Here is a 57,443-nt window from a genome sequence, read left to right on the forward strand (position 1 = left end):
GCTGGCCGGAACCGACCTGAACGCGGTGCTCGACACCCACCGCAAGACCGAGGCCGACGTCACCCTGCACCTGGTGCGGGTGGCCGACCCGACCGCCTACGGTTGCGTGCCCACCGACGAGACCGGCCGGGTCCTGGCGTTCCTGGAGAAGACGGACAACCCGCCGAGCGACCAGATCAACGCCGGTTGTTACGTGTTCCGCCGTTCGGTGATCGACGAGATCCCGGCAGGCCGGCCGGTGTCGGTGGAACGCGAGACCTTCCCCGGGCTGCTGGCCGAGGGTCGCAGGGTGTCCGGGCACGTGGACGACAGCTACTGGCGGGACTTCGGCACGCCGCTGGACCTGGTGGCGGGTTCGGCGGACCTGGTGCAGGGGATCGCGCCGTCCTCGGCACTGCCCGCGCCGACCGGGGAGGCGCTCGTGCTGGCCGGCGCCACGGTAGCGGCGGACGCCGTGCTCACCGGCGGGTCCACGGTGGGAGCCGGCGCGGTGGTGGAGGCCGGTGCCCAGGTGGACGGCGCATTGGTGTTCGACGGCGCGTCGATCGGGAAGGGCGCGGTCGTGCGCCGCTCGGTGCTGGGCGCCGGCGCCCGCGTCGAAGCGGGAGCTGTCGTGTGCGACGCGGTCATCGGCGACCGGGCCGTCGTCGGTGAACGGTGCGAGCTGCTCAGCGGAGCCCGGCTCTGGCCGGACGTGGTGCTGCCCGCCGACGGAATCCGGTTCTCCCCGCCCACATGAGCGCCGCACTGAGCCGGACCTGGACCCCGGACTTCGCGCTGGACCTGCTGGATCTGCTGCTGCCGCTGCGCCGTGGATCCGGCGATCCCACACTGCGTTCCGACGGTGACCGCGGCGTGTGGTGGCGCACGGCGACCACCGAGGCAGGCCCGTCGACGCTGGCCCTGCGCAGAAGACCCGACGGCACGGTGCTGGCCGACGCGTGGGGTCCCGGCGCGCAGTGCGCCCTGGACGGTGTCCCCGCGCTGCTCGGCGCCGACGACGACGACACGGGCTTCACCCCGCACCACCCGCTGATCGCCGAGGCGCGTGCACGCAAGCCCGGGCTGCGGCTCGGCGCGACCGGCCGCGTGTGGGACACACTGCTGCCCGCCGTGCTGGAACAGAAGGTCACCGGGATCGAGGCGCGGCGCTCCTGGCGTGAGCTGTGCTGGCGGTTCGGCACGCGAGCACCCGGCCCCGATGGAATGCCGAAGATGTGGCTGCCGCCGACCCCCGAGGCACTGCGTGCGATCCCGGACTGGGAGTGGCACCGGGCCGGCGTCGACTCGGCCCGCAGGCGCGCGCTGCTGGCGTCCGCGACCGTGGCGCACCGGTTGGAGCGAGCGGCGCAGCTCAAGGGGACCGAGGGGCGTGAGCTGCTGCGCAAGGTCCCCGGCATCGGCGTGTGGACCGCCGCCGAGGTCGCCCAGCGAGTCTGGGGAGACCCCGACGCGGTCAGCGTGGGCGACTTCCACATCCCGAGCGTGGTGGGCTGGGCCCTGGTGGGCCACGCACTGGACGACGCCGGAATGCTGGCGGTCCTGGCCCCCTACGCCCCCCAACGCCAACGAGCGGTCCGCTACATCGAGTCCTCAGGTTTCCGCCGCCCCCGCTTCGGCCCCCGCTTCTCCCCCCGCGACTACAGAACCCTGTAGATCCCCCTCGTGAGTGATGAGGCCGTCTACCCCGAAGGGGCGCGAAGCGTAGCCGCTCCTCGTGAGTGATGAGGCCGTCTACCCCGAAGGGGCGCGAAGCGTAGCCGGTCTACGCACTCACGACAGCTTTACCGTCGTGAGTGCGTAGACCGGCTATAGGCGGCCTCATCACTCACGAGGGCACCCCGAGGCAGCGCAACTCTGTGCACGCGGTCGGGACCACGGCCGTACCCGGCTTAGCCCGTGCCCGGCTTCAAGGCATCTCGGCTTCGCCGTCGACTCGTGAGTGGCAAGGGCGCCTATAGGCGCCCGGATCACTCACGACGGAAAAGCTGTCGTGAGTGCTCCGAGCGCCTACGCCTTCGGCGCCGCTTCGCGGTAGACACCCTAGCCACTCACGTGAGGGTGCCCAGGAGTTCCCAGGTTCGGAGTTGGTCCTCGGGGCCCGCGTATTCCGTCTCGCCGACGATGACCTCCGTGGCGCCCGCGTCGAAGTATCGCTGTAGCTGCTCGGACACCTCGTCCTCGGAACCGATCATCGCCAGGTCCCCGGCGCGTGAGACGCCCTCCCGGTCCAGCACGGCACGGTAGGACGGGATCGACTCGTAGAACGCCATCTCCCGGTGCGCTCGATCCCGGGTCCGCGCGACCGCGTCGGTGACCACCCCGGCCACCACAGCGACGATCCGAGGGCGCGGCCGGCCGGCGGCGGCAGCGGCCTCGGTGATCGTCGGCACGATCAGCTCGGACAGGGTCCGGGGACCGGCGAGGAACGGCAGCGTCCCGTCCGCGAGCGATCCGGCGACGCGCAACGCCTGCGGGCCCATCGCGGCCACCAGCACCGGGGGAGCGGGCTGCGCGCCCGGCACCGCGCTCGGGAACGGTGTGCGGGCGGTCACCAGCTCACCGGAGTAGTCGACGGAGCCGGTCTCCAACAGCGGGTGCAGCGCGGTCAGGAACTCCCGCAGGTGGGTGATCTGCCGTGTCCCCTCGGTACCGAGGGCATCCCGGAGGAAGTCACGCGCACCGAGCGCGATCCCCAGCTGGAAGTGCCCGCCGGTGGCGGCTTGCGCGGTCTGCGCGAGGCTGCCGAGCAGGATCGGGTGCCGGCCGATGATCGGCACCGCCGAGGTGCCCACGGTGAAGCCGGGCACCGCTCGACCGACGAGCGCGGCGAGCGCCACCGCGTCGTAGTCGAAGCGCTGCCCGAACCACCCGGAGCGGATCCCGAGCCGGTGCGCGGTCGCGGCCTGGTTCACGGTGAAGTCGACGAGGTTCGCCGGCGCGGGGTCGTCCCCGTGCGAGTACGGGGCCAAAACGGTGCCGAGGTTCATAACGTCGGCAACACCACGCCCACGTCCCAGGATTCCCACCATTACGCTCAGGCCTATGAAGGTTGTGGCGCTCGTGGGCGGTGTGGGCGGGGCGCGTTTCCTACTCGGGTTGAAAGCCGCGCTCGGCATCCCCGGTAGTGACGCGCACCAGATCACCGCGTTGGTCAACGTCGGGGACGACATCTGGTTGCACGGGCTGCGGATCTGTCCCGATCTCGACACCTGCATGTACACCCTCGGTGGCGGGATCGACACCGAGCGGGGCTGGGGCAGGGCGAAGGAGTCCTGGACGATCGGTGAGGAGCTCGCCGCCTACGGCGCGGACCCGAGCTGGTTCGGCCTCGGCGACCGTGACGTGGCGACGCACCTGATCCGCAGCCGCATGCTGCGCGCCGGCTATCCGCTCTCGGCGGTCACCGAGGCGCTGTGCGCCCGCTGGCAGCCGGGCGTGCGGCTGCTGCCGGCCAGCGACGACCGGGTCGAGACCCACGTGGTCGTCGACGACGACACCCCGGACGGCCCCGCGCAGCGGGCGATCCACTTCCAGGAGTGGTGGGTCCGGCACCGGGGCAAGCTCAAGGCGCACCGGTTCGCATCGGTCGGCGCCGAGGAGGCGACGGCGGCACCCGGTGTCCTCGAGGCGATCGCCGAGGCGGACGTCGTGCTGCTGGCACCGTCGAACCCGGTGGTGAGTGTCGGCACGATCCTCGCCGTTCCCGGGATCAAAGCGGCGCTGCGCGCCGGGCCGGCGCCGGTGATCGGGCTGTCGCCGATCGTCGGCGGGCGGCCGCTGCGCGGCATGGCCGACGCCTGCCTCGACGCGATCGGCGTGGAGACCAGCGCCGAAGGCGTCGGCCGGCACTACGGGGCACGCAGCTCCGCCGACGGTCTGCTCGACGGGTGGCTGGTGCACGAGACGGACCAGGCCGTCGTCGAGGGTGTCGCGGTCCGCGCCGTTCCCCTGTTGATGACCGACACCGAGACGACCGCGAGGATGGCCCGGCAGGCACTGGAGCTCGCCGGGGTGGCTGGAGCGTTCTCGGATGACTGAACCGGTCGTCGCCGACCACGCGGCCTCCGAGCTGCGGATCCGGCCGATCCTGGGGCTGCCGGAGTTCCGGCCGGGCGACGACCTCGCCGGTGCGATCGCGGCCGCCGCGCCGGACCTCGCGGACGGCGAGGTGCTGGTCGTGACGAGCAAGGTCGTGTCGAAGGTCGAGGGCCGTCTGGTCACCGCGCCCACCGACCCCGAGGAGCGGGACACTCGCCGCCGCGAGCTGGTCGCCGAGGAGACCGAACGGATCCTCGCGCGCAAGGGCCGCACGTTGATCGTGGCGAACAAGATCGGTCTCGTGCAGGCGGCGGCGGGGGTGGACGCCTCCAACGTGGCCACCGACGAGCTGGCGTTGCTGCCGGTCGACCCGGACGGTTCCGCGGCACGGCTGCGCGCCGGGCTGCGTGCGCTGCTCGGGGTCGACGTCGCCGTGGTGATCACCGACACGATGGGGCGGTCCTGGCGGGTCGGGCAGACCGACGTGGCGATCGGCTCGGCCGGCCTGCCGGTGCTGCACCGCTACGCGGGCGCCCACGACTCGGTCGGCAACGAGCTGATGGTCACCGAGGTCGCGTTGGCCGACGAGGTCTCCGGCGCCGCGGACCTGGTGAAGGGCAAGCTCGGCGGTGTGCCGGTCGCGGTGGTGAGCGGCATGGGCGCGCTTGCCGACGACGGTTCGACCGCGGCGGACCTGGTCCGGCCGCTGGACGAGGACCTGTTCTGGCTCGGCACCGAGGAGGCGCTGGCCCGGGGCCGTCGGGAGGCGGTCCCCGCTCGGCGTTCGGTGCGTGAGTTCAGCGACGAGCCGGTGGACCCGGACGCCGTGCGCCGCGCGGTCGCGGCCGCGTTGACCGCGCCCGCTCCGCATCACACGACCCCGTTCCGGTTCGGCTGGCTGCGCGACCCGGCGCGCCGCGCGCGGCTGCTCGACGCCATGGCCGCTCGGTGGCGAGCCGACCTGACCGCCGACGGACGCCCGACCGACGAGGTCGAGCGCAGGCTGGCCAGGGGCGACATTCTGCGCAGGGCGCCCGAGCTGCTCGTGCCGATGCTGGTCCCCGACGGCGAGCAGCCCTACCCGGACGAGCGCCGCACGTCGGCCGAACGCACGATGTTCACCGCCGCGGGCGGCGGGGCCGTGCAGGCGCTGCTGGTGGCGCTGGCGGCGGAAGGCCTCGGCTCGTGCTGGGTCGGGTCCACGATCTTCGCGGCCGAGCAGCTGCACGAGGTGCTGGACGTGCCGGCGCACTGGTTGCCGCTCGGCGCGGTCGCGGTCGGTCACCCGGCCCAGCCGCCCTCGGCCCGGTCACCGATCGATCACTCGGTGGGGCTGCTCGAGTGGTGACGGCAGCCTCCGCCGAGGCCACCCTGCGTGCGTGGAAGCCGGTCGACCCCGGCCAATGCGCACTGCGCGAGGCGTTCCTGGGATTTCTGCTCGCCCGTGACGACGCCTGCCGGCGCTCCTGCGAGCCCGGCCACCTGACCGCCTCGGCCGTCCTGATGGACCACGACGGATCGAACGTGCTGCTCACCCTGCATCCCAGGGTCGGCCGGTGGATTCAGCTGGGCGGACACTGCGAGCCGGAGGACGCGAGCCTGCTGGACGCCGCGCTGCGCGAAGCCACCGAGGAATCGGGCATCGACGGGCTGAGCATCGACCCGGAGCCGCTGCACCTGGACGTTCACCCGATCACCTGCTCGCTCGGGCTACCGACCCGGCACTTCGACGTCCGGTTCGTGGTGCGCGCCCCGCGTGGCGCCCGGTTCACGATCAGTGAGGAATCGGATGACCTCAGATGGTGGTCGGTTCACGATCTGCCCACCAACACCGACACCGTGCCGGGGTTGGTCACTCTGGCAACAGCCCGACTTGATGCCCCGATCGGGGATTGAGGGATAACGGAACGAACGTTTCCGCGTTTTAAACAAAAAATGTCGAGTCAATTTTACGCAAGACACATCCCTCAATAAACGATCAAGGCTTCGGGGAACTCCCGAGCGCGTGTCAGCGCTGCCAGAAAACGAACTGGCTGTAACCGTATCCTGCCGCCTCGGCGTCGCCGCCGAGGACCGTGAAGAGCAGTGTGCCGACGGCGAAGAAGACCTGCGCGACCGGTCGGACCAAGAAGAGGAGCGCGAACAGCGCCAGCGGCGCCCAGGGACGGACCCGTTCGCCGAGTTCCCGCGCGGGTTGGGACAGCCACGGTTCGAGCGCGCCGTACCCGTCCAGTCCGGGCACCGGAAGGATGTTCAGCAGGAACGCCAACACCTGAACGAGCGCTAGGTAGGACAGTCCGACCAGCAGTCCGACCGGCATCGGGACCAGTGCCACCGCGATCGCGAGCGCGACACCGAGCACCAGGTTGATCAAGGGTCCTGCCAGCGAAACCAGGCTCCTGACCGGCTTCGAACGGATTGCCCAGTGGTTGATCCACACGGCCCCGCCGGGCAGCGGGATGCCGCCGAGCAACAGGAAGATCAACGGCAACACGAACGACATCTGGGCGTTGGCGTAGCGCCGGATGTCGAGCGTCAGGTAGCCGCGGTTCTCGATCGAGGTGTCTCCGCCCCGGAAGGCGGTGATGGCGTGTCCGAACTCGTGCAGGCACAGTGAGACCGCCCACCCGCCGAGTACGAGGAGCACGACGCCCGTGGTCAGCATCACCTCGTTGTCGAACGTGCACAGCACGCCGCCCGCGACCGTGATGGCGATCAGCAGTAGGAAGATCGGGCTGACCTGGATGGCGAGACGACGGCGCGGCACACGTGCAGTCTGCCGATGTGACCATCGACCGGGCGAATTGGGCTCCTTATTCGGGTCTTCAGCTTGACCTATTAGAATCCCCCCGGTGTAATCACAGCGGTGTCATTCGGCGCCGAGTTGAACCCTACGCAGCGGACGGGCCGGGGTTCACGGGCGAAGATGCTCCGGGGGAGGCAGGCGTTCGATGACAGGCGCTGAAGATGGGCAGGTAGATGTGATCGTCGGGGCGGCGGACGGTAGCGAGCGGGACGACGGGGTCGTTGTCGAGCCCGAGCGGACCAGCTCGCTACACATGCTGGACGCGTTCGAACTTCTGGACGCGATGGAAGAAGAGGAAGATCACCCGGAGTGGCAGGATCGGGCGCTGTGCGCCGAGACCGATCCTGAGGCCTTCTTCCCGGAGAAGGGCGGCTCCACCCGGGAGGCGAAGCGGATCTGTAGTGGTTGCGAGGTGCGCTCGCAGTGCCTGGAGTACGCGCTGGCGCACGACGAGCGTTTCGGGATCTGGGGCGGCCTGTCCGAGCGAGAACGTCGCAAGCTGAAGCGGCGTGCCGGCTGAGCTGACTCAGCTCGGCCAGTCATGCGTGGGCCACCCCAAACTGCCGCCGTTTCGGTTCGCCGAGCGGCGGTCGTTTCGCGAATGCGTCTGATCGGACACCGACGCCCGAGGTAGGCCGGATGTGCGGCCTACCTCGGCCGCCGGCCTCCGATCACCGTCACTCCCCGGTCTCCAAGGAGTCCGGTTCGACGCCGAGGTAGCAGGCGACCTGTTCGATGAGCACCTCGTGCAGCAGATCGACCAGGTCGATCCCGTCGCGCGAGCGCGCCTCCAGGGGCCGGCGGTAGAGCACGATCCTGGCGCGGGTGGGCATGCCACGGCTGTCCACGCCTGCCGGTACCAGCTGAGCCAGCGGCACGCCGAGGTCCTCGACGACCTCCGGCGGCCAGCTCGTCGCGTCCGGGTCGGTCTGTTCGATCTCCGGCACCATGTCGACGGCGAGATCCAGCTCGGTCAGCTCGTCGCCCCACCGATGCTCGATCGGTTCGAGGGCCTCGAGCACCATGTCGTCGAACCGCTGTGCGCGGTTCTTGAACACCGGAGTGGTAACCGGGTAGCGCAACCCGCGCAGACCGCGGCCACGACGGTCACGGTGTGTTGCGCGCCGCCTCGGGCGGTTCCGTACAGACCTCACGCGGGTGAGGGTACGCGTCGCTGCCACACGTGGTGCGGCTCAGGAGATATGGTCGGTCGGTGCGGGATGTGCGTAGGTGTTCACGAAGTGGGTGCACCGAGCACGCGGTGGCCACGTTGACCTATGTCTACGCTGAGTCCACGGCGGTGGTCGGTCCACTTGCGACCCAGGCCGAGCCGCACTCGTACGACCTGTGTGCCATGCATGCCAACAGGCTCACAGTGCCGCGCGGGTGGGACGTGGTGCGGCACGAGGGCGAGTTACAGCCGGTGACGTCGAGCGACGAGCTGACGGCCCTGGCCGAGGCAGTGCGCGAGGCCGGCCGAGCGGTGAAGGCCGACCCCCTGGGCCCCCAGGTGGCAGGCGCGGGCCGCCACCTGAGAGTGCTCAAGGACTGATCCCACGACCTCGCAGACCCCGACGTCGCGTCGCAGACACTGCAGCATCTGCGACACGACGTGAACCTCTGCGACGTACGACGTTTGTGGCGAGTGAGGTGGGTGGGGCGCCAAGGGCGAAGTGCACCCGGGGAGGCACTGCACCGGGGGCGACAGGGACGCGGCGCAGCCGTGGCCCAGCAGAGCGCGATCGGCTCGCCAGCACCACGGCGGACACGCACGCCGCCCCTTTCCCCGCGATCCTGGCCCGCACTTGGCGTGGTCGGGTGGTGTCAACCCGGAACCCTCGCCCCCGAACGACGTGCACCAGGCACGGGTGCGAGGCCGGCGAAGCCGGGGGTTGATACCGCCCGACCACGCCAAGACACTGATCGGCCAGCGGGGACAACCTCCGAGCGCCCGCGCGATCCAGCGACTCGCGGGGACGGAATCCTCGACTCGCGCTGACGGCATCCTCGACTCGCGGGACGGGGTCAGGTGCGGAGGCCGTCCAGGATGGACAGGAGCGTCGGCTCCATCTCTGCGCGGGCGGCCTCGGGGTCCGGAGCGTGCGCGATCAACTGGGCCGCCTCGGCCAGTGCGGCGAGCAGTAGATGCGCCAACGGGCGCACCGGCTGAGTACGTAGCGCCCCGGCGTCCATGGCGGTGGTCAAGGCCATCATCACGAGTCCCAGCCCGTAGCGGGCGTCGATCTCCCGCCAGCGGGGCCAGCCCAGAACGGTCGGCGCGTCGAGCAGGGTGATCCGCAGGACGGCGGGCTCCATGCAGGAGTCCAGATAGAGCGTCATGCCGGTCAGGAGCAGCTCGACCGGGTCCGAGACGGTGGCTATGCGGGAGCCGATGGACGCGACGATCTCCTGCTCCAGCTGCTCGTGCACAGCGGCGAACAGCTCGCGTTTGTCCGCGAAGTGGTGGTACAGCGCGCCCCGGGTCAGTCCGGCGCCGCGCACCACGTCCTCGGTGCCCACGCCCGCGTACCCGCGTGCGGCGAACAGCTCGCGCGCGACGGCGAGCAGCTGGGCGCGGGTGGCCTCGGCACGTTCTTCCCTGGTTGACATACAGCGTGTATGTTACGGCCATACTCAGATACAGGTTGTATGTGAAACCGGAGGAGACGGACATGTCGGAGATCGACCTCGACCAGGGCACGGTGCAGTACAGCGACAGCGGTGGCGACGGACCGGTGATCGTGCTGATCCACGGCCTGCTGGTGAACGGTTCGCTGTGGCGCGACGTCGTCCCGCTGCTGAGCGAGAACGCCAGGGTCGTCGTCCCGGAGCTGCCGATGGGTTCGCACCGGATCCCGATGAAGCCCGATGCCGACCTGACCCCGCCCGGCGTGGCCCGGCTGATCGCCGACTTCCTGGACGCACTCGACCTGCGCGACGTGACGTTGATCGGCAACGACACCGGTGGCGCGATGTGTCAGCTGGTGGCGACCCGGCACCCCGAGCGCCTCGCCCGGTTCGTGCTGACGAACTGTGACAGCCACAAGAACTTCCTGCCGCCGATGTTCCGCCCGCTGCAGTGGATCACCCAGGTTCCCGGCGTGGCGCGGGTGATCGCGCGCGGGCTGCAGATTCCGGCGCTGCGCAGACTCCCGATGGCCTACGGCTGGTTGACCCGCACCGAGGTGGACCGCGAACGTTCCGACTCGTGGGTCGGCCCGATGGCCACGATCCCCGGGGTCCGCCGCGACGTGGTGAAGCTGTTGGGTGGCATCCATCCGCGCTACACGGTGGAGGCGGCGACCAAGCTGCGCGCCTTCGACCGGCCCACGATGCTGATCTGGGGACGCAAGGACCGGTTCTTCACGCGGCGCCACGCGGAGAAGCTCGCGGCCGAGTTCGCGGACGCGCGCCTGGTCTGGGTCGAGGACTCCGCGACCTTCGTACCGGTCGACGCCCCGGACCGCCTCGCGGGCCTGGTCAGAGACTTCGTGCACCGCCCGGTGGGGAGCCGATAAGCTCCTCGGGTGCACCCCCAGCCCGATAGCGATGTCCTCGTCGATCGACCGCCGGCCCAGTTCCGCGACCTGTCCGAGATCGTCAAGGCCTACGACATCCGCGGTGTGGCGGGTCAGCAGCTGGACGCGGAGGTGGCGGGGCGACTCGGCGCGGCGTTCGCGCGGCTGCTCACCGAGGCGGGTGAGGCCGGCGACGGAATCGTCGTAGGGCGGGACATGCGGATCAGCTCACCGGAGCTCGCCGCCGCGTTCGCCCAGGGTGTCACCGCTCAGGGCGTCGACGTCATCGACATCGGGCTGGCCAGCACCGACCTGCTGTACTTCGCGGCTGGCTCGCTGAACCGGCCCGGTGCCATGATCACCGCGAGCCACAACGGAGCGAAGTACAACGGGTTCAAGCTCTGCCGTGCCGGTGCGGTCCCGGTGTCGACCGAGCTGCAGCAGCTGCGCGGCATTGCCGAGCCGGGGCCGTTGTCGGTCGCCGACGTTCCCGGCACGCTGACCCGGCGGGACCTGCTGGCCGAGTACGGCGAGTACCTCACGAAGCTGGTCGACGTGTCCGACATCCGGCCGCTCAAGGTCGTGGTGGATGCGGGTAACGGGATGGGTGGCTACACCGCGCCCTCGGTGCTCGCCGGGCTGCCGGTCGAGCTGGTGCAGCTGTACTGCGAGCTGGACGGCACGTTCCCCAACCACGAGGCCAACCCCCTGGAGCCGGCGAACCTGGTCGACCTGTGCGAGCGGGTCTCGGCGGAGGGCGCCGATCTCGGGCTGGCCTTCGACGGTGACGCGGACCGCTGCTTCGTGGTCGACGAACGCGGCGAGCCGGTGAGCGCCAGCGCGATCACCGCGCTCGTCGCGGTGCGCGAGCTGGCCCGCGAGCCGGGCGCCTCGGTGATCTACAACCTGATCACCTCGCGGGCCGTGCCGCAGATCGTCACCGAACACGGCGGCACGCCGGTGCGCACCAGGGTCGGGCACTCGTTCATCAAGAAGACGATGGCCGAGACCGGCGCGATCTTCGGCGGGGAGCACTCCGCGCACTACTACTTCCGCGACTTCTGGTGCGCCGACTCCGGCATGCTGGCCGCGTTGCACGTGCTCGCGGCGCTCGGCGAGCAGGACCGTCCACTGTCCGAGCTGATGGCCGACTATGGTCGGTACGCCACGTCAGGCGAAATCAACTCGAGCGTCGCCGATCCGGCCGGCCGGATGGCCGAGGTGAAGCGCGGCTACCAGGACCGGGAGGGCGTCGAGCTGGACGAGCTGGACGGGTTGACCGTGTCGCTCGCCGACGGTTCCTGGTTCAATCTGCGCCCGTCGAACACCGAGCCGCTGCTGCGGCTGAACGTGGAGGCCGCCGATGCGGACGCGGTGGCGGCGCTGCGCGATGAAGTATTGATGACGGTCCGAGCTACCAGCGGTGGCTGACCGGATAAGAGCGCATAGTGGGGCATACGACAGAGAGGGGTCGGCCATGGCCGTAGAGCTGGATCCGCAGCTGTTGGAGATCCTCGCCTGCCCGTCGGAGGACCATGCTCCGTTGCGTGTCGGCGCGGTGACCGAGCCCGACGCAGAGGTGTTGACCTGCACGTCGTGCGGCCGTCGTTTCCCGGTGGTCGACGGTGTGCCGGTGTTGTTGCTGGACGAGGCACTCCCACCGCTCGCGGCCAGCGGCGTGCCGGACGGTTCACCGGGCGAGAAGTGATCGCCGTGCTGGACGACAGCCTGCTGGAGAACCCGGTGGCGCTGGCCGACGCGGACACCGGCGGCCTGCTCCGCTCCGCCGCCACCGCGGGGGCACAACTTCGTTCGACGGCGCAGGCAGCGCAGGAGGCACGCCTCGAGGCGTTGGCCGGTAGCCGGCCGAGGGCACTGGTGCTGCTGCGCCGCCCCGGGTCGTCGGGGCACGCGGTGGAGCTGGTCGCCGCGCTGCTCGGCCCGGCCTGCCCGGTGCCGGTGGTGACGGCCGAGGTCGCGCCGAGCTGGATCGGACCGCTCGACGTGCTCGTTGCGCACACCTCCGATCCGGGTGACCGTGAGCTCGCCGAGTCGGTGGGCCACGCCGTCCGCCGAGGCGCGGAGGTGGTGCTGTCGGCGCCCGGCGAGGGCCCGATCGTCGCGGCGGGCGCGGGGTCGGCGCGGCTGCTCGAACCAAGGGTTCCGGTACCGCCGAGTCTGGACTTCCCGCGCGCGCTCGCGGCGATGTTGGTGACCGTGACGGCTCTCGGTCTGCTCAAGGCCGATCTGGATGTGCTGGCCACGGACCTGGACCGTGAGCTGGAGCGTGACCACCCGTCGCACGAGCCGTTCGTGAACCCGGCCAAGACGTTGGCGCTGCGGCTGGCGGATCACACGCCGCTGCTGTGGGGGACCGACCCGGTCGGCACGGCACTCGCCGGGTACGCGGCGGCCACGCTTGCCACGCATGCCTCGGTGATCGTGCACGCGGCCGACGCCGGTGAGGCGGCCAGAGCGGTCGCGCTGCAGCGCGCGCTGGTCAGCGGCCCTTCCGGTGGCGCGGACGACATCTTCCACGACCCGTTCGACGACCCGGCCGACGGTGCCTCCGGTGCGTTGCCCGCGCCGCCCCGGATCGTGCTGCTCAGCACCGCCGACGTGGATCCGCACGAAGCCGTGATGCGTCGCGCCGGTCGTGACTGGCCGGCGGCGGACGTGCTGCACCCGATCGAAGAAGTGCCGGTCGGCGCACCCGGCGGCGCGTTACGGCGCGCGGTGCTGCTCGCCGCGAGATTCGATCTGGCAGCTCTGTACCTGGGTCTGGCCGGCGCGGTACTCGGATCGGATCGCGGGGCTGGTCCGGACGCCGCGTGGCGGCTCTACGGACCGGCCTGAGCGCGCTGCGGCGCGACTTGCGACCATCTGTAGGAACATTTCGCTGCGGTGCCGCCAGCGCGGCCCCTGTGCACTGCGTCGATGATCATGCAGGCACAGCACTAGTTTCGGAGAACGATGGAGCTACTGGACAACCCGGTCCGCAGGTACGCCTGGGGTTCGCGGACGGTGATCGCGGAGCTGCAGGGCCGCCCCGTGCCGTCGCCGCATCCTGAGGCGGAGCTGTGGCTCGGCGCGCACCCGGGCGACCCGTCGTGCCTGCTGTTCTCCGACGGGCGCCGGATCTCGCTGCTCGACGAGCTGGCCGCCGACCCGGTCACCCGCCTCGGCGAGGCCAGCGCACGGCGGTGGAACGGGCAGCTGCCGTTCCTGTTCAAGGTGCTCGCGGCCAACGAGCCGTTGAGCCTGCAGGCGCACCCTGGAGCGGCGGACGCGGCGGCCGGTTTCGCCAGGGAGAACGCCGAGGGCATCCGGCTCGACGATGCGCGGCGCAACTACAAGGACGTCAACCACAAGCCGGAGCTGATCTGCGCGCTCACCGAGTTCCACGCGCTGTGCGGGTTCCGCGAGCCCGAGGGGACGCTGGAGCTGCTCGGGGCGTTGGCGGTGCCCGAGCTGGCCGCGCACGTGGACCTGCTCGCCGGACAGCCCGACCACGGCGGGCTGCGCGCACTGTTCAGCACCTGGATCACGCTGCCGCAACGGCTCTTGGACCACATGGTTCCGGCGGTGCAGCGCGCCTGCGTCGACCTGTTGCGCAAGGGCGGGCCGGACCGTGCGTTCGGCGCCGAGCTGCGTACCGTCCTTGAGCTGTCCGAGCAGTACCCCGGGGACGCCGGTGTGCTGGCCGCGTTGCTGCTGAACCGGGTCACCCTCGCGCCCGGTGAGGCGCTCTACACCGGGGACGGGGTCCTGCACGCGCACCTGTCCGGTGCCGGCGTCGAGCTCATGGCCAACTCGGACAACGTGCTGCGCGGCGGTCTGACCCCCAAGCACGTGGACGTCCCCGAGCTGCTCAAGGTCCTCGACTTCGAAGCGTGCCCCGCCCCGGTCATGACCGGCACCGCCGACGGCGTCATCACCCGGTACGACACGGTCGCCGAGGAGTTCCGGCTGTGGCGGCTGGACTGGTCAGGGCCGACCAACGGCGATGTGGTTCCGCTGCCGGACAGCGGCCCCCGGATCGTGCTGTGCACTGCCGGGTCGGCGAAGGTGTCCGCCGGCTCCGGCCGGTCGATGACGCTGGACCGGGGCGAGTCGTTGTGGCTGGACGCGACCGATGTGGCGGTCAAGGTCGCCTCGGTGGACGGTCCCGCGCAGCTGTTCCTGGCGACCGACGGGACGCGCACGAGCGACCGTTAGGATCAGCGCGCTCAGTCACTTCTCAGTCGCTCGTCCAGCCATGGGGGTACCAGCGTGTCAGCGGGAAACGGAACCCGGGCGATCGTTGCGGCGCTGGCGGCCAACGCGGGCATCGCGGTGGCCAAGTTCATCGGGTTCCTGGTGACCGGTTCGTCGTCGATGCTCGCCGAGGCGGTGCACTCGCTCGCCGACACCTCGAACCAGGGGCTGCTGCTGCTCGGCAAAAAGCGTGCGGCGCGTCCCGCGGATGCCGCGCACCCGTTCGGGTTCGGACGGGACCGGTTCTTCTACTCGTTCGTCGTGGCGCTGCTGCTGTTCAGCCTCGGTTCGATGTTCGCGCTGTACGAGGGCATCCACAAGATCGGCCACCCGGAACCGCTGTCCTCGCCGGTCGTCGCCATCGTGATCCTGGGTGTCGCGATCCTGCTGGAGGGCTACAGCTTCCGGACCGCGATCCAGGAGTCGCGCCCGCTGAAGGGCGACAGGACGTGGTGGCGGTTCATCCGTGAGGCCACCGAGCCGGAGCTGCCGGTCGTGCTGCTGGAGGACTTCGGCGCACTCATCGGTCTCGTGCTCGCCATGTTCGGTGTGGTGCTCGCGGTCGTCACCGGGAACGGCGTGTGGGACGGCATCGGCACGATCTGCATCGGGGTGCTCCTCGGGATCATCGCGGTCATCCTGATCATCGAGATGAAGAGCCTGCTGATCGGTGAGGGCGCGGACTCGGGGACCCTGGCGAACATCAGGGGTGCGCTGGAGGCCGGCCGGGTCGAGCGCGTGCTGCACATCCAGACGCAGTACCTGGGTCCCGACGAGCTCCTGGTGGCCGCCAAGATCGCCCTGACCTCGGGCCTCGCGGTCGAGGACGTGGCGAGGGCGATCGACGACGCGGAACGACGAGTCCGGGCCACGGTCCCCAACGCCAAGTTCATCTACCTCGAACCGGACCTGGACCGAACCGCCCCCGCGAGTCGCTAGATTCCGCGGTGCGAGTCGCTGGATTCCGCGGCTCGGGTCGCGGTGGCAGCCTGGACGAACGCCGCGAAGAGGGCCGCGGTGTCCGGGTTCTCCTCCGGGTGTGACTGGACGCCCAGCAGGAACGGATGGTCCGGGTCCTCCACGGCCTCGATCGTGCCGTCCTCGGCCCACGCGGTCGCCGTCAGACCGGTGCCCAGCTCGTCGACGCCCTGGTGGTGGGCGCAGGACAGCGCGGCCGACTCGCCGAGTGCTTCCGCCAGCCGGGTGCCCGGGCTGATGCGTACCTGCGTCGTCTCGTAGCGGCCGGGGACGCGCGGGGCGTGGCTCGGCAGGTGCTGGTGCAGCGAGCCACCTCTGGACACCGCCAGCACCTGCATGCCCCGGCAGATCGCCAGCACCGGAATCCCGCGCCGCTGCGCGCAGGCGAGCGCGGTGAGTTCGGCCTGGTCGCGTTCCACCCTCGCGGGCTGGGTCGCCGGGTCGCGTTCGGCGCCGTAGCGCGCAGGATCGACGTCGGGCCCGCCGGACAGCAGCAGCCCGTCCACGCGATCGAGCACGTCCGGGACGGCGACGGCCGAGGGTGGCAGCAGGACGGGTGCGCCGCCGGCCTCGGTGATCTGCCGGACGTACGCCCAGGGCAGCAGTGCGGCCGGCACGTCCCGCCACACCCCCCCCAGCCGGCCGGTTCGTGGTAGCTGGTCAGCGCGATGAGCGGTCGACTCATAGGGGAGTCGTGTACGCGGCCGAGATGCCGCCGTCGACCAGGAACTCCGAGGCGGTGATGAACGAGGAGTCGTCGCCGGCCAGGAACGCGATGGCCGCGGCGATCTCGGTCGGTTCGGCGAACCGGCCCATCGGCACGTGCACCAGACGCCGCTGAGCCCGCTCCGGGTCCGCCGCGAACAGCTCTTGCAGCAGCGGCGTGTTGACCGGCCCCGGGCACAGCGCGTTGACCCGGATGCCCTCGCGCGCGAACTGGACCCCCAGCTCCCGCGACATGGCCAGCACCCCGCCCTTGGACGCGGTGTAGGACACCTGCGACGTCGCCGAACCCATCACCGCGACGAACGAGGCGACGTTGATGATCGACCCCTTGCCCGCCCGCCGCATGTACGGCAGGACGGCCTGGCAGCCGAGGTACACCGACGTCAGGTTGACTTCCTGTACACGCCGCCAGACGTCGAGCTGCGTGGTCAGGATCGAGTCGTCCTCGGGTGGTGAGATGCCCGCGTTGTGCAGCGCGATGTCGATCCGGCCGTACTGCTCGTCGGCCGTCGCGTAGATGCGCGCCACGTCATCGGGGGCCGTCACGTCGGCGGTGACCGCGAGCCCACCGACCTCGTTCGCGGCCGCCTCGGCGGTGGCGGTGTTGATGTCGACGCACACCACGCGCGCGCCGTCGGAGGCCAACCGCCGCGCCGCCGCCAGGCCGATGCCGCTGCCCGCGCCGGTCACCACCGCGACCCGATCCTGAAGCTTGCTCACCCGGCCAACCTACGCGGCCTCAGCTCGCACAGACCGGGTGCACGCCGCACAGAAGCCGGAGCCTCTGTGCGGCGTAGAGAACCTCTGTGCGAGGTGACGGTTAGAGGCGCTCGAAGCCTCTGCGGCGTTCCCAGTCGGTGACCGTCGAGTCGAACGCCGCGAGCTCCACCCTCGCCATGTTCGCGTAGTGCTCGACGACCTCGTCGCCGAAGGCGTTGCGGGCCACGGTGGACGACTCCCACAGGTCCAGCGCCTCGCGCAGTGTCGTCGGGACGGTCGGGGCGCCCGAGGTGTAGGCGTTGCCGACGCACGGCTCGGGCAGCGGCAGCTCGTTCTCGATGCCGTGCAGACCGGACGCGATGACCGCGGCAAGCCCGAGATACGGGTTCACGTCGCCGCCGGGCAGCCGGTTCTCCACCCGCAGCGACGGCCCGCGACCCACGAGACGTAGCGCGCACGTCCGGTTGTCGTGTCCCCACGCGACGGCGGTCGGGGCGAAGCTGCCGGGCGCGAAGCGTTTGTAGGAGTTGATGTTCGGGGCGAACAGCAGGGAGAACTCGCGCAGCGTCGCCAGCTGCCCGGCCAGGAAGTGCGAGCCCAGCGTGCCCAGCGAACCGTCCGGACCGGCGAGCACAGCATCGTCGGAGTCTCGGGTACGGAGCGACAGGTGGATGTGGCAGGAGTTCCCCTCCCGCTCGTCGATCTTCGCCATGAACGTCAGCGAGCAGCCCTGCAGCGCCGCGATCTCCTTCGCGCCGTTCTTGTACAGCGCGTGGTTGTCGGCCGTGACCTGCGCTTCGTCGTAGCGGAACGCGATCTCCTGCTGCCCGAGGTTGCACTCGCCCTTCGCCGACTCCACGTACAGCCCGGCGCCGGCCATGCTCAGGGTGATCGCGCTGAGCAGCGGCTCCACCCGGGACGTGCCCAGGATCGAGTAGTCCAGGTTGTAGAGGTTCGCCGGCGTCAGGTTCCGGTACCCGCTCTGCCACGCCGCCTCGTAGGTGTCGCGGTAGACGATGAACTCCAGCTCCGTCCCGGCCACGGCGTACCAGCCACGCTCGGTCAGCCTGGCCCGCTGCCGGTCGAGCACCTGGCGCGGCGACGGGGCCACCGGCTCACCGTTCGACAGCCGCAGATCGGCGAACACCAGCGCCGAGCCGGGCTGCCAGGGCAGCAGGCGCAGCGTCTCCAGGTCGGGGACCATCTCGAAGTCGCCGTAGCCGGACTCCCAGGACGTCAGCGCATAGCCGTCGACGGTGTTCATCTCGACGTCCACCGCGAGCAGGTAGTTGCAGGCCTCGGCGCCGTGCGGGAGAACCTCCTCCAGGAAGTAGCGCGCCGAGCAGCGTTTGCCCTGCAGCCGGCCCTGCATGTCGACCAGCACCAGCAGAACCGTGTGGATCGAGCCGTCGCCCACCGCCTTGCGCAACTCGGCCTCGGTCAACAACCCGTCGCGCGCGTGCATCGAAGTCACATGTTCTCCCCGAGGTGGACGTCCATTGGGCACGTGTTGTTCACCGTTCGTCAATGCTCCGAGCGGGCGTCGTGAGATCAAGTCCAAGTCAAGTGTGCTGTTGGACACGGTGAGCGGTTGTATCGTGCCTCGCATGACGGGCAATGGCCGGGCGAGGGTCAAGTCGATCGAACAATCCATCGCGGACACCGAAGAGCGAGGTACCAAGCTCCGCAAGGAGCTGGGTGCGCTCGATCTCGTGGTGTTCGGTGTCGCCGTGGCGATCGGTGCCGGCATCTTCACCCTGACCGCGCGGGTGGCCGGCGACATCGCCGGGCCGTCGGTCGCGCTGGGGTTCGTGCTGGCCGCGATCGGCTGCGGGTTGGCGGCGCTGTGTTACGCGGAGTTCGCGTCCACGGTTCCGGTGGCCGGCAGCGCCTACACGTTCTCCTATGCGACGTTCGGCGAGCTCGCCGCGTGGGTCATCGGGTGGGACCTGATGCTGGAGTTCGGGTTCGCCGCCGCGACCGTGGCCAAGGGCTGGTCGCTGTATCTCGCGCAGTTCCTCAGCCTGATCGGGCTGAAGATCGACAGTGCATCCTTCTCACTCGGCGCGGTCACGTTCGACTGGGGCGCGCTGCTGATCGTCGGTGCGCTCACCGCCGTCCTCGTGTTCGGGGTCAAGCTGTCCAGCCGGCTCAGCCAGGTGATCACCGCGATCAAGATCCTGGTGGTCCTGCTGGTGCTGGTGGTCGGCTTCGGCTACATCAAGGCGTCCAACTACAGCCCGTACATCCCGCCGGCCGCCCCGGCGGCGGCCGGCGGTGCGGACACCGGGTTCAGCTGGTCGCAGAGCCTCGTGTCGCTGGTCGGTGGCAGCACCAACAGCCACTTCGGTATCTACGGCCTGCTCGCGGCGGCCTCGCTGGTGTTCTTCGCGTTCATCGGATTCGACGTCGTGGCGACGACCGCCGAGGAGACCCGCAACCCGCAGCGCGACATCCCGTGGGGCATCATCGGCTCGCTGGTGGTCATCACCGTCCTGTACGTCGCGGTGTCCACCGTGCTGACCGGCATGGTCAACTACACGCAGCTGGCCAGCAAGTCCGCCAGCGAACACGCGACGCTGGCCACCGCGTTCGAGCTCAACGGCGTCGGCTGGGCCGCCACGATCATCTCGCTCGGCGCGCTCGCCGGCCTCACCACCGTGGTCCTGGTGCTGCTGCTCGGCCAGACCCGGGTGCTGTTCGCCATGTCGCGGGACGGTCTGCTGCCGCGTTCGCTCGCGCACACCGGCTCACGGGGCACCCCGACCCGGATCACCATGATCGTCGGTGTCATCTCCGCGCTGATCGCCGGGTTCGTCCCGACGAGCAGCCTGGAGGAGATGGTCAACATCGGCACCCTGGCGGCGTTCGTCATGGTGTCGGTCGGGGTCATGGTGCTGCGCAAGACCCGGCCGGACCTGCCCCGCGCGTTCCGCACGCCGCTGGTGCCGCTGGTCCCGATCCTGTCCGTGCTGGCATGTCTGTGGCTGATGTTGAACCTGACCGTGGAGACCTGGTTGCGGTTCATCGTGTGGATGGCGATCGGGTTCATCGTCTACTACGCGTACAGCCGTAAGCATTCGCGGTTCGCCACAGGGGAGTGGGAGGTCGAGCCTGTGGGGAAGCACCGGTCCTAGACGTCCATCACTTCCGCTGCCGGTCAGCTCCTTGGGGAGCTGGCCGGCAATTTCCGTTTTGGGGCTTAGCCCGTGCCCGGCTCCAAGGCATCTCGGCTTCGCCGTCGACTTGTGTGCGTGGCTGGGTCCAAGGCATCTCGGCTTCGCCGTCGACTCGTGAGTGGCAAGGGCGCCTATAGGCGCCCGGATCACTCACGACGGAAAAGCTGTCGTGAGTGCTCCGAGCGCCTACGCCTTCGGCGCCGCTCCGCGGTAGGCACCCTTGCCACTCACGAAGGCCGCTTCGCGGTAGACGCCCTTGCCACTCACGTGAACGACGAAGGGCACGAACGCGGGGTGCGTTCGTGCCCTTCGGGGGTGTGGGGAGTCGCTAGCTCTCGGCCGCGACCACTACCTGTTGGCCCACCGCCAGGCCCGAGACGATCTGGGTCGTCGTGTCGCCGACCAGGCCCAGCTGGACCTGGACCTTGCGTGTGGTGCCGTCCGGCTGCAGGACCTGCACCACACCGGACTGCCCGCCGCGCTGGATGGCCGCTGTCGGCACGACCAGCACGTTGTCCACCCCACCGACCACGACCTTCGTCTCGGCGGTCTGACCGCCCTTCAGGCGCGGATCGCTCTCGTTGAGCACGATCGAGGCGTAGTAGTTGTTGACGTCCTTGATCTGGGTGCCGGTCGGCGTGATCGACGCGACCGTGCCGGCCCTGCTCAGCCCCGGGATCGCGTCGAACGTGACCTGGACCCGCTGGTTCGGCTGCACGAGCGTCGCGTCCGACTCCTCGAACGGGACGACGACCTGGAAGCTGTTGACGTTCTTCAGCACCATGAACGCGTCGCCGCCGGGACGGTCGGAGTCGCTACCGCCCGACTTGCTGTCCGAGGACACGCCCGAGTCCGTGTCCGGCAGCGCGGCCCCGCTGTCCAGGCCACCCGGAGCTCGGGCCGTGGTGCCGCCGGAGCCGTTGCCCAGGTACTCGCCGACCGCGCCGTTGATGCTGGCGATCGTCCCGGCGACCGGGGCGATGAGCGTCGTGTCGGACAGCTCGTGCTGGGCGCGGCGCACGTCGACCATGGCGTCGTCGACAACCGCCTCCTGCTCCTCCAGATCGTGCGGCCGGTTGCGCTCGGCCTCCTCGGCGGCGTTCTTCGCGGCGGAGGAGTCACGGCGGGCGTTGGCCTCGGAGACCTTCTGACGCGCGTCGTCGATGTCCGAGCGGCGCTGCCCGTAGGTGAGCGCGCGCCGGTCGTCGTCGATGCGACGCTGGTAGGAGGCGACGGCCGCCTTGCCCCGCTCGGCGCGCTTGCAGGACGGCGACATGGCGTCCAGCGGGTTCTCCACCAGCAGGCCCTTGTCGTCCTTGGTGGTGATGTCGGCGTTGTCTCCGTAGCCGTCGTAGCGGTGCGAGTTACCGGTGACCGAGCGGTTGCACTTGTCCTGGTCGGCCTTCGCCTGCTCGCGGATCTTCTTGAGCGCCTCGCGGTCGGAGTCGAGCTGCTTCTGCGCCTGCTTGAGCGAGTCGTCGTTCGCCTGGCCGATCGTGTCGGTCTCGTCCTTGGTCGCGCCGAACACGTCGTCCGCCCGGTCCGCGTCCTCAGCGGCCGCGTCGGCCTCGATGCTGTCCTCCAGCTTGTCCAGCCGTGCCTGCTCGCGGTCCAGCTTGGCCTGGGCCTCACTGAGGTCCGAGGAGGCTTCGAAATCGTCGATCCGGGCCAGCACCTGCCCGGCCGACACCTGCTGCCCGACGGACACCATCAGGCTGATCAGTTTGCCGCCCTTGGCGAAGCCGAGTTTCTGTTCGCTGATCGCTTGCAGGGTGCCGGTGGCGGACACGGTCCTGGCCACGCTGCCCTTGGCCACCCGGACGGCGGTCGGGGAGGGCGTGGCACTGCCACATCCGGTGGAGGCCAACGCCAGCGGGATCACCAGCGAGACCGCGGCCAGCCAGCGTCGGGTGTTTCTCGACGTGGGGGCCTTGGGCCACTGTTTCGCGGCGTACATCCTGAAGTTTCCCCTTCTCAAGCGAGGCTTCATCATTCGTGCCTCAGCGCCTCGATGGGGCGCATCCGCGCGGCTCTATTGGCCGGGTATGCGCCGAAGAACAGTCCGATACAGAGGCTGACGGTGAAGGCCAGCACCACGGAGCCGCCGGATAACACCGGCGGTGCGAAGTTCCCGAAGCTCGTGCCCAGGGTCGCGCCGAGCACGGTCAGCCCGACACCGACGATCACACCGACCAGTCCGCCGAAGCCGGCGAGCACCGTGGACTCGATGAGGAACTGCTTCAGGATGGCCTTGCGGCGGGCGCCGACGGCCTTGCGAATGCCGATCTCCCTGGTCCGCTCGGTGACGGTCACCAGCATGATGTTCATGACGCCGATGCCGCCCACCAGCAGCGAAATCGCCGCGATGAACATCAGGAACAGGGTCAGTACGTCGTTGACCTGGGAATACTGGTTCAGCAGGTCGAGATTGGACCGGACCTCGAAGTCCTTCTCGGCCGAGTTGGTGATCTTGTGTTCCTCTACCAAAATACCGTTGATCTTGCTCATCGTGGCGGGAACGGTCTTCTGGCTGCTGGCCTGCACGACGATCTGGTCGAGGTTCTCGTCGTCGCCGCCGATCAGGTAGTTGCGGACCGACTCGAGCGGGACCACGGCGATGTCGTCATTGAGGCCGTTGGGTGCGATGACCCCGATGACCTGGAAGGACTGTCTGCCGATGCGGATCTTCTGGTTGATGGCGGCCGCGGCGTTGCCGCCGAACAGCTTGGTCATCGGCTTGTCGCCGAGCACGACGACGCGAGAGCTGGTCCGCATGTCCGACTCGGTGTAGAACGAGCCGGCGGCCAGCGTGCGGTGGAAGGCGGTCAGGTAGTTCTCCGAGGACCCGACGATGCCGGTGCGCCACATCTTGTTGGCGTCGATGTAGTCCAGCACCGCGCTGGCCTGCTTGACCGGTGTCACGGTCAGCAGGCGGGGCGCGTCGGGGGAGTCCTGCAGCGCCTTGACGTCTTTGTCCGCGAGCGGCCTGCTCTTGCCGTTGGACGACACGCTGCCGCGTGACTGGTAGACGCCGATGAGGTTGGTGCCCAGCGACTCGATCTGGGCGTTGAGCTTGGCCGACGTGCCGTTGCCGAGCCCGACGAGCAGGATCACGGCGGCGACGCCGATCATGATGCCGAGCATGGTCAGCAGGGAACGCAGCCGGTTGGCGCGCAGCCCCCGGATCGCTACCTGGAACGCGTCTTTGAAGTTCACCTGGGCTCTGCCAGGTCCGAGGCCGCCACCGGGTCCTTGATCGCGGCGAACGAGCCGGTGTCGCACACGTCGTCGCTGACGACGCGACCGTCGCGCAGGCGGATGACGCGCTTGGCGAAGGCCGCGATCTCCTCTTCGTGCGTGATCAGGACGACGGTGCGTCCGGCGTCGCTCAGACGCACGAGCATCTCGGCGATCTCCGCGCTGGCGTTCGAGTCGAGGTTTCCGGTCGGCTCGTCGGCCAGCAGCATCGTGGGCTCGGTGACCAGTGCGCGGGCGATGGCGACGCGCTGCTGCTGTCCACCGGACAGTTCGTTGGGCATGTGGTCCGCCCGGTCCGACAGACCCACCTCCGCGAGCGCGGCGCTGGCCTTCTGCCTGCGGGTCGACTCCTTGGAGTACAGCAAGGGGAGCTCCACGTTGGCGACCGCGCTGGTGCGGGCCAGGAGGTTGTAGGACTGGAAGACGAAACCGATCTTGCGGCCGCGGATGTCGGCGAGCTCGTCGTCGTCGAGCCCGGACACGTCCGTTCCGTCGAGTAAGTAGCTGCCGGAGCTGGGGACGTCCAGGCAACCCAAAATGTTCATCATGGTGCTCTTGCCGGAGCCCGAGGGCCCCATGATCGCGACCAACTCGCCTTCGCCGATCGTCAGGTTGACGTCGACAAGAGCTCGGACCTCGACATCGCCGGTCCGATATATCTTGCTCACACCTTCGAGCTGAATCATTGCCCCCGCCGTTACAGCCCTGCGTTAGTACAGCCCGTGCGTTTCGCACGCGTTCTGTCGTTGTCTTCAGTCGCCTCGTTGTTGTCGACGTTGTGTCTAGTTGCGCTAGTTGCCGCTGAGGTCACGGCCGCTTTCGGGTGCAACGAGGGCTTTGCGGGCCGGTTACGTCTGTTCGGGATTGCTTCGGCGTGTCCAGACGCTATTGACTCAGGGCCAGTACCAGGCGTTTTCGCCGATTGGGGTGACCTTATTGGGGTCGTTCCCGGGAGATGCCTCGAAGGGCGCCGCTAAGGTGCGGTAAAGAGTAACCTCTTCTCTGCGGCAGGTGTGCAGCTTGCGAGTCGAGGGGCACCTGGGACTGATCAACAACTTCACCCATAAGGGTGGCGTAGCGCTGTAACGCTCACTTTTGGCTTAAAAATCAGCCTCTGAGACACTAACGGATGACGCACCACCCAGTAGTGGATCACTCCTGTAGGTGGTTTACCGGTAGCTACTCGCAGGTGCGTGGACATCGATTCTGAGAGGGGCTAGATCTATCTCCGGTTGAAGCGACAAGCGCTCCGACTGGAATGAAATCGGGAGGCAATCTGATGCGCAAGTATGGGCAGCGCGCAGCCATCGCGGTCGCCGCGATCGCACTGGGTTCGGTTGGATTCGCTGGGACCGCGCTCGCGCACGGCGACGACGCCAACGGCAACGGTGGCGCTGGTGGTAGCGGCGGCAAGGCCAACGCCAACTGCCTGATCCCGGTGGGCGTGACCGCGGGCATCGTCGGCCAGGGTGGCGACAACGCGCAGTGCAACGCTGCGGGTGGCGCCGGCGGCAGCGGCGGCGACGGCGTCAACTAGTCGCTGACAAACGCCAGAGTTCTTGGCTTTCGCGGTGCAGGCCCTCGGATGTGTCGAGGGCCTGCACCGCGCGTCACTGTAGGGCGCCGGTAGTGGAGCTACTGTGAAGTAACCCGCTGCTAGCTGGCACAACGCGCAAACGTTAATGTTTGCGCATTCGTAAGACCGAGTAAACCGAGACCGCACTCGCCGGCATCCCCGAAATGCCGTCCATCGTTATAACGATAGTCCATCGGTAGCAACGGCACTCCCGGTCGCGATTAGCCGCGATTTAGGGCCATCAGCCACTCCAAAGCGTGATTCCGTCGGCTTTCGCATGAATGCGGGGGTAGCCGATTGGACATCGACGATCCAGGGCGAGTAAAAGGTAATCCGCGCATCGAGTCGATAAGCGACTGGATGTCAAGGCTTTTCTGGAGGTACAAGGTGATCCGCAAGTTCGGCCGTAAGGCGACAGTCGCGTCCGCTGTGCTGACCCTCGGCACGCTGGGCTCGGCGCTGTTCGCCGGCAACGCGATGGCGACCGGTCACAGCGACGACGTCAACGGTGACGGTGGCAGTGGTGGCAGCGGTGGCAAGACCAACGTGAACTGCGTGCTGCCGATCGGCGCCTCGCTCGGCCTCGTCGGCCAGGGCGGCGACAACTCGATGTGTAACGCCACCGGCGGCGGTGGCGGCGTCGGCGGCGACGGCGTCAGCTGACCTGCAAGGGTTCGAATGACCACTCTCGTAGTACTCCGGTGGGTGCAGGTCCCTGGATGTGTCGGGGACCTGCACTCACCGGTGGGGTCGAGGCGCAGTCTCGGCCCCGCTATCGGCTGTGATCGTAGAAGCCGATGATGCGATCCGGGCGGACCGAAGGCGACGCGAGCGTCGTCTCACTGGTCCGCCCGGTGTCGCGAACGGCGCGCGCGGAGGAACGGGGCCTTCGATGAGTTCATGGCGGGAATGCTCGGACGAATCGCCGACCGTGGTCTGGCCGGTGGAGCTGGAACTGCTCGACTGGGTCGAGCCGGTCGTGGTGACCATGAGCTGGTCCCATAACGACCCCTATGCGGTCGGCCTCCGGTTCCCCGGCGACGACGGCGTGTACTGGCTCGTGGCGCGAGATCTGCTCGCCTCGGGTCTGAGCGGTCCCGCCGGGCTGGGGGACATCGCCGTGTTCCCCGACCTGGCCAACGCCGACTGTCTGGAGCTGGTGCTCAGCTCGCCGGACGGCGCCATCGCGTTGCGCATCGCCCGGGCTGAGCTGGCCGCGTTCCTGGACGCCACCTACGGGCACGTCCCCGCCGGGGCCGAGGTTCAGCCTTCTCACTTCGCGTAGCTTCTCTCGCGGTCGGGTGACTTCGCAGAGGCTCGTGTCGCGTCGCAGATGTTGCAACGTCTGCGACGCGACATGAAGCTCTGCGAGGTGGGACCTAGGTGGCCAGCGGGGACGGCGGCTAGTGAGCCAGCGGCCCGAAGCGGCTGAACGGCATGACGATCAGCCGGGCCTTCCCGATCACGTCCGCCAGCGGAACCGGCCCGTCGCCCTGAGCCCGGGAGTCCACGGAGTTGTTGCGGCTGTCGCCCATCATCCAGAGCGACCCCTCCGGAACGCGAACCGGCCCGAAGGGTCGTTGCTCGGCCGGACCGAACTCGGCGCTGTAGTAGACGAACGGCTCGTCCACCGGCTGACCGTTGACCTCGACCCGGTTGCGGGAGTCGCAACAGGACACCGTTTGGCCACCCACGGCGACGACCCGCTTGATCAGGTCGGTCTCACCGGCCGCCTGGATTCCCAGCGTCGAGCCGATCTCGCCGAACATCCTGCCCAGGGCCCCGGTCGGCTGAGGCGGATCGCCCAGCTCGCTGTTGGTCCAGGTCGCGGGGCGGGCGAACACCAGTACGTCGCCGACCTGAGGGGTACTGAACCGGTAGGTGAGCTTGTCGACCAGCACCTTGTCGTTGTCGCACCCGGTGCAGCCGTGCAAGGTCGTCTCCATCGATCCCGAGGGGATGGCGTAGACGCGGGCCACGAACGACGGCACCAGTACGGCCAGCAGTACCAGCACGACGAGCATGGGCAGTGTCTTCAGCGCCCGGGAGCCGCCGGAGGGCTTCTTGGAGTCGGCGCGCGCCTGAGCGGCGGCCTCTTCAGCCACATCGACCGCATCGGTCTCTGCCCTGTGACGGCCGATTTTTGGGATCACCGGATAAGAAGTAGTACCTGGCGGCCTGGCTGTCTAATCACTCGCCGACATTTTGAGGCAGATCTACACCAGAGAGTGAAACCGGTCAGAGTGTGATGGGCGTCACACTCCAGGTTGCGCTGGTGTTCTCAGGGGAATGCGACCGGTATGGACAGTCTCACACTCACATTAGTGATCGTTATTGTGGTGATCATTCTTGCCGTTTTCGGCTTGGTGATCTATCAGCAGGCGCGTAAACGCCGGTCCGAGCAATTGCAGAATCGGTTCGGGCCCGAGTACGAGCGCAAGGTCGAGGACACGGGCGACCCGAAGCAGGCCGAGGCGCAGCTGCTGGCCCGGAAGAAGCGTCACGACGAGCTGGAGCTCAAGGAGCTCGATGAGGGGCAGCGTCGCCAGTACGAGCAGCGCTGGTCGGACGTCCAGCGTGAGTTCGTCGACGACCCGAGCGGTGCGGTTCGCAAGGCCGACGGGCTGGTCGTGGACGTGATGTCGGCGCGCGGCTACCCGGTGGACGACTTCGACAGGCGGGCGGAGGACCTGTCGGTCAAGTACCCGGTGGTCACCCAGAACTACCGCGAGGCGCGGCAGATCGCGCGGGCCAACCGGAACGGCGAGGCCAGCACCGAGGACCTGCGTAACGCGGTGACCCATTACCGCTCGCTGGTCGACGCGCTGGTGCGTGACACCGACCAGGACTGGAAGAACGGTTCTGAGCAGGACATTCCCCGGGCACGGGGCAATCGGGACGAGTCGGCGCGAGCCGACGGCCGAGTGGACGAGCGAGTCGAGGGCAAGGAGACCAGGGCATGAGCGGAACCGATGAGCGCATTCTGTCGCACGGCATCATGGACGACGGTGCACCGGTGAACGCCGGGGCGGACCACGCCGGAACGGGCCACGCGGACACCCGCGCGGCGACGACCGAGCCGGCCACGGCCACCGACGGGCGGTCCCACGCGACCGCCGCCGAGGGTTCTACCAGCGGTGCGGCGTTGATCGACCCGACCACCGCGAAGGGCTACCAGGCCAGGTGGGACGACCTGAAGGGGCAGTTCGTCGACGACCCCCGCCACGTGGTGCGTGGGGTGGACGAGCTGGTCTCCGACGTGCTGGAGGAGCTGGAGCGGACGTTCCGCACGCAGCGCGGCAACCTGGAGAGCGGCGTGGGCGAGGAAGCCTCCACCGAGGAGCTGCGGATCGCTTTCGGGAAGTACCGGGAATTCTTCGACCGGCTGTTGTCCCTCTGACCTCAGCCGTCACACACCAATGCAGCCGGCCCCACGCCATAACGGGCGTAGGGCCGGCCGAATTGTGTTCGGAGCATTTTTGTGCGGGCATTCGGTCCATCGCATTACTCCGAATGCCGAATCGGGTCAGCTGCTGGTGTATCCGGCGAACTTGTCCCGCAAAGTCTTCTTGGAGAACTTGCCGACGCTCGTCTTCGGCACCTCGTCGATGAACTCGACCGCGTCCGGTAGCCACCACTTGGCGACCCTCGGGGTGAGGAACTCGATCACTTCCTCGGCGGTCAGCGTCTCACCGGGCTTGAGCACCACACACGCCAGCGGGCGTTCGACCCACCGCTCGTGCGGGATCGCGATGACCGCGGCCTCGGCGATCTTCGGGTGGGCCATGATCTCGTTCTCCAGCTCGACCGAGCTGATCCACTCACCGCCGGACTTCACCAGGTCCTTCGTACGGTCGACCAGCCGCAGGTAGCCGTAGCGGTCGGCCGCCGCGACGTCACCGGTACGTAGCCAGCCGTCCTCGGTGTACTGCGCGCCGCCACCCTCGCCCCGGTAGTACTCCTTGGCGATCCACGGGCCTGCGGCGTGAATCTCGCCGGTGTGCTCGTCGTCCCAGGGCATCTCCTCGCCGGTGTCCGGGTCGACCAGCCGCAGCTCGACCAGCGGAACCGACTGGCCCTGCCTCGCGCGCGAGTTCGCCCGCTGGTCCTCGGTCAGCTCGTCGTGATGGCTGCGCGGGGTGGACATCGTCGCGATCGGGCTGGTCTCGGTCATGCCCCAGGCGTGCAGCAGCGGAATACCCAGCTTCTCCCGGTAGGCCTCGGACAGCGACTTCGGCGCGGCCGACCCGCCGCACAGCAGGGTGCGCAGGTGGGACAGGTCGTAGTCGCCGAGCAGCGGCAACGCGCCCATCCAGATCGTCGGGACGCCGCCGGTCACCGTCACCTTGTGCGCCGCGAGCAGCTCCAGGATCGCCTTCGGTGTCATGTTCGGCCCGGGGAACACGATCGTCGAACCGGCCAGCAGACAGCCGTACGGCAGGCCCCACGCGTTGGCGTGGAACATCGGCACGATCGGCATGACGACGTCGCGTTCGGACAACCCGGCCGCGTCGGCGGTGAGCGAGATCAGCGAGTGCAGCACTGTCGAACGATGCGAGTAGACGACGCCCTTGGGGTTGCCCGTGGTGCCGGACGTGTAGCACATCGCGGCCGCGCTGTTCTCGTCCTCGACGTGGAACCGGCCGGCGAACGGCTCGGACTCGGCCAGCAGCCGGTCGTAGTCCAGCACCCTCGGATCATCGGGGATCTCGGCGTCGGCGCCGTCCTCGATGACGACGAAATGCTTGACCGTCTCCATCTTGTCCTGGTGCGGCCACAGCAACGGCAGCAGCGAACGGTCCACGAAGACGATCTCGTCCTCGGCGTGGTTCGCGATGTAGGTGAGCTGTTCGGGGAACAGTCGGATGTTGAGCGTGTGCAGCACCCGCCCGGTGCACGGCGCGGCCATGTACAGCTCGAGGTGCGCGGCGGTGTTCCAGCAGAAGGTCCCGACCCGGCCGTCGGAGCTGATGCCGAGGCGGTCCAGCGCGGTGGCCAGCCGGCGTACCCGCACCGCCCAGTCCGCGATCGTCGTGGTCTGCACACCGTCAGCGGTGGCGGTCACGATCTGCTTGTGACCGAACAGCTGTTCCGCGCGGTGGAACACGTGCGGAAGAGCTAACGGGCGGTCCTGCATCAGTCCGAGCATCATCGCTCCAGGGTCGTCGACTATCGGCGGCGTGGGGCATCTGGTGGATCTCTTGGGGCCAGACGGTACAGCGAAATGACGTTGACAGCGGTATAGCTGTGGTAACGCTCGACGGGGCTCCGACGTGCCCGGGACGCGCGGCGTAACCCGCGTGGCGCCGCGATGCTGGATAGTGTGCGCAGTCATGGCCCGCGCGATCGTCTGCATAGATGTGGGCTCGGGCTGGGTGAAAGCGCTCGGAATCGACGCCGATGGCGAACCGATCGGCTGCGCCCAGCACCCGAGCACCCCGCACGACCTGCTGGAAGGTGTCCGCGGCGCGGCCATGGCCGTCGGCCTGGACGACCCGCTCACCCCTCGGGGGACCGCCGAGTCGGACACCGAACTGTTCGCCTGCTCCTCCGCGGGCGGCGGGCTGCGGCTCGCCGTGGTCGGGCAGGAGGTGCTGAGCTCCACCGAGGCCGGATACCGGGTTGCACGGTCCGCCGGCGCACGCGTGGTGCACATCGAGGCCGGGTTGCTCGAACCCGCCGGTGTGCGCGCCCTGCGCGCCAGTCGGCCGGACGTGGTGCTGCTGGTGGACGGGATGGACGCCGCCGCGGAACAGACCCTGCTGCGCAACGCCGCGCGGCTGGCCCGCTCCCGGGTCCGGGCGCCGATCGTGCTGGCGGCCCGTGAGCCGGTGCGGGTCGACGCGCTGGCGTTGCTCAAGTCGACCGGCCGATCGGTTCTGGCGACCGACGGCGTGTTGCGCGAGGACGGCACGTTCGTGCCCGAGCCGGCTCGGGAAGCCGTCGCCGAGCTGCTCGGCAGTCACCTGGTGGGCGGTCGCGGCTCGTCGACGACCGCGCGTTTTCGCAGGCTGGCACGGCAGCCGACGCCGGACGCGGTCCGGCGCGGGCTGGCTGAGCTGGTGCGTTCGAGGGGTGCCGGCAGCGGCGCGGTCCTGGTCGTGGACGTCGGCTCGTCCACGACCGAGGTGTACTCCGGGGTACCTCAGGCCGGTGATGCCGAGCCCGAGATCAGCTGGCCGACCACGGAGGCGGACCTCGGCATGCGGCCGACCTGCGCGGGCATCCTGACCGACGGGCAGGCCGAAGGGCTCGTCGACCCGGTGGAGGCCGACCTGCTGGGACCCACGGTCCGCAGGCTCGCCGAGGAGACCGACTACGTCCCGATCGACGCCGGTGGCCGGGCCGAGGACCGCAGGCTCGCGGCGCTGGCCGCCGTCCTCGCGGTCCGCCGTCACGTGCAGGCGACCGGCGACGGTCTGGCGCGCGCCGGCGTCGGGCTGGTGATCCTCACCGGCGGGGTGTTCCGCCAGCCGGACGAGTCCGGGCTCGCCGCGCTGCGGTCGACGCTGCGCCGCGACTCCGGTCTGAGCGGTCTGCTGGAGAACTGCCCGATCGCGGTGGACGACGGCTACGCGCTGGCCCCGGCCGGTCTGTTGGCGATGCGCGGCCGCGTCAAGGAGGCCCGCACGGTCCTCGACGCCGCAATCGCGCCGCACGAGGCCTGAGGAACCCGTGAGTGGCGAGTGGTCCTATAGCGACACTCGCCACTCACGGCTGGTGACCAGCCGCTCTGCGGTGAGCAGCGAGGATCACGTGCGAACACCCCACACTGGATCGATGCAGCCGGGTAGCGTTGGGCCGGACTGTGACCTATGGGAGGACATTCTTCAGATGAGCGCACCAACGACCGATACCGATCAGTCCGGCGGACGGTTCAAGACCGTCAACGGCATCGACTTCGCCGTGGACGACCTGGCGCTGGCCGAGTACGGGCGTAAGGAGATCAGGCTCGCCGAGCACGAGATGCCCGGGCTGATCTCACTGCGGCGCGAGTACGCCGAGGCCCGGCCGCTGCACGGGGCCCGCGTATCCGGATCGCTGCACATGACGGTGCAGACGGCGGTGCTGATCGAGACCCTCGTCGCGCTCGGCGCCGAGGTCCGCTGGGCGTCCTGCAACATCTTCTCCACCCAGGACGAGGCCGCCGCCGCTGTCGTGGTGGGCCCGCACGGAACCCCGGAAGCGCCTGCCGGTGTGCCGTGTTTCGCCTGGAAGGGCGAGTCGCTGGAGCAGTACTGGTGGTGCACCGAGCAGATGCTGACCTGGCCGGACGGCGAGGGCGGCACCCACGGCCCGAACATGATCCTGGACGACGGCGGCGACGCGACGCTGCTGGTCCACAAGGGTGTCGAGTTCGAGGCGAACGGCGTCGTGCCGAACGCCGACGACAACGACCCCGACGAGTACAAGGTCATCCTGGACACGCTGCGCAGGTCCCTCGCGGCTGACTCGCAGCGCTGGACCAAGGCGGCCGCCGAGATTCGCGGCGTCACCGAGGAGACCACCACCGGCGTCCACCGGCTGTACCAGTTCGCCGAGGCGGGCACGCTGCTGTTCCCGGCGATCAACGTCAACGACTCGGTCACCAAGTCGAAGTTCGACAACAAGTACGGCATCCGGCACTCGCTGATCGACGGCATCAACCGCGGCACCGACGTCCTGATCGGCGGCAAGGTCGCGGTCGTCGCGGGCTACGGCGACGTCGGCAAGGGCGCGGCGGATGCGCTGTCCGGCCAGGGCGCGCGCGTCATCGTCACCGAGGCCGACCCGATCTGCGCGCTGCAGGCGCTGCTCGAGGGCTACCAGGTGGCCCGGCTCGACGACGTGATCGACAAGGCCGACCTGCTGATCACCACGACCGGCAACAAGGACATCGTCTCGGCCGCCCACATGGCGCGCATGAAGCACCAGGCGATCGTCGGCAACGTCGGACACTTCGACAACGAGATCGACATGGCGGGTCTCGCCCGCTACCCCGGCGTCCAGCGGATCACCATCAAGCCGCAGGTCGACGAGTGGGTGTTCCCCGACGGGCACTCGATCATCGTGCTGTCCGAGGGGCGTCTGCTGAACCTGGGCAACGCGACCGGCCACCCGAGCTTCGTGATGTCCAACAGCTTCGCCAACCAGACGATCGCGCAGATCGAGCTGTTCACGAAGCACGAGGAGTACAACAAGGACGTCTACATGCTGCCGAAGATCCTGGACGAGAAGGTCGCCAGGATCCACGTCGAGGCGCTGGGTGGCGAGCTGACCAAGCTCACCAAGGACCAGGCCGAGTACATCGGTGTCGACGTCGAGGGGCCCTTCAAGCCCAACCACTACCGGTACTGACACCTTCCGCGTGCCACCGGGCGACGGCTGGGCGTACTGCGCGCTCGGCCACAAGCACTGGGGCCTGTTCGGCGCGGCGGGGCTGCTTCTGCGGCACCGCGCGCCGGACGGGACGGACTGGCTGCTGATGCAGCATCGGTCCTGGTGGAGCCACCACGGTGGCACCTGGGGTCTGCTCGGTGGTGCTCGGATGCCGTCCGAGACCGCCGAGCAGGCCGCCGGCCGCGAAGCGTGGGAAGAGGCCGCGCTGCCCGAGGGCTCCTTCGAGGTGACCGGCACGTACGTCGACGACCACGGCGGCTGGTCCTATGTCACGGTCGTCGGCGAGGCTGCCGAGATGGTGCCGGTCGAGGCGGCGACCTCGGAGAGCAAGGCCGTCGAGTGGGTGCGGTTGGACCGCGTGCCCGGGCTGGAGCTGCACCCCGGGTTCGCGGCGACCTGGCCGACGGTGGCCGAGCTGCTCGCCTCGTGAGCAGGCCGGATACGCTGCGGCGCGTGGGGCGATTGGTGGTCATCGAAGGCCTGGACGGCGCCGGAAAACGCACACTGACCGACGGGCTGTGCGCCGAGCTGTCGGCGCGTGGCGTCTCGGTGTCCCGGCTGGCCTTCCCGCGCTACGACACCGACGTGTACGGCCCGCTGGTGTCGGACGCGCTGCACGGCCGGCTGGGCGACCTGACCGACTCGGTCTACGGCATGGCGGTGCTGTTCGCGCTGGACCGCCGCGCGGCGGCCGCCGAGATCCGCGCGGCGCTCGCCACGGTCGACGTAGTCCTGGTGGACCGCTACATCGCATCCAACGCCGCCTACGGCGCGGCGCGGCTGCACCAGCCCGTCGACGGTGACTTCGTCGGCTGGGTCCGCGCGTTGGAGCTGGACCGGTTCGACCTGCCCCGTCCGGATCTGCAGCTGCTCCTGCGGGTGCCCCGGTCGCTCGCCGCCGCCCGTGCCGCGCAGCGGGAGTCGCAGGACGCGGCCCGCACCCGCGACGCCTACGAGTCCGACGACAAGCTGCAGGACCGCTGCGCGCTGCTGTACGACGCGCTGGCCGAGTCGGCGTGGCTGAGCCCGTGGCACGTCCTGGACGGCAGCGCGAGTACGTCGTTCACGCAGCTTGCGGACGTCATCGCCGGCTCGGGTATCTAGAACGGTGCAGGGTCCTGCTCTCCTTCGGGCTCGGTGATGGGTTCTCCCCGGGTCGGGTAGATGCGCCCGAGTGGGCTCGTCCAGCGGAACTGGCCCGGTCGGGGTTGGGTGACCTTCCATCCTCCTCGATGTTTGAGTGCGTGGTCGTGTGCGCAGGCGGGCGCCAGGTTAGTGCTGGTGGTGGGCCCGCCGTGTTGGTTGTCGAGGGTGTGGTCCAGCTCAGACCGCACTGCCGAACGACGGCAGCCTGGTGCGGTGCAGGTGCGGTCCCGGATCTGGGTGTAGCGCCGTAGGGCGCTGGCCGGATGTCGCCGTCCCGGCTGGGCGTCCAGTCTCTCGGCGGGATCCCGCTCGCGGGACTGCCGGTATTGGGTGGCGATGTCGGTGATGATTTTCGCCCATGCACGCGGTGGGTCTTTGGCCAGTCGGGCGAGCGTGGTGGCGGGGATCGCCAACTCGACGATCCCGCCCCCGGCGCGGTAGCCGGGTGGGCTGGTGGCGGGCCTGCGGCGGGTGACGCCTTCGGCTAGAAGGTAGCCGTCGGGGTCGGTGACGACCCACCGCCACTGACCGCCGTGCTGACGTCCTGCGGCGCGCCGGGCGACCGACCCGAGGATCGGCCCCCACCCCGGCAGTTCGCCGGGCAGGTTGTTGAGTCGGGCGAGGGTATCGAGGCGGGCCCGGACCTCGATCCCGGTCACCCGGCCCACCACGCCGACGGCGGCCTCGACCGGCTCTTCAACGCCGGATTCGGGGTCGGCCGGTTGGGTGGCCGGGCGTGGCGGGGAGGTTTCGGCCAGCAGCGCGGCGATCATCTGGGTGTGGGTCAGGTGATAGAACCGCCCGTCGAGCAGTCGCAGGAAGATGTCGGCACGTAGCTGATCGATCCGACCGCGATGCCCGGCGCGTTTCGCATCCCGCGCCAGCTTCGCGATCCGCTCAGTCGCGGCCGCCGCCTCATCCGGTGGCAGGCCGGTGGCGGTGACGGTCGCGGTACCCGAGGAATCCAGGTACCCCACCACCATCCGATCAGCCAGAGCCTGCTCGTACTGATCCTCGGCCCGATCCGGCTCCACGGTGATGATCAGCTTCAGAATCCGGGCCCGCAACTGCCCAGTGGTCAACCCCGGCGCGACCGGCAACACCCGAGCGATCACCGCGGCGACCAGGTCGTCGGGCAGCCCAGCGAGATGGTGGGTGAACACCAACGCCCGATCCCGATCGATCAGCCCGGCGAGCATCGCCGCGTGGACCGCGGGTAGTTCCAGGCACAGGACCTGGGTGAAATCGCACTCGTCCTTCGCTCGACTGCGCGACATCGTCAACGCCGCCCGCACCTCATCCGACGCGTACTGCTCCGACCCGACCACCGCGGCGCGTTGCACCACCGTGGTGACCGCCGCCGTATACAGCCCTTCGACATGCGCGCGCTGACGCGCACACGCCTGCAACACATCCACCACGAACTCGTCAGCAACAGCAGTCATGTCCAGGGCGGAAAGGACAGCACCCAGCACCGGCCCAGCGGACATACGCGCGAGCCAGGAACCGACCGACACCCCACCCTGCATGTCATCGATCATACGTTCGAACACCGACAAAAGCAGTGTTTCAGCAGGTCAAGCCACCAATAGACCCGAACGAGCGGTAAGCGGTCACGTCCAGAACAGCGCAATCAGGCGAACACCAGCCATGCGCCCAACGCGACCAGAAAGAAGTTCGTTGGCAACCTAAGCCGCACCACAGGGCCGCCAAGGCCCTGCGGTGCGGCTTGGGGCGGCAGCCCCCTCAGTGAAAGCCCCCGGGCGCAGCCCGAAACCAGGACAGGAGTGAGGAGTACCACGAACCGAAGGAGACACGGTAAGTTACCGGCGAGTTAAGTCCGACCCGGGAGGGTGACGTGCTCGCCAACATCGAAGAGCAGCTGCACGATCCGGTGGGCTACGCCGTGCCGGTGTTCCTGCTGTTCATCGTCGTCGAACTGTTCGCCATCAGGCACAGCGCCGAAGAGAACCTGCGCGGCTACGCACCCGCCGACACCCGGACGAGCCTGCTGATGGGGCTGATCGGCTCGGGCCTGGCGATCCTGTTCCGCGCCGTCGGGCTGGTCGGCTACGCCGCGCTCTGGGTGTACGTCGCGCCGTGGCACCTGCCAGAGGACGCCTGGTGGACCTGGGCGCTGCTGATCATCGGGATCGACCTGCTCTGGTACTTCTACCACCGGCTCTCGCACCGGGTACGGGTCATCTGGGCGGCGCATCAGGCGCACCATTCCAGCGAGTACTTCAACTACTCCACCGCGCTGCGGCAGAAATGGAACCTGTGGTTCGAGAACCTCATGTGGCTGCCGCTGCCCCTGCTGGGCATGCCGCCGTGGATGGTCTATACCGGGTTCTCCATCAACCTGATCTTCCAGTTCTTCGTGCACACCGAGAAGGTCGACAAGCTGCCCCGGCCGATCGAGCTGGTGTTCAACACCCCGTCGCACCACCGTGTGCACCACGGCAGCGATCCGGAGTACCTCGACCGCAACTACGCGGGCATCCTGATCATCTGGGACCGGATGTTCGGCACCTTCGCCGAGGAACGACAGCGGCCGACGTACGGGCTGACCACGCCGGTCAACACCTACAACGTCATCAGGCTGCAGTTCGGTGAGTACGCCGCGATCGCGGCTGACCTGCGGCGCGCACGATCCTGGCGGCACTGGGGTGGCTACCTGTTCGGCCCACCGGGCTGGCGCCCGGCCGAGTGAGTCAGGTAGCGAACAGCTTCATCATCTTCGTCGCGATCCACTCCCCGGAGGTCACGTCCTCGGTGGCGGGCGCATCGTGGTTGGGCTGGTAGAAGAACGGGATCGAGATCCGGGACGACGTGTTGCCGCGCTCAGGGTTGACCACCCGGTGCATCGTCGACACCCACCGACCGCCCGACCACAGCGCCATCAGGTCACCGATGTTCACCACGAAGCTGCCGGGGAGCGCCGGCACGTCGCGCCACGTGGTGTCGCCGAGCTGCACCTGGAGTCCACCCAGGTCGTCCTCCTGGTACAGCACGGTCAACGCGCCGAAGTCGGTGTGCGCGCCGCGCCGTAGCTGGCCGGGCAGCGGCGCCCGGTGCTGCGGGTAGTAGTAGTTGGCGATCAGCGCGGACACGTGGTCGTCGAAGAAGTCGTCGAAGAAGGCCTCGTCCAGGTCCAGGGCGCGGGCGAACAGTCGCATGAGGTCGCCGGCCAGCTCCGACATGACCGACATGTACTCGTGCCACGTCGTGGCGAAGCCGGTGGGCCGCTCCGGCCAGGCGTTGGCCAGCTTCCAGGGCGCCCAGTAGTCGCCGAGCCGTTCGCGGTCCCGCTCGTCACGCTCGCCGGTGACATGGACGCCGAAGGCTTCGCACAGGTCGGGCGGCGACTCCTGGTCGAGGCTTTGTGCCGTGGTCCCGCCGGCACGTCGGAAGCCGGACACGCCGGGTCGGCTGGCCACCCGGTCCTTCTCGGCGTCGGACAGGGCGAAGAACGAGCTGGTCGTCGCGTACATGCGCGCGATCAGCTCCGGCGACACGCCGTGGCCGACGACGATGAAGAAGCCGGAGCTCTCGCAGGCTCGTCCGATCAGCTCGGCGACGGTCGTGCGACCCGGTTCGCTGTCCCGCTCGGACAGGTCGATGACCGGTACGAAGGTCGCGCTAGGCAACGGGTGCTCCCTCGTGGGTGGGACGGCGGGACGTGGTCGTCGCGGCGGCGAGGACAGCTGCCGCGACGAGGATGAGAACGGCGACCGTGAGTGCTGTGGTGTAGCCGAGCACGGGCTCCGTCGCGCCGGCCGCCACGGTGTTCAGCAGGGCGGTGCCGAGCGCGGCGCCGAGCTGCTGTGCCGCGTTGTAGGTCGCGGATGCGGCGCCGATGTCGTTCGAGGGCAGGTTCGAGGTGGCCAGGCTCGCGGTCGGGGGCATCACGCAACCGAGCCCGAGGCCGGTGAGCGCGAGTGCCGGCAGCAGGTACAGCACCAGGACCGCGTCGCTGTGCACCGTCACGCGGCTGAGCACGAACATCCCGACGGCCGCCGTGAGCAGACCGCCCACGATGAGTCTCGACGCCGCCATCCGCCGGGTGACGAGCATCGATCCGGCCAGCGCCGCCATCGCATTGACCAGCAGCGCCAGACCTGCCTGGACCGGGGTGTAGCCGAGCACGGTCTGGGTGTAGTAGCTGACGAACAGGTAGAAGCCGAACATCGCCAGGAACATCAACGCGACGCCGAGCAGCGCGCCTGCCCGGACGCGGTCCATGACGATCCGCATCGGAAGCAACGGGTGCGGGACACGCGCCTCGACGGCGACGAAACCGGCCAGCAGCGCCGCCCCGGCGACCAACAGCAGCAGGACCCTGGGAGAGCCCCAGCCGAGCGACTCGGCCTGGTTGAAGCCGTACACGACGGCGGTGAACGCTCCCGCGCTGAGCACCGCTCCGGCTACATCGAGCCGCGTGCGGCTGCCGAGGTCACGCGGGACCACGATGCCGCCGACGAGCGCCAGCAACGCGATCGGCACGTTGATGTAGAGACACCACCGCCAGCCCGCGTACTCGGTCAGCAGGCCACCCACGATCAACCCGACCGCCGCGCCCGCCGCGCCGACCGCGGCGAATACCCCGAACGCCCGGCCGCGCTCCCGGGGCTCGGTGAACGTCGTGCTGAGCAGGGACAACCCGGCGGGCGCGAGCAAGGCGGCGAACGCGCCCTGCAGCGCCCTGGTGGTGAACAGCATGGCCGGGCTCACCGAGGTCCCGGCCAGCGCGGACGCGGCGGCGAACCCGGCGAGCCCGATCATGAACGCCCGCCGGTGACCGAGTGCGCCGCTCACGCGTCCACCGATCAGCAACAGGCCGCCGAAGGCCAGCGCGTACGCGGTGACGGTCCACTGCCGACTGCCGTCGGACATGCCGAGCGCGCGCTGCGCGGACGGCAGCGCGATGTTCACGATCGTGCCGTCCAGCACCACCAACAGCTGGGCCGCGCTCACCACCGGCAGCGTCCACGACCGGGAGCCGCCCGTGTCGTCCGTCATGTCCCGACCACCTGCCTAACACTGTATGAGGCATCGAACAACGTTAGTTGCGGCGATCACCCTACTACGCTGGCCCCGCCCGGTCGGACGGCCTGGCGCGCGGAATGTGACGGAGGTCATGGTGGGCGAGCGGTCGGATGCCCAGGTGCGCAGCGTGTGGTTGCGGCCCCGTCGCGCCACGAGGGACGAGCAACCGCTGACGATCGAGCGGATCGTCGACGCCGCCGTCGCGCTGCTCGACGAAGAGGGGATCGACCGGCTCACCATGCGTCGGCTGGCCGACCGGCTCGGCGTCGGTGCCCCGTCGCTGTACTGGCACGTCGACACGAAGGACGACGTCATCGACCTGGTCGTGGACGAGATCTTCGGCGAGGTCCCGACGGGCATCGGCCGGGGGGTGGACTGGCGGGAGGATGTCGTCGCGGTGCAGAACGCATGGCGGACCGCGTTGCTGCGTCACCCCTGGGCGGCCGCCGTCCCCGCGCGACGACGGCCGAGCATCGGGCCGAACTTCCTGGCCTGGATGGAGCTGCTGCAGGCGACCCTGGTCCGCGCCGGGTTCACCGGGGACCGTCTCCCGGCGGCGACCTGGGCGCTCTACAACCACGTCATGGGCTCGACGGCGGCCCAGTCGGTGCTGCACATCTCCGACGAGGAACGCCGCCTCGGCCAGGAGAAACTGCGCGCCCAGAGCGACAGGTACCCGACCCTGGCGGCCAACGGCTACCTCTACGACGACGACTTCGAAGGAGCCTTCACCACCGGCCTGACCTACCTGCTCGACGGTCTAGAAGCCCAGCTCCCATGATCACCACCGTGTGACGGCTGTTTCGTCGCGGAAAATCAGCCCTGAGACGGTGGTGATCATGGGCGTTTCAGGTGGGGGAGCTGGCGCCGTGGGCGAAACCGGCTGACTCGGCGCCTCGAGTGGGTTCGGACTGGCGGTTCAGCCGGGGCAGCAGCTGGGCCAGGTCGGCGAGCAGCATGTCGGCCATGTCGTGGCTGAAACCGTTCCTGATCACGATGCGCAGCGCGGCCAGGTCCGTGCGGTTCGCCGGGAACGTGTACGCGGGCACCAGCCAGCCGCTCTCCCGCAGGCCCGCCGACACGTCGAACACCGAGTACCCGGTGACGTCGTCGTTCAGGGTGAACGCGAACACCGGAAGCTCGCTGCCGTCGGTGAGCAGCCGGAACGGGCCGAGCTTGGCGATCTCGGCCGACAGGCGGGTCGCCACGTCCCGGCAGGCCTGCTGCACCTGCCGGTATCCCTCGAAGCCCAGCCGCAGGAAGTTGTAGTACTGCGCGGCCACCTGCGCGCCGGGCCGGGAGAAGTTCAGCGCGAACGTCGGCATGTCCCCGCCCAGGTAGTTGACCCGGAACACCAGCTCCTCGGGCAGCGCGGCCGAGTCCCGCCAGAGAATCCACCCGACGCCGGGGTAGACCAGCCCGTACTTGTGGCCCGAGGTGTTGATCGAGGCGACCCGGTCGAGGCGGAAGTCCCAGCTCAGCGAGGGGTCCAGAAACGGGGCGATCATCGCGCCGGACGCCCCGTCGACATGGATCGGGACGTCCAGCCCGGTGCGTTCGGCGAGGTCGTCCAGCGCGGCCGCCACCTGCGCGACCGGTTCGTACGAGCCGTCGAACGTCGAACCGAGGATCGTGACCACACCGATCGTGTTCTCGTCGACGAGCTTCAGCGCCTCGTCGGCCGACAGCGTGAACCGGTCGCCGTCCATCGGCACGTAGCGCGGCTCGACCTCCCAGAAGTTGGCGAACTTCTCCCAGCAGATCTGGACGTTGATGCCCATCACGATGTTCGGCCGGTCCGACGGAAGGCCGGCCGCCTGCCGGGCCCGCTGCCAGCGACGTTTCAACGCGAGACCGGCGAGCATGCACGCCTCGGACGACCCGGTCGTCGAACAGCCGACCACGTGCCGGGCGTCCGGGGCGTGCCACAGGTGGGCGAGCATCCGGACGCACCGTTCCTCCAGCTCGGCGGTGCGCGGGTACTCGTCCTTGTCGATCATGTTCTTGTCGAAGCACTCGGTCATCAGCCTGGTGGCCTGCGGTTCCATCCAGGTGGACACGAACGTCGCCAGGTTCAGCCGCGCGTTGCCGTCGAGCATCAGCTCGTCGTGCGCGATCTGGTAGGCGATCTCCGGGTCCATGCAGTCGGCCGGCATCGTGTACTTCGGCACGGTCATCGGCTCGCGGGTGAACACCGGGTTCACCCCGACCTCCCGCCGGTGCGGGCGGCCAGGGTGTGACGGGTGTGCAGGGTGGGTCAGCGGCATGTCGCCGACCGTATTCAGCCCCCGACGTGTTTCCCGGGTGTGCTGAGAGTCCCGACTCAGGGTGCTCAGACGCCCGACCCGCGGGGGCTCTAGGCCATGCCGACGAGGTCCGCGCCCCAGTGGGCGATCTCGGCGTCCAGGTCGAGGGGGCGCGTCGCCACCGTGGCGCGCATGTCCTCGGTGACGCGATCCAGCGGAACCAGCCAGTTGACCTCGAACTCCAGGCCGTCCGGGTCCTTGGCGTAGAGCGCCTTCGTCGTCACGTGGTCGGACGCGCCGACCAGTGCGCCGGCCGCGCGTAGTCTGCTCGCGTGATCCGCCAGGTCGGCCAGCGTCTCGACGGTCCACGCCAGGTGATAGAGCCCGACCGTGGAGCGGCCCGCCGTCGAGTCGCCCACGTCCGGACCCACCTGGAACAGACCGAGGTCGTGGTCGTTGTCCGACTCAGGGGCCTGGAGGAACGCGGCGCCCGGCAGCTCGTGTACCACTCGGAAGGCCAGTACGTCACGGTAGAACGCGACGCTGCGCTGAACGTCACGGATGTAGAGGACCGCATGGTTGAGCCTTCTAATACCCATAGGCCCAGGTTAATCTCGATTCCGGGGGATGGGATCATTCAATTATGAAGTCTCGCGTGCTGGTGGTGGACGATGACCCGGCGCTGGCCGAAATGCTCTCCATCGTGTTACGGGGAGAGGGCTTCGACACGGCGGTCGTCTCCGACGGGCCGCGTGCCCTGCCCGCCGTGCGTGAGCTGCGGCCCGACGTCGTGCTGCTGGACCTCATGCTGCCCGGGATGAACGGGATCGACGTGTGCCGGGCGATCCGCGCCGAGTCCGGTGTGCCGATCGTCATGCTCACCGCAAAGAGTGACACCGTCGACGTGGTGCTCGGTCTCGAGTCCGGCGCCGACGACTACGTCATCAAGCCGTTCAAGCCGAAGGAGCTGGTGGCCCGCATCCGGGCACGGCTGCGGCGGACGGACGCCGAGCCCGCCGAGACGCTGTCCATCGGCGACGTGTCCATCGACGTCCCCGCGCACCAGGTCGTGCGTGACGGCCACCCCATCTCGCTGACCCCGCTGGAATTCGATCTGCTCGTGGCACTGGCACGCAAGCCGCGTCAGGTGTTCACTCGAGAGGTGCTACTCGAACAGGTCTGGGGTTACCGGCACGCCGCCGACACCCGGCTGGTCAACGTGCACGTGCAGCGGCTGCGGTCGAAGGTCGAACAGGACCCGGAACGACCGGAGGTCGTCCTGACCGTGCGTGGTGTCGGGTACAAGGCCGGCCCTCCGTGACCGATAGAGCACCGCTGGGATGACGGTCCGATCGGCGACCCGTCGGGTCGGCGCGTTGACGATGCGGGTACCCGGTGCCCGCCGGGTGGCGTCCACCCTGGCCACGCTGCGGTACTTCAGCGTCGAGGTCGGCATGGCGTTCGCCGCGGCCTGGCGCAGGTCGCTGCAGCTGCGGGTCGCGGTCAGCACGCTCGCGTTGTGTTCCGGTGTGTTGATCGTGCTCGGGCTGGTGCTGCAGACGCAGATCGCGGACCGGCTGGTCCAGGGCAAGGTGGCGGCCGCGCGGATTCAGATGGAGTCCGCCGCGAAGGTGCTCGAACACGACCTCGCGGGCGTCAACCCGGATGACAGCGACGTACTGGGCACGCTGAACAAGGCGCTCGACCGGTTGAGCATCACGACGCTGACCAACCAGCCGAGCGAGCAGAACGCGGGAGACTTCCGCGCCGTGCTGGCCGCCTCGGACAGCCCCGGCAGGCCCAACGCGACCGCGGGCGACCTGAACACGATCCCCGCCGACCTCCGGGCCGCGGTGCGCAGCGGCATGCTGGCGTTCGAGTACGGCTCGGTCAACGGCGTCCCGATGGTGATGTACGGCCAGCCCGTCCCGACCGCCGGCCGCAACCTGCAGTTCTACCTGCTGTTCTCGATGGCGCCCGAGCAGCGCACGCTGAGCCTGGTGCAGAGCACGTTGTTCGTCGGCTGTCTCGTGCTGATCCTGCTGCTCGGCGCGGTGACCAGCATGGTGACCCGGCAGGTCGTCCGTCCGGTGCAGCAGGCCGCCGACGTGGCCGAACGGTTCGCCGACGGTCACCTGGAGGAGCGGATGCCGGTCAAGGGCGACGACGAGGTCGCCCGGCTCGCCGAGTCGTACAACGAGATGGCGGGCAGCATCCAGAGCCAGATCCGCCAGCTGGAGGAGTTCGGCGCGCTGCAGCGCCGCTTCACCTCCGACGTGAGCCACGAGCTGCGCACCCCGCTGACCACGGTCCGGATGGCCGCCGACGTGCTGCACGCGAGCCGCGCGCAGTTCGGACCGGGGCTCGCCCGCTCGGCGGAGCTGCTGGTGGACGAGCTGGACAGGTTCGAGGCGCTGCTGGCCGAGCTGCTGGAGATCAGCAGGCTGGACGCCGGCATGGCCGAGCTGAGCGCCGAGCGCACCGACATGCGCAGCGTCATCCTGCACGCGATCGAGACCGTCCGGGGGCTGGCGGACGAGAGCGGCACCCCGCTGCAGCTCGACCTGCCCGAGGGCATCTACGCCGAGATCGACTCCCGGCGGGTCGAACGGATCGTGCGCAACCTCGTCGCCAACGCCATCGACCACGGCGAGGGTCGCCCGGTCCTGGTCCGGATGGGCTGCGACGAGCGCAGCGTCGCGGTGCTGGTCAGGGACTGGGGACTCGGGCTGCGGCCCGGCGAGGCCGCGCTGGTGTTCAACCGGTTCTGGCGCGCGGACTCCTCCCGCGCCCGGCGCAGCGGCGGCACCGGGCTCGGGCTGTCGATCAGCCTGGAGGACGCGCGGCTGCACAACGGGTGGCTGCAGGCCTGGGGCGAGATCGGGCACGGAGCGGTGTTCCGGCTGACGCTGCCCCGCCAGGTGGGGTCCGAGCTGGAGGGCAGCCCGCTGCCGCTGGTGCCGACCGACGAGCCGTTGGACAGCCCGGCCGCTCCGGGCGCCGACGAGACCGCTCGGGCCGACAACGTCCGTCTGCTGCCCGGAGTCCAGCCCGACGCGACCGAGGAGCCCGTCGCCGAGCCCACGGTGGACGACCTGGTGTGGACCGAGGCCGACGACGGCTCGTCGACCGAGTTCGACGTCGTTCCGGTGAGCTCGGTCGATGCCGAGGAGACCGACGAACCTGCCGGTCAGGGGGCGGACGCGGCCGAACCGGACCGCACGCTCGCGGCGTGGTCCTCCCGGCAGGGGAGCAGTGGTGAGTAAGCCGGTTCGTTCGCTGCCCGCCAGGGTGTTCGTCGTACTGCTGGCGCTCGGCGTCCTCGCCGGGTGCGCGTCGGTTCCCGACTCGTCACCGGTCCAGCCGCTGCAGCAGATCACCCCCGGTGAGGACGCCGCCACGACACCGGGACCCAGCCAGACCAGCGATCCGGTCGAGCTCGTCCGCGGTTTCATCAGCGCGTCGGCGGTGTCGGAGAACCGGCATGCCGCCGCGCGCCTCTTCCTCACCCACAAGGCGCAGAACTGGGACGACAGCGCGGCGCTGACGGTGCTCGGTGACAAGCCGAACGTCAGCTACTCGCAGAACCCGGACGAGACCGGTCACGCGGTGGTCCGGGTCCAGGGCTCCCAGATCGGCAGGCTGAACCCGGACGGCAGCTTCGTGCAGGACGAGTCGTCGATCAACCTGGAGATGCAGGTGACGAAGGTCGACGGGCAGTGGCGGATCGCCACGCCGCCGGTCGGCGCGTACGTCGTGCTCCAGGCGTTCCGGGCGAACTACAAGGCCGTGAAGATCTACTTCACCGATCCGATCCGGCACAAGGTGGCGCCTGACCTGCGTTATCTGGCTGCCGAGCCCGCCCGGTCGATGGCCTCACGGGTCATGGAGAAGCTGCTCGGAGGACCGTCCGCCGCACTGGCCGGAGCGGTCATCAACGTCATCCCGAAGACCGCGCGGCTGCGGTCCAACCTGGTGCCCGGCCCCGACGGACTGGCGTCGATCGATCTGACCGAGCTCGGCGACCTCGACGACGACCTCCGGACCGCGATCGCCGCGCAGGTCGTGTTCAGCCTGGCGTCCGCGCAGGTCAAACGGGTCCACCTGACCGACGACGGCGCGCCGCTCGACGTCGACGGCGAGGACCTGACCACCAACACGCTCTCCGACCTGTCCAGCGAGGGCGACTCGCGGGCCGATGTGCCCGGACTGGTCGTGATCAACGGCCGGGCCAGGATGATGAACGGGAACGATCTCGGCGATCCGCTGGCGGGACCCGCCGGCAACGGCGGCTACGACCTGCTCGGCGCCACGATGTCCACCGACGGCCAGCGGATGGCGGCCATCAACCGCAGGGACGGCAGGCAGCTGCTGATCGGCCGCGAGGGTGCGCCGCTCGCGCCGAGCGGGGTCCGGGCGAGCTCGCTGACCCGCCCGACCTGGACCCCGACCGGCGGCGAGGTGTGGACGGTTCGGGACGCGTCCAACGTGGCCAGGGTCATCGTCGGCCAGGACGGTCGTCCGTCGATCGGTCCGATCGACGCGTCGGCACTGACGAACCTCGGGCCGATCAACGACCTGCGGTTGTCCAGGGACGGTGTCCGGGTCGCGGCCATCGTGGGCGGTCAGCTGGTGGTCGGCGCGGTGTCCCGGTCCGCCGCTGGCGTCGTGACGATCCGCAATGTGCACGTCGTGCGTCCGATCGGCCTGACCGACCTCGTCGCGGTGGACTGGCGTTCGGACGACGAGCTGGCCGTCGTGGGGCGGCACACGGTGGCGAGGGTGTCGGTCGACGGGCTGGACCTGCGTCCCGTCCAGACGAACAACCTCACCCTGCCGTTGGCCGCCGTCGCCGATTCGCCGGGCCGCCCGCTGCTGGTCACCGACCTGAACGGCCTGTGGAGCTTCGGTCCTGACGAGGTCGGGACGTGGCGGCAGCTGGCCAGCGGAGCCGCCACGGTGCCCGGCTACCCGGGTTAGGGCGCGCGTTCCAGCTGCAGCTGCGCCTCGGTGTCGGTGAAACCGAGTGACCGGTACAGCCTCGCGGCGTGATAGTCCGGATCGGCGACGATGACCAGGGTGTGCACTCCGTGGTGGTGCCGGACGTGTTCGGCGGCGGCGTGCACCAGCGTGCCGGCCAGCCCCCGACGGCGATACTCGGGACGGGTGTCGACGCTCTGGTAGCGCGCGGTGCCGCCGCCGTCGGTGAACAGCCCGAGCCCGGAGACCATGAGACCGTCGGCGAAGGCGCCGAACCACACGCCGTTGCCCCGCTCCTGCAGCCGGCGCATCGCGGCGATCTTGAGCGAGGCGAACACGCGGTACTGCTCGGGGTTCTCGCGTTCGTTGTTGGCGACCTTCAGCTCGACGGCGGCCTGCCAGTCCTGCTCGTCGCGCATCGGCCGGTACTCCGCGCGCGTGTCCGGGCGGGGAGGCGGCCGGGTGCGGCGCGTCGTCTGCACGACGCTGGGCTCGGCGATCAGTCCCGACGCGGCGAGCTCGTCGGGGCAGGGCTCCACGCCGTCGATGGTGTCCAGCCCGATCGCGACGTGCTCCGCGCCGGGGAACTCGCGCGTGAAGGCCGTCTGCCAGCCGGCAAGGCCACCCTGCTCGACGGCTCCGTCGAGCAGCAGGAAGTTGCCCCACCGGAACGTCGGGTTGTCCGGCATCCGGACGACGCGGTAGCCGTCGCGGCAGGTCACGCTGGCGCCCTGGAGGGTGAGCAGCATCAGGTCGGTCCGGAATCCCAGGGAGCGCACGCCGGTCACGGCACGAGCACGATCTTGCCGAGGTTGCGCCGGTCCTCGATCAGCCGGTGCGCCCTGGCCGCCTCGTCGAGCGGGAGCACGGTGCCGACCACCGGTTGCAGGGCACCGCTGAGCGTGAGCTCCCAGAGCACCTGACGGTTGCGCTGGTACGACTCGGGCCGGCGTCCCGCGAAGTGGGCCATGTTGAAGCCGATCACCGACCGGCTGTGGATGCGCAGCTCGTTCGCGCTGACCGGCGTGCCGTCGGCATTGAACGTGACGAGCCGCCCGAACGGCGCGAGTACGTCGAGCGCACCGGCCTGGACGGCGCCGCCGACACCGTCCAGCACCACGTCGACCGAGGCGAGCTCGCTGAGCCGGTCGTACGTGGTGACCTCGGTCTTCCCGATGTGCGGGAATGCGCGCAGCTGCTCGGCCTTCTCCGGCGAGCCCACCGCGGCGACGACGTGACCGGCACCGCGAACGGCGGCGAGCTGGAGCGCCAGCTGTCCCACCGCCCCGGCGCCGGCGGTCACCAGCACGCTGTCACCCGGCTCGACGCGTGCCGCTTCCAGCGCACCGAGAGCCACCTGACCCGCGCGGACGAGCAGGACCGCGGCGTGATCGTCGACCCCGTCGGGCACCGAGGCTGCCATCGTGGCCGCCACCGGGGCGAACTCGGCGTAGGCCCCGGAGAACGCCAGGCCGGCGACCCGTTGGCCGATGCGCCAGCCGTCCACATCGGGCCCGAGGGCGGCGATCGTGCCGGCGACGTCGCCGCCCGGCGCGTGGGGAAGCGGCACTCCACCACCGTCGGCGCCGCCCCTGGTGAGCCGGACGACCGGCAGCGTCACCCCCGCCGCGTTCACCCGGACCAGAACCTGCCCCGGCCCCGGCTCGGGTGTGGGTACGTCGTCGAGCTGGAGCACCTCGGGCCCGCCGTATCGGTGGAACCGGATCGTGCGCATGGTTTCCCTTCGTTCGCCGTCCCGAACCGGACACGGTAGTGATTTTTTCCGCCCGGCGACATCGAGTTTGTTGCCGGCTGCAACATTAAGAAATGGGCCTGGCTATTCCTGTGGACAACTCGCGGTATGTGGATAAGTCGGCCCTCGGAGATCGACAGCGGAGCAGGGGTGATCGGTTTCGGGCCATGCTGGCCGCATGAATCCACCGGAATTGATTGTTCCCGGCCGTGCCGACGCCGCCGAGCCGATGACCACGATGTACTCCCGGTTCCGCGCGATGTCGGCGGGATTGCTCGATCTCGTCCTGCCGTTGCTGTGCGCCGGGTGCGGGGCGTCCGGCCACAGCTGGTGTGACCGATGCGCCGGCGCGGTCGGGGAGTCGCGCCTGCTGCTCGCGCTCGACGGGGCGCCGCCCACCGTCGCGGCCGGGCCGTACTCCGGGCCGTTGCGGGCGGCGCTGCTCGCCTACAAGGAGCGCGGCCGGCACGGGCTGCTCGGTCCGTTCGCGCGGATCATGGCAACTGCGCTGCTCACAGCGCCGTTGCTGGCCGATGCGCGTGCTCCGGCCCCGCGGTGGTGGTTGGTCCCGGCGCCGTCGAGACCCGCCGCGGTTCGGGCGCGGGGACGCGAGCACATGAGGCTGCTCGCCGAGCAGATCGGCGAGCGGATCGCGGCGACCGGCGCGACGGTCGGCGTCAGCTGCGCGGTGCGGATGAGGGCGGGCGGGCACGACTCGGTGGGCCTGGGCACGAGGGCCAGGCGCGCGAACCTGCGGGGACGTCTGCTGGTGAGGCCTGGTGAACTCCCGCCGTCCGGAGCGAAGGTCGTGCTGGTGGACGATGTGGTCACCACCGGATCCACCTTGCGTGGCTGCTCAGAGGCACTGGCGGCGGCCGGTGTGGTGGTCAGCGGCGCGCTGGTGCTCTGCGATGCCACCGGCCACTCGACCAGCCGATCTGGGTGAGACCGTGAGCCGAAAGAGTGACCGCAACCACACCACGGTACTTGCTGTGAGCCGTCTGGGGAACCACCGCTCACCGACTCCCCCCAGGTGGGCGCTACTGACCAGAAAGGGGTGTTGCTGAGCCGAAATGCGCGTTACCGTGCGTTCCCACCACCTGAACCAGTGGTGAAGGACGAATAACCCTGCGAGACCAGCTTGTGAATACCCGACGCCGCAGTTACCTGAGGCAGTGCGAGGGAGGTCCGAGTGGAGATTGTCGTCAGTGGCCGGAACGTGGAGGTTCCGGAGCATTTCAGGGTACATGTCGCCGAGAAGCTCGCCCGACTGGAGCGGTACGACCACAAGATTGTCGGAATGGAGGTTGAGCTCTTCCACGAGCGCAACCGTCGACAATCCAAGAGCTGTCAACGAGTGGAGATCACCGGACGGGGCTGTGGCCCGGTCGCCAGGGCCGAAGCATGTGGGCCGGACTTCTACGCGGCGTTGGACAGCGCCATCGGAAAGCTGGAGTCCCGCCTGCGCCGCGCCCACGACCGCCGGCGCGTGCCGTACAACGGCCGAACCCGCAAGACCGTCCGTGCGATGAACAGCACCGGCAGCGGGATGGGCACCGCGCTCCTCGAGGAGGAGCTCAGCGAGCGGACCGACCGGTTCGCCGCCGTCAACATCCCCGCGCCCCGCGCGGCGTGGGAGCCCGACGAGCAACTGCCCGGGCAGATCGTCCGGGACAAGGAGCATCCGGCGAAGCCGATGTCGGTCGACGAGGCACTGGCCGAGATGGAGCTCGTCGGACACGACTTCTACCTGTTCGCCTGCGTCGACACCGGCCGCCCGAGCGTGGTCTATCGGCGCAAGGGCTACGACTACGGAGTGATCAGACTGACCTGACGAACCCTCCGGTATTGACAGTGCGGAGAACCAAGCCATGATCATCGAGGGCACGGGCGAACAAGCCCGTGCCCTCGATACATTTGTGCAGTGCCTAACATGGTGTGGTGAAGGCGTCGCGATCCGCGGCGCACCGCGAAACATGAGCTGAGGTCATCCGGTGGTCCTGAACCGTCTGCTCCGTGCCGGTGAGACGAAGTTGGTGCGGCGGCTCTCGCGCGTGGCCGACCACGTCGATACATTCGAGGCCGAGGTCCAGCCGCTCTCGGATGAGCAGCTGCGCGCCAAGACCGTGGAGTTCCGGGAACGCTACGCGGGTGGCGAGCACCTCGACGATCTGCTTCCCGAGGCGTTCGCCGTGGTCCGTGAGGCCGCCAAGCGCACGATCGGCCAGCGGCCGTTCAAGGTGCAGATGATGGGTGGCGCCGCGCTGCACCTCGGCAACGTGGCGGAGATGAAGACCGGTGAGGGCAAGACGCTCACCTCGGTCCTCCCCGCGTACCTGAACGCGATCTCCGGCAAGGGCGTCCACATCGTCACGGTGAACGACTACCTGGCGAAACGCGACGCCGAGAAGATGGGCCGGATCCACCGCTTCCTCGGTCTCGAGGTCGGCGTGATCCTGTCCGAGATGGCTCCGCCGGAGCGGCGCAAGGCCTACCTCGCGGACATCACCTACGGCACGAACAACGAGTTCGGCTTCGACTATCTGCGCGACAACATGACCTGGCTGACCGAGGACATGGTGCAGCGCGGTCACAACTTCGCGGTCGTCGACGAGGCGGACTCGATCCTCATCGACGAGGCGCGCACCCCGCTGATCATCTCCGGGCCCGCCGAGCAGAGCGCCCGCTGGTACACCGAGTTCGCGCGGCTCTCGCCGCTGATGAACAAGGACGTGCACTACGAGGTCGACGAGCGCAAGCGCACCATCGGTGTCACCGAGGAGGGTGTCGCCTACGTCGAGGACCAGCTCGGCATCGAGAACCTCTACGAGTCGGCGAACACCCCGCTGGTCGGCTACCTGAACAACGCGCTGAAGGCCAAGGAGCTGTTCAAGCGCGACAAGGACTACATCGTCCGCGACGGTGAGGTGCTCATCGTCGACGAGTTCACCGGCCGCGTGCTGATGGGCCGTCGCTACAACGAGGGCATGCACCAGGCCATCGAGGCCAAGGAGAAGGTGGAGATCAAGGCCGAGAACCAGACCTTGGCCACCATCACCCTGCAGAACTACTTCCGGCTCTACGAGAAGCTCTCCGGGATGACCGGTACCGCCCAGACCGAGGCGGCCGAGCTGCACCAGATCTACAAGATGAACGTCGTGTCGATCCCGACGAACCGGCCGATGGTCCGGTCCGACAGCTCGGACCTGATCTACAAGACCGAGCCCGCGAAGTTCGAGGCTGTCGCGGACGACATCGCGGAGCGGCACCGCAAGGGCCAGCCGGTGCTGGTCGGTACGACGAGCGTGGAGAAGTCGGAGTACCTGGCCAAGCTGCTGCTGCAGCGCCAGATTCCGCACGAGGTGCTCAACGCGAAGCACCACGAGCGCGAGGCCGCGATCGTGGCGCAGGCCGGGCACGCCGGCGCGGTCACGGTCGCCACCAACATGGCCGGTCGCGGTACCGACATCATGCTGGGGGGCAACCCCGAGTTCATGGCAGAGGTGGAGCTGCACTCGCGTGGCCTCGACCCGGTCGAGAACCGCGAGGAGTACGAGGCGGCCTGGGACCGCGCGCTCGCCGAGGCGAAGGAGCAGGTCGCCGCCGAGGCCGAGGAGGTCCGGCACGCCGGTGGCCTCTACGTGCTGGGCACCGAGCGCCACGAGTCCCGCCGCATCGACAACCAGCTGCGCGGTCGTTCCGGTCGTCAGGGCGACCCGGGCGAGTCCCGGTTCTACCTGTCGCTCGGTGACGAGCTGATGCGCCGGTTCAACGGCGCCGCGGTCGAGTCGATCATGAACCGGCTGAACGTGCCGGACGACGTGCCGATCGAGGCCGGCATGGTCACGAAGGCGATCCGCAGCGCGCAGACGCAGGTCGAGCAGCAGAACTTCGAGATCCGCAAGAACGTCCTCAAGTACGACGAGGTCATGAACGAGCAGCGCAAGGTGATCTACGCCGAGCGCCGCAGGGTCCTGGCCGGGGAGAACCTGCGCGAGCAGGTCGACCACATGATCGGCGACGTGATCGCCGCCTACGTGGACGGCGCCACCGCCGAGGGCTACTCCGAGGACTGGGACCTCGACGCGCTGTGGACCGCGCTCGGCACGCTCTTCCCGATCAGCATCCGCTGGCAGGACCTGGTGGAGCAGGCCGAGCAGGGCGACGAGTTCGGCGAGCCGATCGAGCTCAGCCGCGAGCTGATCATCGACGAGGTCTACGCCGATGCGCGCGAGTGCTACGCGCGCCGCGAGGTCGAGATCGACGAGACGATCCCGGCGCAGGGTGGCATGCGGGAGCTGGAGCGCCAGATCCTGCTGACCGTCCTGGACCGCAAGTGGCGCGAGCACCTCTACGAGATGGACTACCTCAAGGAGGGCATCGGCCTGCGCGCGATGGCCCAGCGCGACCCGCTGATCGAGTACCAGCGCGAGGGCTTCGACATGTTCACCCAGGTCATGGACGGCATCAAGGAAGAAGCCGTCGGTTACCTGTTCAACGTGCAGGTCGCCCCGGTCGAGGCCACCACCCGGCCCGGCATGTCGATCGAGGACAAGAACGCGACCGACCCGGCGAGCGGCGCCGAGCCGACCGCCGCGGTGCCCAGCGGCAAGCGCGCCAGGCAGGCCAACCGAGGCGAGGAAGCCGAACCGGCGCAGAACGTGCCCGCCGCGTTGCGCGGAACCGGCGGGGCGCCCATCGCGGGTGCCGCGGCGAACGCCGCAGGGTTGCAGTACAGCGGCCCGGCCGAGGACGGCGGTGAGGTGCACAGCGGAGCGCCGCAGGGCAACGGCGGCGCGGCGGCCGAGCCGTCCCGCAACCAGCCGTGCCCGTGCGGCTCCGGCCGCAAGTACAAGCACTGTCACGGCACCCGCACCGGCGCCCGAGGCTAACCAAGGCGTAGTTCGGTGCATCGCCAGTGCCGTTCGCCGTGGGTGGGTGTGGTGATCTCGAAGCGGGCGGCGACCGCGCGGCATCGTCCGTGCAGCTGCCACACCACGCTGACCTCGGCGACGTCCTGGTCCGGACGGCAGATGTGCACGGTCCGCAGACCGGGCCTGCCGACCGGCCGGGCCGTCGGCGTCCGAGGCGGCCGGCCGTTCCGAGTGGTGTTCTGTTCCGCGGCCGCCCGGATGTAGCGCAGGACCGGGTCGGTGACCAGACCGCGTAGCTGCGCGGCCGGCCGCCGCCCGGTCACCACCTCCAGCGCGAGCCGCAGCACGATCTGCACCCGGTCACGTAGGCGCCGCTGCACATCGGGGTGCGTGCCGTCCGCGTCGGACGCCACGACGTCGAGTGTCAGCGGTGGCGCGTCCACCTTCGGGGCGAGCGCCATGTCGGGCTCGGGCAATGGACGGACGACCGGCAGGCGTCGAACCGGTGGTGCGGTGACGTCGATGAGTGCGGTCATGGCTTCTCCTGACGCCGTGCGGGCACACCGCACGGAGGGAGACGACCGGGGCACTCCGGGCGTCGGACGATCCCGTCGGTGGGCGACCGGCGGCATGGTTCGGGACGGACGAGCGTGGACGAGCACTGTCACTATGCCCGCGGTCACCGACAGAAATCGGCTCGTCGGCCCGGATCGTTCGCGATCGTCAACCGGAGGCGACGCGCGACACCAGGTGGTCCAGGAGCGCACGCGCCGCGGGGTTGGTCGGCTGCCGCCCCCGGTGGACCAGCGACACCTCCCAGTTCATCGTGGGTGCGTCCAGCTGGACGATCGCCAGCCCGGGCGTCGATCGAGCGAGGGTCTCCTGCATGACGGCGACACCGATGCCGGTGCGCACCAGCTCGGGCTGCAACCCGATCTGGGTGACCTGTCCGACGATCTGACGCCGTAGACCCAGCTCGGCGCACGTGCGCCGGAGGATCGCGGTGACCGCGCTGCCGTCGGAGAACTCCACGAACGCCTCGTTGTCCAGCTCGGCCCACCGCACCCGTTCGCGCCCGGCGAACCGATGGTCCGGCGAGGTGATCAGCACCAGGTTCTCCCGGTAGACGGTGTGCCCGGTCAGCCCGGGTGGCAGCGGCCGGTCGGATGCCAGGTAGGCGAGGTCGAGCTGGCCGGCGCGCAGCCGGTCGAGCATGTCGTTGACCGGGGAGTTCCACACGCTGATCTGGATGTTCGGGTGACGGTGATGGAAGGTCGAGAGCTCGGCGGGCAGGTCGATGGGACCGAGCCACTGGATCATGCCGATCGCCACCCGGCCCTGCTGAAGACCGGCGACCGCGCGCACCGCATCGGTCGCGGCCGCCGCCTCGGCGAGCACCCGCCGCGCCGACGGCAGGAAGGCATGCCCGGCTTCGGAGAGCATGACCCGTCGGGTGGTCCGCTCGAACAACGGCGCGCCCAGCTCACGCTCCAGGTTGCGGATCGAGGTGCTCAGCGCGGACTGGACGATCGAGGACGCCCTGGCCGCCCCGGTGAAGCTGCCGTGCTCGACCACGGCGAGGAAGTGTTCAACCTGCCGCAGCTCCATTCATCGATCGTATAGATGAGAACGAGCTAAATCATGTGTTGGAAGGAACAATCAACGCGACGCATGCTGGATCGTGTGACTGCTGACCGTCGAGTCATCGCGACCATGGCCTTCGCGGCCGGCGCGGTGGTGGCCAACAACTACTACGCACAACCCCTGGAAGAGACCCTCGCGGCCGCGTTCCACGTGTCCGCCGGCGCGATCGGCGTACTCATCACGGTGTTCCAGCTCGGCTACGCGGTGGGCCTGGCGACCCTCGTTCCGCTGGGTGACCTGCTGGAACGCCGTCGGCTGCTGATCACCCTGCTCGTCTGCTGTGTGCTGGGACTCGTTGCGATGGCGGCCGCGCCCACGCTCGGGGTGCTCCTCGCGGCGGCCGTGCTGATCGGGCTGACCTCGGTCGCGGTGCAGGTGATCGTTCCGTTCGCGGCGCAGCTGGCGGGCGAGGGCAAGCAGGGACAGGTCGTCGGCACCGTGATGAGCGGGCTGCTCATCGGCATCCTGCTGTCCCGCACGGTGTCCGGCGTGCTCGCCGGCCTGGTCGGCTGGCGGTGGGTGTTCGGCACCGCCGCCGTGGTCACGGCCGGGGCCGCCGTGCTGCTCTGGCGCGAGCTGCCGGTGCATCAGCCGACCGTGCGCATGCGCTACCCGGCGCTGCTCGGCTCGGTGTTCCGGCTGATCGCCGACGAGCCCGCGCTGCGCTACCGGATGGCCTACGGCGCGCTCGACATGGGCATGTTCAGCATCTTCTGGGCCACGGCGGGCTTCCTGCTTGCGCGAGCCCCGTACCGGTGGAACGAGATCGAGATCGGCCTGTTCGCGCTGCTCGGCGTCGCCGGTGCGCTCGCCGCGCGGTTCGCCGGCAAGCTCGCCGACCGAGGCCATGCACGCTGGTCGACGCTGGGCTTCCTGGTGCTCGGGGCACTCAGCTGGCTCCCGATCGCCCTGGGCGTGTCGGGGACCGTCGTCGGCGTCATGGCGCTCGCGGTCGGTGTGGTGGTGCTGGACCTGGGTGTCCAGGGCCTGCACATCACCAACCAGAGCGTGATCTACCGGCTGCGCCCCGAGGCGCGCAGCCGGATCACCACGGCCTACATGACCGCCTACTTCCTGGGCGGCACGGTGGGCAGCGCGCTGGCGACACTCGTCTACAGCACCCACGGCTGGATCGGCGTCTGCTGGCTGGGCGCGGCCTTCCCGGCGGTCGGCTGCGTGCTGTTCGCCGTGGAGCACCTGACCACCCGCGGCTCGCGCACCGCCACCGGGCAGCCCGTACCGGCCGCCCGCTGAGGACCGAGGCAGCGCGCGCCGCATCCCCCCGACCCCGCGGCAGACCTTGCACACCTTCGTGCTGCGTCGCACATGTCCGGACATGTGCGACGCAGCACCACGGTGTGCAAAGTCGCCGGAGAAGCCACCGGCTCAGCGGAAGTCGGCGGCGTGGTCCTGTGCCCAGCGGGCGAAGGTGCGGGGCGGGCGGCCGGTGACCTGCTCCACTCCGGGGAGGGGGGCCTCGGTGGTGCCTATCGAGGCTTGCCGCTGGTCGAGGATCGTGTGTGCGATCGCCTCCGGTACCCGACCGGTGAGCTGGGCCAGGCCCTCCTGTCTGGTCAGCTCCTCGAACCGGACCTGTCGCCCGATCGCCTCGCCGATGAGGTTCGCCTGCTCGACCTGGGTGAGCGCCCCGGCGCCGTTCAGCTCGTAGGCCGCCCCGTCGTGCCCGTCCTCCAGCAGCGCGGCGACCGCCACCGCCGCGATGTCCGCCTCGTGGATCAGGTTCGTGGACGACCGCGCGAACGGCGCCCGAACCACGCTCTCGGCCCGGATGGACGGTGCCCAGGCGAGGGTGTTGGTGGCGAACCCGCCGGGGCGGACGAACGTCGTGCCCAGGCCGGAGTCGCGCAGGGCGTCCTCGACGGTGCTGTGCCGCCGGGAGATCGGGTTGTCGTCACCCTGCACGACCGAGGACGAGGACAGCAGGACCACCCGGCGCACGCCGTTCGCGGCAGCCAGCGTGACCACCTCGGCGGCCGTCTCCGGCGAGGGGAACAGGAACACCCGCTCGACGCCGGTGAACGCCTCGCAGAGCGACCGGGGTTCGAGCAGGTCACCGCCCACGACGTCGGCGCCGGACGGCAGGGTCGCGGTCGCCGGGTTCCGGGTGACCGCGCGGACCCGCTCACCCGCATCCAGCAGCTGGCGCAGCACCGCGCCGCCGACGTTGCCGGTCGCCCCGGTTACCAAGATCATTAATGTGCTCCTCGACTGGTGGATGTCGAGGACGAGCTTCGACCCTCAACCACGGTTGAGGTCAAGTGCGATCTTCTCGCGCAAAACCCGGTCGTGAAA

Annotated in this window: 54 protein-coding genes (1 of these 54 running past the window's edge); 32 read left to right on the plus strand and 22 right to left on the minus strand. The window is 69.4% G+C overall.

From position 1 onward, the window contains the following. Nucleotides 1-739: the 3' portion of a mannose-1-phosphate guanylyltransferase gene (gene manB, locus G406_RS0129950; RefSeq protein ID WP_028936645.1), read on the plus strand. It extends 344 nt beyond the left edge of the window; only the last 739 of its 1,083 coding nucleotides appear in the window; the start codon falls outside the window, past its left edge; it ends in the stop codon at nt 737-739. Continuing rightward, nucleotides 736-1,656, plus strand: coding sequence for a DNA-3-methyladenine glycosylase family protein (locus tag G406_RS0129955; RefSeq protein WP_028936646.1), 921 nt, complete (start codon nt 736-738; stop codon nt 1,654-1,656). The genes manB and G406_RS0129955 overlap by 4 nt, the downstream gene beginning before the upstream one ends. A gap of 395 nt (nt 1,657-2,051) precedes the next feature. On the opposite strand, the gene G406_RS0129960 is transcribed toward G406_RS0129955, so the two are convergent. Beyond that, nucleotides 2,052-2,990, minus strand: coding sequence for a TIGR03564 family F420-dependent LLM class oxidoreductase (locus G406_RS0129960; RefSeq protein ID WP_028936647.1), 939 nt, complete (start codon nt 2,988-2,990; stop codon nt 2,052-2,054). Between the two features lie 55 nt (nt 2,991-3,045). Between G406_RS0129960 and cofD the strand changes: the two genes are divergently transcribed. The 3 genes from cofD to G406_RS50765 are packed head-to-tail and all read left to right on the plus strand — an operon-like array spanning nt 3,046 to nt 5,937. Further along, a complete protein-coding gene (gene cofD, locus G406_RS0129965; RefSeq protein ID WP_028936648.1) occupies nt 3,046-4,041 on the plus strand; it encodes a 2-phospho-L-lactate transferase in 996 nt (331 codons plus the stop codon). Continuing rightward, nucleotides 4,034-5,389 (plus strand): coenzyme F420-0:L-glutamate ligase, encoded by a 1,356-nt coding sequence (locus G406_RS0129970; RefSeq protein ID WP_028936649.1) that lies wholly within the window; start codon nt 4,034-4,036, stop codon nt 5,387-5,389. Before cofD ends, G406_RS0129970 begins: the two co-directional genes overlap by 8 nt. Then, nucleotides 5,383-5,937, plus strand: coding sequence for an NUDIX hydrolase (locus G406_RS50765; protein ID WP_037079346.1), 555 nt, complete (start codon nt 5,383-5,385; stop codon nt 5,935-5,937). The genes G406_RS0129970 and G406_RS50765 overlap by 7 nt, the downstream gene beginning before the upstream one ends. A 112-nt stretch (nt 5,938-6,049) precedes the next feature. On the opposite strand, the gene G406_RS0129980 is transcribed toward G406_RS50765, so the two are convergent. Then, entirely contained in the window at nt 6,050-6,808 is a 759-nt protein-coding gene (locus G406_RS0129980; RefSeq protein ID WP_245607264.1) for a site-2 protease family protein, read from the minus strand. A gap of 292 nt (nt 6,809-7,100) precedes the next feature. Here G406_RS0129980 and G406_RS0129985 point away from each other — a divergent pair, with 292 nt between their 5' ends. Then, on the plus strand, nt 7,101-7,367 hold the full coding sequence (locus G406_RS0129985) for a WhiB family transcriptional regulator (RefSeq protein ID WP_051343029.1): 267 nt from the start codon (nt 7,101-7,103) through the stop codon (nt 7,365-7,367). A gap of 157 nt (nt 7,368-7,524) precedes the next feature. Here the strand turns inward: G406_RS0129985 and G406_RS0129990 are convergent, their stop codons facing one another. Next, a complete protein-coding gene (locus G406_RS0129990; protein WP_084216550.1) occupies nt 7,525-8,001 on the minus strand; it encodes a metallopeptidase family protein in 477 nt (158 codons plus the stop codon). Nucleotides 8,002-8,069: 68 nt separating this feature from the next. Here G406_RS0129990 and G406_RS0129995 point away from each other — a divergent pair, with 68 nt between their 5' ends. Then, nucleotides 8,070-8,399, plus strand: a complete 330-nt coding sequence (locus G406_RS0129995; RefSeq protein WP_028936653.1) for a DUF3499 domain-containing protein — start codon at nt 8,070-8,072, stop codon at nt 8,397-8,399. A 473-nt stretch (nt 8,400-8,872) separates the two neighbouring features. Here the strand turns inward: G406_RS0129995 and G406_RS0130000 are convergent, their stop codons facing one another. Beyond that, nucleotides 8,873-9,457: a TetR/AcrR family transcriptional regulator gene (locus G406_RS0130000; RefSeq protein ID WP_028936654.1), complete on the minus strand. Its 585-nt coding sequence runs from the start codon at nt 9,455-9,457 to the stop codon at nt 8,873-8,875. A 62-nt stretch (nt 9,458-9,519) separates the two neighbouring features. On the opposite strand from G406_RS0130000, the gene G406_RS0130005 reads away from it, so the two are divergent. The 6 genes from G406_RS0130005 to G406_RS0130030 all read left to right on the plus strand — a co-directional run bounded on the left by G406_RS0130005 (nt 9,520) and on the right by G406_RS0130030 (nt 15,561). Further along, nucleotides 9,520-10,365, plus strand: a complete 846-nt coding sequence (locus G406_RS0130005) for an alpha/beta fold hydrolase (RefSeq protein ID WP_028936655.1) — start codon at nt 9,520-9,522, stop codon at nt 10,363-10,365. Between the two features lie 9 nt (nt 10,366-10,374). Next, a complete protein-coding gene (locus tag G406_RS0130010; protein ID WP_051342887.1) occupies nt 10,375-11,796 on the plus strand; it encodes a phosphomannomutase/phosphoglucomutase in 1,422 nt (473 codons plus the stop codon). Nucleotides 11,797-11,842: 46 nt separating this feature from the next. Further along, complete coding sequence (locus G406_RS0130015; protein WP_028936657.1) at nt 11,843-12,073, plus strand: Trm112 family protein; 231 nt, start codon at nt 11,843-11,845, stop codon at nt 12,071-12,073. A 5-nt stretch (nt 12,074-12,078) separates the two neighbouring features. Next, a complete protein-coding gene (locus G406_RS50770) occupies nt 12,079-13,221 on the plus strand; it encodes an SIS domain-containing protein (RefSeq protein WP_051343031.1) in 1,143 nt (380 codons plus the stop codon). A gap of 117 nt (nt 13,222-13,338) precedes the next feature. After that, on the plus strand, nt 13,339-14,583 hold the full coding sequence (manA, locus tag G406_RS0130025; protein ID WP_028936658.1) for a mannose-6-phosphate isomerase, class I: 1,245 nt from the start codon (nt 13,339-13,341) through the stop codon (nt 14,581-14,583). 54 nt (nt 14,584-14,637) lie between these two features. After that, nucleotides 14,638-15,561, plus strand: coding sequence for a cation diffusion facilitator family transporter (locus G406_RS0130030; RefSeq protein ID WP_028936659.1), 924 nt, complete (start codon nt 14,638-14,640; stop codon nt 15,559-15,561). On the opposite strand, the gene G406_RS50775 is transcribed toward G406_RS0130030, so the two are convergent. From G406_RS50775 to G406_RS0130045, 3 genes are all read right to left on the minus strand, one after another. Further along, nucleotides 15,558-16,217 carry a gamma-glutamyl-gamma-aminobutyrate hydrolase family protein gene (locus G406_RS50775; protein ID WP_342666249.1) on the minus strand — a complete coding sequence of 220 codons (660 nt, stop codon included), beginning with the start codon at nt 16,215-16,217 and terminating at the stop codon, nt 15,558-15,560. The two genes, G406_RS0130030 and G406_RS50775, sit on opposite strands and share 4 nt — an antisense overlap. A gap of 64 nt (nt 16,218-16,281) precedes the next feature. Beyond that, a complete protein-coding gene (locus tag G406_RS0130040; protein ID WP_028936660.1) occupies nt 16,282-17,046 on the minus strand; it encodes a 3-oxoacyl-ACP reductase in 765 nt (254 codons plus the stop codon). A 100-nt stretch (nt 17,047-17,146) separates the two neighbouring features. Then, complete coding sequence (locus G406_RS0130045; RefSeq protein ID WP_028936661.1) at nt 17,147-18,511, minus strand: glutamine synthetase family protein; 1,365 nt, start codon at nt 18,509-18,511, stop codon at nt 17,147-17,149. Nucleotides 18,512-18,653: 142 nt separating this feature from the next. Here G406_RS0130045 and G406_RS50780 point away from each other — a divergent pair, with 142 nt between their 5' ends. Continuing rightward, nucleotides 18,654-20,183 (plus strand): amino acid permease, encoded by a 1,530-nt coding sequence (locus tag G406_RS50780; protein WP_051342888.1) that lies wholly within the window; start codon nt 18,654-18,656, stop codon nt 20,181-20,183. A gap of 370 nt (nt 20,184-20,553) precedes the next feature. Here G406_RS50780 and G406_RS0130055 read toward each other — a convergent pair whose 3' ends face one another. The 3 genes from G406_RS0130055 to G406_RS50785 are packed head-to-tail and all read right to left on the minus strand — an operon-like array spanning nt 20,554 to nt 24,169. Continuing rightward, entirely contained in the window at nt 20,554-22,182 is a 1,629-nt protein-coding gene (locus tag G406_RS0130055) for an efflux RND transporter periplasmic adaptor subunit (RefSeq protein WP_028936662.1), read from the minus strand. Between the two features lie 32 nt (nt 22,183-22,214). Then, a complete protein-coding gene (locus G406_RS0130060; RefSeq protein ID WP_028936663.1) occupies nt 22,215-23,441 on the minus strand; it encodes an ABC transporter permease in 1,227 nt (408 codons plus the stop codon). Next, a complete protein-coding gene (locus G406_RS50785; protein WP_064743097.1) occupies nt 23,438-24,169 on the minus strand; it encodes an ABC transporter ATP-binding protein in 732 nt (243 codons plus the stop codon). The genes G406_RS0130060 and G406_RS50785 overlap by 4 nt, the downstream gene beginning before the upstream one ends. 593 nt (nt 24,170-24,762) lie before the next feature. Between G406_RS50785 and G406_RS0130070 the strand changes: the two genes are divergently transcribed. From G406_RS0130070 to G406_RS0130080, 3 genes are all read left to right on the plus strand, one after another. Beyond that, nucleotides 24,763-25,020: a hypothetical protein gene (locus tag G406_RS0130070; protein WP_028936664.1), complete on the plus strand. Its 258-nt coding sequence runs from the start codon at nt 24,763-24,765 to the stop codon at nt 25,018-25,020. A 336-nt stretch (nt 25,021-25,356) separates the two neighbouring features. Beyond that, entirely contained in the window at nt 25,357-25,722 is a 366-nt protein-coding gene (locus G406_RS0130075; RefSeq protein WP_156935231.1) for a hypothetical protein, read from the plus strand. A gap of 229 nt (nt 25,723-25,951) precedes the next feature. Then, complete coding sequence (locus tag G406_RS0130080; protein ID WP_084216478.1) at nt 25,952-26,344, plus strand: SsgA family sporulation/cell division regulator; 393 nt, start codon at nt 25,952-25,954, stop codon at nt 26,342-26,344. 118 nt (nt 26,345-26,462) lie between these two features. On the opposite strand, the gene lepB is transcribed toward G406_RS0130080, so the two are convergent. Next, nucleotides 26,463-27,164, minus strand: coding sequence for a signal peptidase I (lepB, locus tag G406_RS50790; protein WP_051342889.1), 702 nt, complete (start codon nt 27,162-27,164; stop codon nt 26,463-26,465). Nucleotides 27,165-27,383: 219 nt separating this feature from the next. Here lepB and G406_RS50795 point away from each other — a divergent pair, with 219 nt between their 5' ends. Both G406_RS50795 and G406_RS50800 read left to right on the plus strand, forming a co-directional pair. Then, entirely contained in the window at nt 27,384-28,022 is a 639-nt protein-coding gene (locus G406_RS50795) for a hypothetical protein (protein ID WP_064743098.1), read from the plus strand. Then, nucleotides 28,019-28,459: a hypothetical protein gene (locus tag G406_RS50800; protein ID WP_051342890.1), complete on the plus strand. Its 441-nt coding sequence runs from the start codon at nt 28,019-28,021 to the stop codon at nt 28,457-28,459. The genes G406_RS50795 and G406_RS50800 overlap by 4 nt, the downstream gene beginning before the upstream one ends. Before the next feature lie 126 nt (nt 28,460-28,585). Here the strand turns inward: G406_RS50800 and G406_RS0130100 are convergent, their stop codons facing one another. After that, on the minus strand, nt 28,586-30,208 hold the full coding sequence (locus tag G406_RS0130100) for a long-chain fatty acid--CoA ligase (RefSeq protein WP_028936667.1): 1,623 nt from the start codon (nt 30,206-30,208) through the stop codon (nt 28,586-28,588). Nucleotides 30,209-30,392: 184 nt separating this feature from the next. On the opposite strand from G406_RS0130100, the gene G406_RS0130105 reads away from it, so the two are divergent. The 4 genes from G406_RS0130105 to G406_RS0130120 all read left to right on the plus strand — a co-directional run bounded on the left by G406_RS0130105 (nt 30,393) and on the right by G406_RS0130120 (nt 34,542). Further along, a complete protein-coding gene (locus tag G406_RS0130105) occupies nt 30,393-31,727 on the plus strand; it encodes a glutamate mutase L (protein ID WP_037079352.1) in 1,335 nt (444 codons plus the stop codon). A 166-nt stretch (nt 31,728-31,893) separates the two neighbouring features. Next, nucleotides 31,894-33,396 carry an adenosylhomocysteinase gene (gene ahcY, locus G406_RS0130110; protein ID WP_028936669.1) on the plus strand — a complete coding sequence of 501 codons (1,503 nt, stop codon included), beginning with the start codon at nt 31,894-31,896 and terminating at the stop codon, nt 33,394-33,396. Nucleotides 33,397-33,406: 10 nt separating this feature from the next. After that, complete coding sequence (locus G406_RS0130115; protein WP_028936670.1) at nt 33,407-33,868, plus strand: NUDIX hydrolase; 462 nt, start codon at nt 33,407-33,409, stop codon at nt 33,866-33,868. A gap of 23 nt (nt 33,869-33,891) precedes the next feature. After that, nucleotides 33,892-34,542 (plus strand): dTMP kinase, encoded by a 651-nt coding sequence (locus G406_RS0130120; protein WP_028936671.1) that lies wholly within the window; start codon nt 33,892-33,894, stop codon nt 34,540-34,542. On the opposite strand, the gene G406_RS54690 is transcribed toward G406_RS0130120, so the two are convergent. Beyond that, nucleotides 34,539-36,113, minus strand: a complete 1,575-nt coding sequence (locus G406_RS54690; RefSeq protein ID WP_169736817.1) for an HNH endonuclease signature motif containing protein — start codon at nt 36,111-36,113, stop codon at nt 34,539-34,541. The two genes, G406_RS0130120 and G406_RS54690, sit on opposite strands and share 4 nt — an antisense overlap. 329 nt (nt 36,114-36,442) lie before the next feature. Between G406_RS54690 and G406_RS50810 the strand changes: the two genes are divergently transcribed. Next, nucleotides 36,443-37,297, plus strand: a complete 855-nt coding sequence (locus G406_RS50810; protein ID WP_051342891.1) for a sterol desaturase family protein — start codon at nt 36,443-36,445, stop codon at nt 37,295-37,297. Nucleotide 37,298: 1 nt separating this feature from the next. On the opposite strand, the gene G406_RS0130135 is transcribed toward G406_RS50810, so the two are convergent. Continuing rightward, entirely contained in the window at nt 37,299-38,234 is a 936-nt protein-coding gene (locus G406_RS0130135; RefSeq protein WP_028936673.1) for an isopenicillin N synthase family dioxygenase, read from the minus strand. Beyond that, nucleotides 38,227-39,606 (minus strand): MFS transporter, encoded by a 1,380-nt coding sequence (locus tag G406_RS50815; protein ID WP_051342892.1) that lies wholly within the window; start codon nt 39,604-39,606, stop codon nt 38,227-38,229. Before G406_RS50815 ends, G406_RS0130135 begins: the two co-directional genes overlap by 8 nt. 121 nt (nt 39,607-39,727) lie before the next feature. On the opposite strand from G406_RS50815, the gene G406_RS0130145 reads away from it, so the two are divergent. Continuing rightward, entirely contained in the window at nt 39,728-40,414 is a 687-nt protein-coding gene (locus G406_RS0130145) for a TetR/AcrR family transcriptional regulator C-terminal domain-containing protein (RefSeq protein WP_425414645.1), read from the plus strand. A gap of 67 nt (nt 40,415-40,481) precedes the next feature. Here G406_RS0130145 and gad read toward each other — a convergent pair whose 3' ends face one another. Then, complete coding sequence (gad, locus tag G406_RS0130150; protein ID WP_028936675.1) at nt 40,482-41,900, minus strand: glutamate decarboxylase; 1,419 nt, start codon at nt 41,898-41,900, stop codon at nt 40,482-40,484. Between the two features lie 89 nt (nt 41,901-41,989). Continuing rightward, a complete protein-coding gene (locus G406_RS0130155) occupies nt 41,990-42,478 on the minus strand; it encodes a VOC family protein (protein WP_028936676.1) in 489 nt (162 codons plus the stop codon). 44 nt (nt 42,479-42,522) lie between these two features. Here G406_RS0130155 and mtrA point away from each other — a divergent pair, with 44 nt between their 5' ends. The 3 genes from mtrA to G406_RS57400 are packed head-to-tail and all read left to right on the plus strand — an operon-like array spanning nt 42,523 to nt 46,859. After that, nucleotides 42,523-43,200 carry an MtrAB system response regulator MtrA gene (gene mtrA / locus G406_RS0130160; protein ID WP_028936677.1) on the plus strand — a complete coding sequence of 226 codons (678 nt, stop codon included), beginning with the start codon at nt 42,523-42,525 and terminating at the stop codon, nt 43,198-43,200. A 19-nt stretch (nt 43,201-43,219) separates the two neighbouring features. Next, on the plus strand, nt 43,220-45,145 hold the full coding sequence (gene mtrB / locus G406_RS50820; RefSeq protein WP_051342893.1) for an MtrAB system histidine kinase MtrB: 1,926 nt from the start codon (nt 43,220-43,222) through the stop codon (nt 45,143-45,145). Continuing rightward, nucleotides 45,138-46,859 (plus strand): LpqB family beta-propeller domain-containing protein, encoded by a 1,722-nt coding sequence (locus G406_RS57400; RefSeq protein WP_169736818.1) that lies wholly within the window; start codon nt 45,138-45,140, stop codon nt 46,857-46,859. Before mtrB ends, G406_RS57400 begins: the two co-directional genes overlap by 8 nt. Here the strand turns inward: G406_RS57400 and G406_RS0130175 are convergent. Then, nucleotides 46,856-47,638, minus strand: a complete 783-nt coding sequence (locus tag G406_RS0130175; protein WP_028936679.1) for a GNAT family N-acetyltransferase — start codon at nt 47,636-47,638, stop codon at nt 46,856-46,858. The genes G406_RS57400 and G406_RS0130175 overlap by 4 nt on opposite strands. Nucleotides 47,639-47,643: 5 nt before the next feature. Beyond that, a complete protein-coding gene (locus tag G406_RS0130180; protein ID WP_028936680.1) occupies nt 47,644-48,594 on the minus strand; it encodes a quinone oxidoreductase family protein in 951 nt (316 codons plus the stop codon). 196 nt (nt 48,595-48,790) lie between these two features. Between G406_RS0130180 and G406_RS50825 the strand changes: the two genes are divergently transcribed. The 3 genes from G406_RS50825 (at nt 48,791) to secA (ending at nt 53,504) form a co-directional block, all read left to right on the plus strand. Further along, a complete protein-coding gene (locus G406_RS50825; RefSeq protein ID WP_084216479.1) occupies nt 48,791-49,558 on the plus strand; it encodes a ComF family protein in 768 nt (255 codons plus the stop codon). 246 nt (nt 49,559-49,804) lie between these two features. Further along, on the plus strand, nt 49,805-50,446 hold the full coding sequence (gene hpf / locus G406_RS0130190; protein WP_028936681.1) for a ribosome hibernation-promoting factor, HPF/YfiA family: 642 nt from the start codon (nt 49,805-49,807) through the stop codon (nt 50,444-50,446). A 160-nt stretch (nt 50,447-50,606) separates the two neighbouring features. Next, the gene (secA, locus tag G406_RS50830; RefSeq protein WP_051342895.1) at nt 50,607-53,504 is read left to right on the plus strand and encodes a preprotein translocase subunit SecA; all 2,898 of its coding nucleotides are present in this window, start codon (nt 50,607-50,609) and stop codon (nt 53,502-53,504) included. Here the strand turns inward: secA and G406_RS54695 are convergent. Both G406_RS54695 and G406_RS0130205 read right to left on the minus strand, forming a co-directional pair. Then, nucleotides 53,501-54,022 (minus strand): Rv3235 family protein, encoded by a 522-nt coding sequence (locus tag G406_RS54695; protein WP_051342896.1) that lies wholly within the window; start codon nt 54,020-54,022, stop codon nt 53,501-53,503. The genes secA and G406_RS54695 overlap by 4 nt on opposite strands. A 187-nt stretch (nt 54,023-54,209) precedes the next feature. Then, nucleotides 54,210-55,094 (minus strand): LysR family transcriptional regulator, encoded by an 885-nt coding sequence (locus tag G406_RS0130205; protein ID WP_028936682.1) that lies wholly within the window; start codon nt 55,092-55,094, stop codon nt 54,210-54,212. Between the two features lie 75 nt (nt 55,095-55,169). Between G406_RS0130205 and G406_RS0130210 the strand changes: the two genes are divergently transcribed. Further along, the gene (locus G406_RS0130210) at nt 55,170-56,384 is read left to right on the plus strand and encodes an MFS transporter (protein WP_028936683.1); all 1,215 of its coding nucleotides are present in this window, start codon (nt 55,170-55,172) and stop codon (nt 56,382-56,384) included. Between the two features lie 132 nt (nt 56,385-56,516). Here the strand turns inward: G406_RS0130210 and G406_RS0130215 are convergent, their stop codons facing one another. Then, on the minus strand, nt 56,517-57,344 hold the full coding sequence (locus G406_RS0130215; protein ID WP_028936684.1) for an NmrA family NAD(P)-binding protein: 828 nt from the start codon (nt 57,342-57,344) through the stop codon (nt 56,517-56,519). Nucleotides 57,345-57,443: the final 99 nt, after the last annotated feature.

Origin of the sequence: Actinospineispora spinosispora DSM 44797, assembly GCF_000429025.1 — a bacterium.
Lineage (GTDB): Bacteria > Actinomycetota > Actinomycetes > Mycobacteriales > Pseudonocardiaceae > Pseudonocardia > Pseudonocardia spinosispora.

Coding starts and splice junctions, on each gene's coding strand:
- G406_RS0129955 (WP_028936646.1), top strand. CDS start 736: ATGAGCGCCGCACTGAGCCGGACCTGGACCCCGGACTTCGCGCTGGAC.
- G406_RS0129960 (WP_028936647.1), bottom strand. CDS start 2,990: ATGAACCTCGGCACCGTTTTGGCCCCGTACTCGCACGGGGACGACCCC.
- cofD (WP_028936648.1), top strand. CDS start 3,046: ATGAAGGTTGTGGCGCTCGTGGGCGGTGTGGGCGGGGCGCGTTTCCTA.
- G406_RS0129970 (WP_028936649.1), top strand. CDS start 4,034: ATGACTGAACCGGTCGTCGCCGACCACGCGGCCTCCGAGCTGCGGATC.
- G406_RS0129985 (WP_051343029.1), top strand. CDS start 7,101: ATGCTGGACGCGTTCGAACTTCTGGACGCGATGGAAGAAGAGGAAGAT.
- G406_RS0130000 (WP_028936654.1), bottom strand. CDS start 9,457: ATGTCAACCAGGGAAGAACGTGCCGAGGCCACCCGCGCCCAGCTGCTC.
- G406_RS0130005 (WP_028936655.1), top strand. CDS start 9,520: ATGTCGGAGATCGACCTCGACCAGGGCACGGTGCAGTACAGCGACAGC.
- G406_RS0130015 (WP_028936657.1), top strand. CDS start 11,843: ATGGCCGTAGAGCTGGATCCGCAGCTGTTGGAGATCCTCGCCTGCCCG.
- manA (WP_028936658.1), top strand. CDS start 13,339: ATGGAGCTACTGGACAACCCGGTCCGCAGGTACGCCTGGGGTTCGCGG.
- G406_RS0130045 (WP_028936661.1), bottom strand. CDS start 18,511: ATGCACGCGCGCGACGGGTTGTTGACCGAGGCCGAGTTGCGCAAGGCG.
- G406_RS50780 (WP_051342888.1), top strand. CDS start 18,654: ATGACGGGCAATGGCCGGGCGAGGGTCAAGTCGATCGAACAATCCATC.
- G406_RS0130055 (WP_028936662.1), bottom strand. CDS start 22,182: ATGTACGCCGCGAAACAGTGGCCCAAGGCCCCCACGTCGAGAAACACC.
- G406_RS50785 (WP_064743097.1), bottom strand. CDS start 24,169: ATGATTCAGCTCGAAGGTGTGAGCAAGATATATCGGACCGGCGATGTC.
- G406_RS0130070 (WP_028936664.1), top strand. CDS start 24,763: ATGCGCAAGTATGGGCAGCGCGCAGCCATCGCGGTCGCCGCGATCGCA.
- G406_RS0130080 (WP_084216478.1), top strand. CDS start 25,952: ATGAGTTCATGGCGGGAATGCTCGGACGAATCGCCGACCGTGGTCTGG.
- G406_RS50800 (WP_051342890.1), top strand. CDS start 28,019: ATGAGCGGAACCGATGAGCGCATTCTGTCGCACGGCATCATGGACGAC.
- G406_RS0130100 (WP_028936667.1), bottom strand. CDS start 30,208: ATGCTCGGACTGATGCAGGACCGCCCGTTAGCTCTTCCGCACGTGTTC.
- G406_RS0130105 (WP_037079352.1), top strand. CDS start 30,393: ATGGCCCGCGCGATCGTCTGCATAGATGTGGGCTCGGGCTGGGTGAAA.
- ahcY (WP_028936669.1), top strand. CDS start 31,894: ATGAGCGCACCAACGACCGATACCGATCAGTCCGGCGGACGGTTCAAG.
- G406_RS54690 (WP_169736817.1), bottom strand. CDS start 36,113: ATGCAGGGTGGGGTGTCGGTCGGTTCCTGGCTCGCGCGTATGTCCGCT.
- G406_RS50815 (WP_051342892.1), bottom strand. CDS start 39,606: ATGACGGACGACACGGGCGGCTCCCGGTCGTGGACGCTGCCGGTGGTG.
- gad (WP_028936675.1), bottom strand. CDS start 41,900: ATGCCGCTGACCCACCCTGCACACCCGTCACACCCTGGCCGCCCGCAC.
- G406_RS0130155 (WP_028936676.1), bottom strand. CDS start 42,478: ATGGGTATTAGAAGGCTCAACCATGCGGTCCTCTACATCCGTGACGTT.
- mtrA (WP_028936677.1), top strand. CDS start 42,523: ATGAAGTCTCGCGTGCTGGTGGTGGACGATGACCCGGCGCTGGCCGAA.
- mtrB (WP_051342893.1), top strand. CDS start 43,220: ATGACGGTCCGATCGGCGACCCGTCGGGTCGGCGCGTTGACGATGCGG.
- G406_RS0130180 (WP_028936680.1), bottom strand. CDS start 48,594: ATGCGCACGATCCGGTTCCACCGATACGGCGGGCCCGAGGTGCTCCAG.
- G406_RS50825 (WP_084216479.1), top strand. CDS start 48,791: ATGAATCCACCGGAATTGATTGTTCCCGGCCGTGCCGACGCCGCCGAG.
- G406_RS54695 (WP_051342896.1), bottom strand. CDS start 54,022: ATGACCGCACTCATCGACGTCACCGCACCACCGGTTCGACGCCTGCCG.
- G406_RS0130205 (WP_028936682.1), bottom strand. CDS start 55,094: ATGGAGCTGCGGCAGGTTGAACACTTCCTCGCCGTGGTCGAGCACGGC.
- G406_RS0130215 (WP_028936684.1), bottom strand. CDS start 57,344: ATGATCTTGGTAACCGGGGCGACCGGCAACGTCGGCGGCGCGGTGCTG.